This window comes from Psychrobacter sp. CX97 (assembly GCF_057396285.1).
The window spans coordinates 57672-112514 of record NZ_JBXYJE010000011.1 but is presented as its reverse complement, the minus strand read 5'-3'; the positions used below and the strand labels follow the sequence as shown (position 1 = coordinate 112514).

45 protein-coding genes are annotated in these 54843 nt (G+C 40.6%); 25 read left to right on the top strand and 20 right to left on the bottom strand.

Annotated elements, in window-relative coordinates; all coding sequences use genetic code 11:
• Positions 1-44 precede the first annotated feature (44 nt).
• On the top strand, positions 45-563 hold the full coding sequence (locus AC2SLL_RS09905; RefSeq protein WP_486530417.1) for a helix-turn-helix domain-containing protein: 519 nt from the start codon (positions 45-47) through the stop codon (positions 561-563).
• Positions 467-1390: an IS3 family transposase gene (locus AC2SLL_RS09900; protein ID WP_486530431.1), complete on the top strand. Its 924-nt coding sequence runs from the start codon at positions 467-469 to the stop codon at positions 1388-1390. Before AC2SLL_RS09905 ends, AC2SLL_RS09900 begins: the two co-directional genes overlap by 97 nt.
• 122 nt (positions 1391-1512) lie before the next feature.
• On the opposite strand, the gene leuB is transcribed toward AC2SLL_RS09900, so the two are convergent.
• The 3 genes from leuB to leuC form a co-directional block, all read right to left on the bottom strand.
• Positions 1513-2616, bottom strand: coding sequence for a 3-isopropylmalate dehydrogenase (leuB, locus tag AC2SLL_RS09895; RefSeq protein ID WP_486531525.1), 1104 nt, complete (start codon positions 2614-2616; stop codon positions 1513-1515).
• Positions 2617-2743: 127 nt separating this feature from the next.
• Complete coding sequence (gene leuD / locus AC2SLL_RS09890) at positions 2744-3394, bottom strand: 3-isopropylmalate dehydratase small subunit (RefSeq protein ID WP_486531524.1); 651 nt, start codon at positions 3392-3394, stop codon at positions 2744-2746.
• Between the two features lie 68 nt (positions 3395-3462).
• Complete coding sequence (leuC, locus tag AC2SLL_RS09885; protein WP_486531523.1) at positions 3463-4899, bottom strand: 3-isopropylmalate dehydratase large subunit; 1437 nt, start codon at positions 4897-4899, stop codon at positions 3463-3465.
• 579 nt (positions 4900-5478) lie between these two features.
• On the opposite strand from leuC, the gene AC2SLL_RS09880 reads away from it, so the two are divergent.
• Both AC2SLL_RS09880 and putP read left to right on the top strand, forming a co-directional pair.
• Positions 5479-6354, top strand: coding sequence for a LysR family transcriptional regulator (locus AC2SLL_RS09880; protein ID WP_486531522.1), 876 nt, complete (start codon positions 5479-5481; stop codon positions 6352-6354).
• Between the two features lie 481 nt (positions 6355-6835).
• Positions 6836-8335, top strand: a complete 1500-nt coding sequence (gene putP, locus AC2SLL_RS09875) for a sodium/proline symporter PutP (RefSeq protein ID WP_486531521.1) — start codon at positions 6836-6838, stop codon at positions 8333-8335.
• 304 nt (positions 8336-8639) lie between these two features.
• Here putP and AC2SLL_RS09870 read toward each other — a convergent pair whose 3' ends face one another.
• Both AC2SLL_RS09870 and AC2SLL_RS09865 read right to left on the bottom strand, forming a co-directional pair.
• The gene (locus AC2SLL_RS09870) at positions 8640-10166 is read right to left on the bottom strand and encodes an OmpP1/FadL family transporter (protein ID WP_486531520.1); all 1527 of its coding nucleotides are present in this window, start codon (positions 10164-10166) and stop codon (positions 8640-8642) included.
• A gap of 455 nt (positions 10167-10621) precedes the next feature.
• The gene (locus AC2SLL_RS09865; RefSeq protein WP_486531519.1) at positions 10622-10840 is read right to left on the bottom strand and encodes a SlyX family protein; all 219 of its coding nucleotides are present in this window, start codon (positions 10838-10840) and stop codon (positions 10622-10624) included.
• Positions 10841-11017: 177 nt separating this feature from the next.
• Here AC2SLL_RS09865 and AC2SLL_RS09860 point away from each other — a divergent pair, with 177 nt between their 5' ends.
• From AC2SLL_RS09860 to scpB, 5 genes are all read left to right on the top strand, one after another.
• On the top strand, positions 11018-12964 hold the full coding sequence (locus tag AC2SLL_RS09860) for an ATP-binding cassette domain-containing protein (RefSeq protein ID WP_486531518.1): 1947 nt from the start codon (positions 11018-11020) through the stop codon (positions 12962-12964).
• Between the two features lie 542 nt (positions 12965-13506).
• Positions 13507-14493, top strand: a complete 987-nt coding sequence (locus AC2SLL_RS09855; protein WP_486531531.1) for an LpxL/LpxP family acyltransferase — start codon at positions 13507-13509, stop codon at positions 14491-14493.
• 270 nt (positions 14494-14763) lie between these two features.
• Positions 14764-15879, top strand: a complete 1116-nt coding sequence (gene trpS, locus AC2SLL_RS09850) for a tryptophan--tRNA ligase (RefSeq protein WP_486531517.1) — start codon at positions 14764-14766, stop codon at positions 15877-15879.
• A gap of 105 nt (positions 15880-15984) precedes the next feature.
• A complete protein-coding gene (locus tag AC2SLL_RS09845) occupies positions 15985-16896 on the top strand; it encodes a segregation and condensation protein A (protein WP_486531530.1) in 912 nt (303 codons plus the stop codon).
• A 103-nt stretch (positions 16897-16999) separates the two neighbouring features.
• Positions 17000-17689 carry an SMC-Scp complex subunit ScpB gene (gene scpB, locus AC2SLL_RS09840; RefSeq protein WP_486531516.1) on the top strand — a complete coding sequence of 230 codons (690 nt, stop codon included), beginning with the start codon at positions 17000-17002 and terminating at the stop codon, positions 17687-17689.
• Positions 17690-18139: 450 nt separating this feature from the next.
• On the opposite strand, the gene AC2SLL_RS09835 is transcribed toward scpB, so the two are convergent.
• Complete coding sequence (locus AC2SLL_RS09835; protein ID WP_486531515.1) at positions 18140-18655, bottom strand: HPP family protein; 516 nt, start codon at positions 18653-18655, stop codon at positions 18140-18142.
• Between the two features lie 176 nt (positions 18656-18831).
• Here AC2SLL_RS09835 and AC2SLL_RS09830 point away from each other — a divergent pair, with 176 nt between their 5' ends.
• On the top strand, positions 18832-19425 hold the full coding sequence (locus AC2SLL_RS09830; RefSeq protein WP_486531514.1) for a TetR/AcrR family transcriptional regulator: 594 nt from the start codon (positions 18832-18834) through the stop codon (positions 19423-19425).
• A gap of 168 nt (positions 19426-19593) precedes the next feature.
• Here the strand turns inward: AC2SLL_RS09830 and AC2SLL_RS09825 are convergent, their stop codons facing one another.
• Complete coding sequence (locus AC2SLL_RS09825; RefSeq protein WP_486531513.1) at positions 19594-19815, bottom strand: DMT family transporter; 222 nt, start codon at positions 19813-19815, stop codon at positions 19594-19596.
• Between the two features lie 96 nt (positions 19816-19911).
• The gene (locus tag AC2SLL_RS09820; RefSeq protein ID WP_486531512.1) at positions 19912-20625 is read right to left on the bottom strand and encodes a DarT1-associated NADAR antitoxin family protein; all 714 of its coding nucleotides are present in this window, start codon (positions 20623-20625) and stop codon (positions 19912-19914) included.
• Positions 20626-21074: 449 nt separating this feature from the next.
• On the opposite strand from AC2SLL_RS09820, the gene rluB reads away from it, so the two are divergent.
• Positions 21075-22055 (top strand): 23S rRNA pseudouridine(2605) synthase RluB, encoded by a 981-nt coding sequence (gene rluB / locus AC2SLL_RS09815; RefSeq protein ID WP_486531511.1) that lies wholly within the window; start codon positions 21075-21077, stop codon positions 22053-22055.
• Between the two features lie 179 nt (positions 22056-22234).
• On the opposite strand, the gene AC2SLL_RS09810 is transcribed toward rluB, so the two are convergent.
• Together AC2SLL_RS09810 and AC2SLL_RS09805 are read right to left on the bottom strand one after the other, a co-directional pair.
• Entirely contained in the window at positions 22235-22816 is a 582-nt protein-coding gene (locus AC2SLL_RS09810) for a hypothetical protein (protein WP_486531510.1), read from the bottom strand.
• 127 nt (positions 22817-22943) lie between these two features.
• Entirely contained in the window at positions 22944-23501 is a 558-nt protein-coding gene (locus AC2SLL_RS09805; protein ID WP_486531509.1) for a hypothetical protein, read from the bottom strand.
• Positions 23502-23891: 390 nt separating this feature from the next.
• Between AC2SLL_RS09805 and AC2SLL_RS09800 the strand changes: the two genes are divergently transcribed.
• Positions 23892-24488: a LysE/ArgO family amino acid transporter gene (locus AC2SLL_RS09800; protein ID WP_486531508.1), complete on the top strand. Its 597-nt coding sequence runs from the start codon at positions 23892-23894 to the stop codon at positions 24486-24488.
• A gap of 41 nt (positions 24489-24529) precedes the next feature.
• Here AC2SLL_RS09800 and AC2SLL_RS09795 read toward each other — a convergent pair whose 3' ends face one another.
• The 3 genes from AC2SLL_RS09795 to AC2SLL_RS09785 form a co-directional block, all read right to left on the bottom strand.
• Positions 24530-25171: a MarC family protein gene (locus AC2SLL_RS09795; RefSeq protein WP_486531507.1), complete on the bottom strand. Its 642-nt coding sequence runs from the start codon at positions 25169-25171 to the stop codon at positions 24530-24532.
• 244 nt (positions 25172-25415) lie between these two features.
• The gene (gene nadC, locus AC2SLL_RS09790; protein ID WP_486531506.1) at positions 25416-26309 is read right to left on the bottom strand and encodes a carboxylating nicotinate-nucleotide diphosphorylase; all 894 of its coding nucleotides are present in this window, start codon (positions 26307-26309) and stop codon (positions 25416-25418) included.
• A 391-nt stretch (positions 26310-26700) separates the two neighbouring features.
• Positions 26701-27801 carry an NUDIX hydrolase gene (locus AC2SLL_RS09785; protein ID WP_486531505.1) on the bottom strand — a complete coding sequence of 367 codons (1101 nt, stop codon included), beginning with the start codon at positions 27799-27801 and terminating at the stop codon, positions 26701-26703.
• 450 nt (positions 27802-28251) lie between these two features.
• Here AC2SLL_RS09785 and nadA point away from each other — a divergent pair, with 450 nt between their 5' ends.
• The 3 genes from nadA to AC2SLL_RS09770 all read left to right on the top strand — a co-directional run bounded on the left by nadA (position 28252) and on the right by AC2SLL_RS09770 (position 32573).
• Entirely contained in the window at positions 28252-29445 is a 1194-nt protein-coding gene (gene nadA / locus AC2SLL_RS09780) for a quinolinate synthase NadA (RefSeq protein ID WP_486531504.1), read from the top strand.
• A 20-nt stretch (positions 29446-29465) separates the two neighbouring features.
• Positions 29466-31517 carry an L-aspartate oxidase gene (gene nadB, locus AC2SLL_RS09775; protein WP_486531503.1) on the top strand — a complete coding sequence of 684 codons (2052 nt, stop codon included), beginning with the start codon at positions 29466-29468 and terminating at the stop codon, positions 31515-31517.
• A 147-nt stretch (positions 31518-31664) separates the two neighbouring features.
• On the top strand, positions 31665-32573 hold the full coding sequence (locus AC2SLL_RS09770) for a LysO family transporter (RefSeq protein ID WP_486531502.1): 909 nt from the start codon (positions 31665-31667) through the stop codon (positions 32571-32573).
• 183 nt (positions 32574-32756) lie between these two features.
• Here AC2SLL_RS09770 and AC2SLL_RS09765 read toward each other — a convergent pair whose 3' ends face one another.
• The 3 genes from AC2SLL_RS09765 to AC2SLL_RS09755 all read right to left on the bottom strand — a co-directional run bounded on the left by AC2SLL_RS09765 (position 32757) and on the right by AC2SLL_RS09755 (position 36216).
• On the bottom strand, positions 32757-33443 hold the full coding sequence (locus AC2SLL_RS09765; protein ID WP_486531501.1) for an OmpA family protein: 687 nt from the start codon (positions 33441-33443) through the stop codon (positions 32757-32759).
• Between the two features lie 9 nt (positions 33444-33452).
• Positions 33453-34742: an FAD-dependent monooxygenase gene (locus tag AC2SLL_RS09760; protein ID WP_486531500.1), complete on the bottom strand. Its 1290-nt coding sequence runs from the start codon at positions 34740-34742 to the stop codon at positions 33453-33455.
• A 145-nt stretch (positions 34743-34887) separates the two neighbouring features.
• Positions 34888-36216 (bottom strand): FAD-dependent monooxygenase, encoded by a 1329-nt coding sequence (locus AC2SLL_RS09755; protein WP_486531499.1) that lies wholly within the window; start codon positions 36214-36216, stop codon positions 34888-34890.
• 180 nt (positions 36217-36396) lie between these two features.
• Between AC2SLL_RS09755 and AC2SLL_RS09750 the strand changes: the two genes are divergently transcribed.
• From AC2SLL_RS09750 to AC2SLL_RS09720, 7 genes are all read left to right on the top strand, one after another.
• Positions 36397-36696 (top strand): hypothetical protein, encoded by a 300-nt coding sequence (locus AC2SLL_RS09750; RefSeq protein WP_486531498.1) that lies wholly within the window; start codon positions 36397-36399, stop codon positions 36694-36696.
• A 315-nt stretch (positions 36697-37011) separates the two neighbouring features.
• Positions 37012-38151, top strand: coding sequence for a PhoH family protein (locus tag AC2SLL_RS09745; RefSeq protein WP_486531497.1), 1140 nt, complete (start codon positions 37012-37014; stop codon positions 38149-38151).
• Positions 38152-38503: 352 nt separating this feature from the next.
• Positions 38504-39076 (top strand): rRNA maturation RNase YbeY, encoded by a 573-nt coding sequence (ybeY, locus tag AC2SLL_RS09740; protein ID WP_486531496.1) that lies wholly within the window; start codon positions 38504-38506, stop codon positions 39074-39076.
• A gap of 291 nt (positions 39077-39367) precedes the next feature.
• Entirely contained in the window at positions 39368-40366 is a 999-nt protein-coding gene (locus AC2SLL_RS09735) for a DNA cytosine methyltransferase (protein WP_486531495.1), read from the top strand.
• Positions 40359-41387, top strand: coding sequence for a DNA adenine methylase (locus AC2SLL_RS09730; RefSeq protein ID WP_486531494.1), 1029 nt, complete (start codon positions 40359-40361; stop codon positions 41385-41387). Before AC2SLL_RS09735 ends, AC2SLL_RS09730 begins: the two co-directional genes overlap by 8 nt.
• Positions 41365-41859 (top strand): hypothetical protein, encoded by a 495-nt coding sequence (locus AC2SLL_RS09725; protein ID WP_486531493.1) that lies wholly within the window; start codon positions 41365-41367, stop codon positions 41857-41859. The genes AC2SLL_RS09730 and AC2SLL_RS09725 overlap by 23 nt, the downstream gene beginning before the upstream one ends.
• 454 nt (positions 41860-42313) lie before the next feature.
• Positions 42314-42742, top strand: a complete 429-nt coding sequence (locus AC2SLL_RS09720; protein ID WP_486531492.1) for an Hsp20/alpha crystallin family protein — start codon at positions 42314-42316, stop codon at positions 42740-42742.
• Between the two features lie 575 nt (positions 42743-43317).
• Here AC2SLL_RS09720 and AC2SLL_RS09715 read toward each other — a convergent pair.
• The 3 genes from AC2SLL_RS09715 to fumC form a co-directional block, all read right to left on the bottom strand.
• The gene (locus AC2SLL_RS09715; RefSeq protein ID WP_486531491.1) at positions 43318-44991 is read right to left on the bottom strand and encodes a hypothetical protein; all 1674 of its coding nucleotides are present in this window, start codon (positions 44989-44991) and stop codon (positions 43318-43320) included.
• Positions 44992-46165: 1174 nt separating this feature from the next.
• Positions 46166-46597 (bottom strand): ACP-like domain-containing protein, encoded by a 432-nt coding sequence (locus tag AC2SLL_RS09710; protein ID WP_486531490.1) that lies wholly within the window; start codon positions 46595-46597, stop codon positions 46166-46168.
• 832 nt (positions 46598-47429) lie between these two features.
• On the bottom strand, positions 47430-48818 hold the full coding sequence (fumC, locus tag AC2SLL_RS09705; RefSeq protein WP_486531489.1) for a class II fumarate hydratase: 1389 nt from the start codon (positions 48816-48818) through the stop codon (positions 47430-47432).
• 348 nt (positions 48819-49166) lie between these two features.
• On the opposite strand from fumC, the gene AC2SLL_RS09700 reads away from it, so the two are divergent.
• Positions 49167-49787 (top strand): 5-formyltetrahydrofolate cyclo-ligase, encoded by a 621-nt coding sequence (locus tag AC2SLL_RS09700; protein ID WP_486531488.1) that lies wholly within the window; start codon positions 49167-49169, stop codon positions 49785-49787.
• Positions 49784-50083, top strand: a complete 300-nt coding sequence (locus AC2SLL_RS09695; RefSeq protein ID WP_486531487.1) for a hypothetical protein — start codon at positions 49784-49786, stop codon at positions 50081-50083. The genes AC2SLL_RS09700 and AC2SLL_RS09695 overlap by 4 nt, the downstream gene beginning before the upstream one ends.
• A 178-nt stretch (positions 50084-50261) precedes the next feature.
• Here AC2SLL_RS09695 and AC2SLL_RS09690 read toward each other — a convergent pair whose 3' ends face one another.
• Positions 50262-51752 carry a Na+/H+ antiporter family protein gene (locus AC2SLL_RS09690; RefSeq protein ID WP_486531486.1) on the bottom strand — a complete coding sequence of 497 codons (1491 nt, stop codon included), beginning with the start codon at positions 51750-51752 and terminating at the stop codon, positions 50262-50264.
• 312 nt (positions 51753-52064) lie between these two features.
• Here AC2SLL_RS09690 and lon point away from each other — a divergent pair, with 312 nt between their 5' ends.
• Complete coding sequence (gene lon, locus AC2SLL_RS09685) at positions 52065-54701, top strand: endopeptidase La (protein ID WP_486531485.1); 2637 nt, start codon at positions 52065-52067, stop codon at positions 54699-54701.
• Positions 54702-54843 lie beyond the last annotated feature (142 nt).

Genomic DNA, 54843 nt, shown 5'->3' with positions numbered 1-54843 from the left:
TGAACTGACCCCCAAAAGTTGGACACAACTTATGGGGTATTTTTATGCGTTACAATCTAGATTTTAAGATCAAAGTCATAGGATACTATAAGCAAGGACATACCGGTCATGCCACAGCAAAGAAGTTTAAAGTGAATCCAAGATTTGTAAGTAAATGGGTCAAGCAATATCAAAGCGGTGGTATAAAGGCTATTAAGCCAAAGACAAGCAAAGCCAAATACAGTAGTGAGTTTAAACTTAACGTACTAACAACGATGCTTACCCAAGGCCTAAGTCAATTGGAAGTTGCTCTAAGGTATAACATCAGCTCACCAGCTTTAATCAGCCAGTGGCACAAAGCTTATCGACTACAGGGTATGTCTGGACTCATATCTAAACGTAAAGGTAGAGCGGCCATGAGCAAACCATTTATCACAGACAAACCAGATGATGAAAAGATATTAGCAGAGCTGAAACGTGAGAATGAATATCTTCGTGCGGAGAATGCCTACCTAAAAAAGCTCGATGCCTTGCTCAGGGAGAGGGAACAAGCCGAGACAAAGCAAGGCTCATCGAAGGACTAAGGGATAAATATTGCATATCAGCTTTACTTAAGATAGCTGATATGCCTAAAAGTGTCTTTTATTACCATAGGTGTCAGTTTGATGCTGAAGACAAATACGCTGATTTAAAGCAGCGTATCATCGAGCTATATTACCAACATAAAGGTCGGTATGGCTATCGTAGAATCACAGCCGCATTAAAGCAGTTAGGCATGCATCATAACCATAAGCTTATTGCCAAGCTTATGAAGCAGTTAAATCTTAATGCGAAGATCAGAAGAAAGAAGTATCGATCCTATAAAGGTCAACAGGGAAAAATAGCAAAGAACTATTTAAAGCGTCGCTTCCATGCTGGTAAACCCAATAAACGCTGGTTAACAGACATTACTGAGTTTAAGGTGGGTGACAATAAATTATATCTATCTCCGATTCTTGATTGCTATAATAATGAAATAGTCAGTTATACCTTATCTAAAAGACCAACCTATGATGTGGTAAGTAAAATGCTAGATTTTGCGCTAGATAAGACGAAAACAAGTCGTCATAAAAAGTTAATGCTTCACTCTGATCAAGGCTGGCATTATCAAATGAAGCCTTTTAGAAAGACGCTTAAAAAGCATAAGATAAGACAAAGCATGAGTAGAAAAGGCAACTGCATAGATAATGCGTTAATGGAGAGCTTCTTTGGCACACTGAAGTGTGAGACCATCTATATTGAAAAGCCTAAAACTATTGATGAACTAGAAAAGCAAATTCATGAGTACATTCATTATTACAATCATGAGCGTATTCAGCTTAAACTTAAAGGACTGAGTCCTGTGAAGTACAGAATTCAGTCCTTGAGATAGACTTAAACCGTCCAACTTTTGGGGGTCAGTTCAAAGAGTCGAGCTTTTCATTCCAGCTTCTAATTCCGCTTATATTAACGTTATCATTACGAGATTATACTCAAAAAACCAAATATGAATATTTAACTCAATTTGGCAAGTACTGCTTCACCCATCGCTTTACAGCCAACTACTTTAAGACCTGTGGCATCTTTATCCATAATATCACCCGTGCGTAAACCATCATCTAGAACATCACTAACGGCTTGTTCAATTGCGGCGGCAGACGCTTCATGTTTAAAGGTATAACGCAGCATCATAGCCACTGATAAGATAGTCGCTAAGGGATTGGCTTTGTCTTGACCTGCAATATCAGGTGCACTACCATGACACGGCTCATACATTCCTTTACCATTTTCATCTAAGCTGGCAGACGGTAGCATACCTATAGAGCCGGTTAGCATAGCGGCTTCGTCAGATAAAATATCACCAAACATATTACCAGTTACCATCACATCAAACTGTTTGGGATTTTTAATAAGTTGCATACAAGCATTATCCGCATACATATGGCTTAAGGCGACATCTGAATACTGAGACTCTTGCAATTTAGTCATGGTCTGCTTCCACAGCTCAGTTACCTCTAATACATTAGCTTTATCCACTGAGCACACTTTGGCAGGTTTGCCATGTGCTTTGGCACGAACTTGTGCCAAATCAAACGCTACTTTTCCGATGCGCTCAATTTCAGAGGTTTTATAGACCATGGTGTTATAACCTTGCTGCTCGCCATTATCCAACGTGCGAATGCCTCTAGGCTCACCAAAATAAATGCCCCCCGTAAGCTCACGCACAATCAGTAAATCAAGCCCCTTGATAATCTCAGGTTTTAGACTTGAGGCATTGGCAAGCTGAGGATACAGCTTTGCAACGCGTAAATTAGCAAACAAACCTAATTCACTGCGGATCTTCAATAGACCACGTTCAGGGCGAATGCTACGCTCTATACCGTCCCACTTAGGGCCACCCACCGCACCTAGCAAGACGGCATCGGCAGCATGTGCTTTTTCTAAAGTATCATCGGGTAACGGCACTCCTGCTCTATCGATAGCGGCACCGCCTAAATCGCCCTCTTCTAAAGTTAGCCCTAAATCAAATTTCTCATTAACCGCTTTAAGCACATTGACGGCTTGCGTCATAATTTCTGGTCCGATGCCATCGCCTGCGAGCGTTAATACAGTTGCCATACTTTCAATTTCCTAAGTTGTTTTAAAGGTAGTTATTTTTTTAATAAGTCACTTATAATTAGTCACTCTTAGTTGCTTACTTTTTGATTAACTATTATCTAAGGAGCTACTATTCAAGGTTCAAGAGCTAAGCGTTAACCTCATTAAATATCCAAGGGGTTTGTTGACGCCTTTTTTCCTCATAGGTCTTGATCGCCTCTTCTTGCTGAAGCGTAAGACCAATATCATCTAACCCATTAAGCAAGCAATGCTTACGAAATTCATCAATCTCAAAGGGATATTCAGTACCATCAGGGGTAACGACCACTTGACGCTCAAGATCAGCGGTAAGCTCATAGCCTTCATTGGCAAAACAGGCGTTGAATAAACTATCAACTTGCGCTTCTGGCAATACAATGGGCAACATACCATTCTTAAAACAGTTGTTATAAAAGATATCTGCAAAGCTTGGGGCAATCACAGTACGGAACCCATACTCTGATAATGCCCAAGGGGCATGTTCTCGACTCGAACCACAACCGAAGTTATCACGTGCTAACAATATAGTTGCGCCTTTATATTGTGGCTGATTGAGTACAAAGTCTGGGTTTAATGGACGTTTACTGTTGTCCTGACCCGGATAACCTTCATCCAGATAACGCCATTCATCGAATAAATTAACGCCAAAACCTGTCCGTTTAATTGATTTTAAAAACTGCTTTGGAATAATTTGATCCGTATCCACATTGGAGCGATCAAGTGGGCAAACGATGCCTTTTTGAGTGTTATAAGCTTGCATAATTTTTCCTTAAATTGGACGAGAAAGGGGGTTAACGGCTATAGTTATCAATGCGTTAAAACCTCTAATCAAAAGCTACGTACATCAACAAAATGACCCGCTAAAGCAGCGGCAGCAGCCATTGCAGGACTAACCAAATGCGTGCGTCCGCCATTACCTTGACGACCTTCGAAATTACGGTTTGACGTTGAGGCGCAGTGCTCTTGTGGCTCAAGCTTATCGGCATTCATTGCCAAACACATTGAGCACCCCGGCTCACGCCACTCAAATCCTGCCTCAATAAACACCTTATCCAAGCCCTCTTCTTCAGCCTGTTGTTTGACTTGTCCAGATCCAGCTACCACTATGGCTTCTTTAACATTATCGGCAACTTTACGTCCTTTAATAACGGACGCTGCTGAACGCAAATCTTCAATACGAGAGTTAGTACACGACCCAATAAAAATACGGTCAAGCTTGATATCGGTAATCGGCTGACCTCCATTAATACCCATATACTGATAAGCACGTTCCCACGCCTCAGCCTGAACCTCATCTTTTGCTTGGGCCAAAGTTGGTACATGTTGCGTCACATCAACTACCATCTCAGGAGAGGTGCCCCAAGATACTTGCGGTGCAATGTCACTGCCATCTAACTCAACAATCGCATCAAACTCAGCGTCTTCATCTGAACGCAACGTTTGCCAATAGGCAACTGCTTGCTCCCACTGCTCACCTGTTGGCGCAAATGGGCGACCTTTAACATAATCAATAGTCGTCTGATCAACCGCCACCATACCGACTCGAGCACCAGCTTCAATGGCCATATTACAAACGGTCATACGACCTTCCATGCTCATATTCTCAAATACATCTCCAGCAAACTCTATCGCATAACCTGTACCACCTGCCGTACCTATTTTAGCGATAATGGCCAATACGACGTCTTTTGCAGTAACCCCTTCACCAAGCTCGCCATTGACACGAATCAACATATTTTTGGATTTTTTCTGTACCAAGCATTGGGTGGCCAATACATGCTCTACTTCAGAGGTACCGATACCATGTGCTAAACAGCCTAATGCACCATGTGTTGCAGTATGTGAGTCGCCACACACCACGGTCATACCGGGCAATACAAGGCCTTGCTCAGGTCCTACTACATGCACAATACCTTGACGAGCATCATTAATCGTAAACTCAGCAATATTAAATTTGGCACAGTTATCATCTAAGGTCTTTACTTGTAGACGTGAGACTTGATCTTTAATACCACTCACACCTTCTAGTCGCTCTTTTCGAACTGTCGGCACATTATGATCAGGCGTTGCAATATTAGCTGACAAACGCCATGGATCACGATTCGCCAACGCTAGACCTTCAAAAGCCTGCGGGCTAGTCACTTCGTGCAGTAGGTGACGGTCAATATAAATTAAGCTTGAGCCATCGTCACGTTTACTGACTAAATGGGCATCCCAAAGTTTGTCATAAAGAGTTTTTGCGGTGGTTGAATTTGTTGCTGACATGGAAGATATCCTTGCTGGCTTTTATGATTTAAAAAACTACAGACTATAAAAGTAACTGAGTATCTGATTAAATGGAACGTTAAGTTAAAAAGTCAAATTAAAAAAGACTGGATTAAAACCAACCTAATTAACTCACATAACACGACAAAGAAATGCGCAACGCTATATAGTATTTTTATTAATAGACTGTTTATCAAAAGATATTTTAACTTTACTTAACTGTCGTTTGTATTTAGTTCAAGCAGGTTTATAACTTTATTAAATAAGTTACCTTAAAGGGTAACAGGAAACTCATTAGTTAGAATATTAAAAAACTAAGTCTTAAATTGAATTTTGATTAGCCGAGATTTAGCGCTCAATTAAGCATATATTGAGGTTATGGAGTAATTCTTTTTAAAGACCACAAAAGGCATTATTGAGTTTAATAATAGTCGTAAATGTGTCATAAAAACTCTTTATAACCCTGATAGTACATCCTATTGAGATTATAACAGCTAAGTTATATAATAATAATTGATGATTTTTATCTATAGCTAAACTTTATTTTATCAAACTGCAACTCACAAATCTGGGTTAATCATGAATACTACAAATTTAACAACGTTCATAACCGTCATGCAAACAGGTAGCATTTCCGGTGCGGCCGAGAAACTATTTATTACCCAGCCTGCTGTTAGCAAGCGTATCAAGAACTTAGAAGACGAGTTTAAAGTGACACTGTTTGATACGCTTGGTCGTGGTATTGTACCAACGGCAGCCGCTAACGAGCTATTACCTCATGCCAAACGCTGGCTCGATGACTATGATAATTTCAAGATAAATATTCAAAACTCACAACAAACCATCTCAGGGAAACTGGTCATTGGCACTAGCCATCATATTGGCTTACATCATCTACCCCCAGTGTTAAAGCAATTTATCCAGGCTTATCCTTCTGTTCAATTGGAAGTTCACTTTGTTGACTCTGAAACGGCACACAAAGCGGTTTTAGATGGCGAATTATCACTTGCCTTTTTAACGCTTCCTCCAGTATATGACAAGCGTTTAACCTATCATACTTTGTGGTCTGACCCCTTATATTTTGTAACAGGTACGTTATCACCTTTAGCACACAAAACCGACATAACCCTTGAACAGCTAGCCCACTACCCCGCTATACTCCCTGCTGCCAATACGTTTACTAGTCAGATTACATTGGCTGAGTTTGCCAAACAAAATTTAAAACCTTACGCCACCATGACAACCAATCCATTAGAATCCATTAGAATGTTAGTATCGGTTGGTTTGGGTTGGTCCGTATTGCCACAAACCTTAATTAATCAAGAAATATCATGCATCGATATGGCGGACGACAGTCTAGAATTGCAGCGCTATTTAGGAGTAGTTATTAATCCAAGCCTAACTCGCTCTGCTAGTGTAGATGCCTTGATGCAACTGTTATCTCCTATTGATTAACTCTATACTTTAAATGGTCATCGGTAAGGGAGTTAGATTTTAATCTTTAATGTAACTAACTTAAATATATATGGACTAAATGCATCTAGTTTAACGGCGTATAAATAATCGAGTATTATCCCAATGCTATAGAGTAGAATGTCAGCCACATCCTTTTTTAGTAAAATCATTAAATAGTTTGAGTACTGACTTTTTTAAATTGACTGATAAGTTATCTTCATATTTGTTAGTCATTCGTATTTTGTATTTTTTTGCTTTATAATACGGGGATATTTCCGAAAGTTACAGTATGTAGTTACCAAATGTGGTTGCTAATATTGAGCAGGTAAAAGGCAGTAAAATTTACTATTTTTTTATAGGGTTGGTGTTATATCGTTTTAAACTTTCGTTTAAACTCATTTATTTTCTACAAAAACCATTATGCCTATATAAACATAATGGTTTTTTTGTTCGCAAAATTCGCAATTTAAGGATATTCACTATGAATGGGATTTCAACAGGCGTGCTCATATCGCTCAGCTTATATTTTCTATTAATGATTGTTATTGGTATTTGGGCTTTTTTTAAACAAGATAAAGATACATCAGGCTACATGCTGGGTGGACGTAACCTAAGCCCAGGTGTTGCCGCCTTATCAGCCGGTGCATCAGATATGTCTGGCTGGCTGTTACTTGGTCTACCTGGCTATATGTATAGCTCGGGTGTGGTTAGTATCTGGATTGCACTCGGCTTAACCATCGGTGCATTTATGAACTACTTGATTGTTGCGCCAAGACTTCGTGTCTACACAGAGGTGGCAGACAACGCCATTACCTTACCTGATTACTTTGCCAATCGCTTTGAGGATAAATCACATCTTCTTAGAGTTATTTCTGCAATTGTTATTATCTTATTCTTTACGGTATACACCGCTGCAAGCTTAGTCGGTGGCGGTAAACTGTTTGATAGTGCGCTTGGTATGAGTTATAGCACAGGTCTTTGGGTAACCGCAGGGGTTGTTGTCGCCTACACTTTATTCGGTGGCTTTTTAGCAGTATCAACCACTGACTTTGTGCAAGGTATTATCATGTTATTTGCTATGATAATCGTTCCTATTGTCGCCTTTACAGACCTTGGCGGTGTTGGTGCGACTACAAATGCCATTCGCAATATTGACCCCGAAATGCTAAATATATTTAGCGGTATGACATTTTTAGGTATTATTTCATTGATGGCATGGGGATTAGGCTACTTTGGTCAACCCCACATTATTGTTCGTTTTATGGCCATTCGATCGGTAAAAGATGTGCCTACTGCCCGTAATATTGGTATGGCTTGGATGATTGTGAGCCTTATTGGTGCCTTAATGACAGGGTTTGCTGGTCGGGCTTATGTACAAAAAACAGCCATGACACTTGATGATCCTGAGACCATTTTCTTAGTATTTACTGACTTCTTGTTCCATCCATTAGTGTCTGGATTTTTATTAGCCGCTATTCTTGCCGCTATTATGAGCACAATTTCTTCGCAGCTATTAGTGGTATCAAGCTCATTGACTCGTGATGTTTATAAGCTATTCTTCGACCGCGAAGCTTCAGAAACCCGTCAAGTATTTGTTGGGCGTATTTCAGTCGTTCTTGTCGCAGTGGTTGCTATTCTGTTAGCATCTGACCCAGATAGTTCCGTTCTAGGACTTGTATCTAACGCTTGGGCAGGCTTTGGTGCAGCATTTGGTCCACTGGTTATCATAAGTCTAATCTGGAGCCGTATGAACCGCAATGGTGCATTAGCTGGTATGATTGTCGGGGCTTTAACGGTCATTGTTTGGGTATATGGTGGCTTTGAAACTGCCGATGGTACAGCATTAAACAGTTGGTTATATGCCATTATTCCTGGCTTTGTCTTAAGCTCAATTGCTATCGTAGTAGTCAGTTTGGCAACCGCTGAGCCAAGCAAAGAAATTAAAGCGAAGTTTAAAGAGATGGAACTCAACCTGAAATAATAGTTAAGTTTTTACTTTATTTGATAAATATTAGACCTTGCAATGCAAGGTCTTTTTTTAGATATTAGGGATATATTAGAGCCTCGAGAAGGGTAAAGACGTTGTTAAGAAGTTAATGGCAACGACTATAAATGTATGTTTTAGCTAAATATTCAATACCAACAAGCGTATTTCCATTAAGACTCAACTTTACTTATATATATATTGATCATCAGCAATAAAAAAGCAACCAACACTTTGATGTTGGTTGCTTAAAAGCCAGTTTATAGGATAACTATATCTATATAAGAATATAGCCAATAAGTTATTTGTCTTGGTAAGACAACTGAACGCCTAGCGCAAAGCCATCATTATCTTCGAAATTACTCACTATATTTCCTGTAGGGACTTTGCCTTTTGCATCGCCAAACATTAGATACTTACCACCGGCAGAAATAGCCCAGTTTTTATCCAAGTTATACTTAGCACCAGCACCAACACTGTAATACCCTTCGATAGGACCAAGTGATGTAGTTGGGTCGCCTGCACCACTATCCCAACCCACTGCACCCGATACTGCTAGATTTGGAGAGAGTCGTTTTCCTAACCCCAGCTCAACCATCCATTGGTCATCATTATAATCGACTAAATTCAAACCTTTAGGATAGGAAACTTTTGATGCTGTGTTATATAACGGAGGTGTAATAGCAAAATCACTCCACGGTACCCAGCGAACTTTAGCGGTAGCAAGTGTGGTTGGATTAATGCCCGTTTGGAAATTAAAATTAACTGATTCAGGCGTTGTAATTTCCATATTATTTGTCTGAATGTCATCTCTACCTGTTAATGCGGCTAACGGTAAGCTTTCAGCTGCTTTTAGGCTATGATCAATCTCAGAACGATAAGTTAATGCGGCTTTTAAAGCAATTTCAGGCTTACTATATTGAATACCAGCGATCCAACCATAATCGGTATCCGGATTAACAGTCAGATCGTATCCCGTTGCTGTTGAATAAGCACTGCCTCTTAACTTAACATCGGCTTTTAAGCGCTGAGCCACAGGACCACCATAGACTTGAAACTCATTATTTTGACCAAACTTCATGCCTAACAGTCCTGTCACACTTTCTGATCTGACCTCTACTTTAGTGCCTTCTGTGTTAGAAAGTGCTCTGTCTAATACACCTTCTAAGCCTTTTAGGCGCTGATAATTTGCTTGCCCATCAGCCAAAGCCTGCTCTGTACCATTAATAGTCCCTTGCAAGGCCGCATAACTATTAATATCCTGTGACCCTAATTGGGCAGCGACCATTTGATCGATTTGTGCTACTGGCGTACCAGCATTGATAGCTTGGTTCAACTGTGCTTCGAAGCCTTTTAAACCCTCTAATTGTTGTTGACCAGCGGCTAGTTTGGTCTGAGTTTTAGTAATAAGACCTTTAAAACCCTCTACATCAGTCACACCTTGGTCGCCTAAACGAGAGGCAATCAAATTATCAGCGACTGCGGTTGGCGCACCAACAAAGTCGTTATTACCTAGGTAGTCTGCTGCTGCACCCCACGGCTCATCATATAGAACACCAACACTAAAGGTATCGTTCACATCAGTTTTAATACCGTAGCGGAAGAAATCATATTCTTCAGCGATATCATCAATTTTATTGTTATCGATGTCTTGACCAGTAACATCAGCATCAATATAAGTGTAAGTCGCTTCAGCATAAGTACCCTCTTGTAAAAACGCCGTGACATCTTGGCCTGAACGATCAAGGCCAGCAGCATGAGTAATACTAGCAATGGATAATGCAGTCATTGCGGTAACTAGAGGTTTTATATAGAAAGTTGAACGCATTAGATTCTCCGAAATTCCATTTATGGGAATATAAATAAAGGGTGATATAATAAGTGAATCAAAATCTATCGATAAAGTTGCATAGTATTTATTACGCTTAACCTTAAATGATTTAGATTCGCCAATATTAATCGAGTGTCAACATAAACGCAACACCTTGAAATAACTTATTTTTTCCAGAAACGTAATATAGCAATTAGCTCACATAAATGCTAAATACTTGTTAGACAGTGTTTTATTAAACATTAGGTTTTGAAGCGTTAATTTATATACCACTGTTTGATAATAAACATTAACCCATAAAAAACTTATCATTTAAGATGACTGGTCATTTCAATATTCTTTAAAAGTTCTAGGTTCAATACTTTCTAAAACAATGTTAGTAGTCACAAACAGGTTAGTAGTCACTTTTGGTAATGAGGTGGTAACCCCTGCGAGTAGTAGCGTAGCTCCTGCTAAAAGTGAGGAGGTATCTCTGATGAGACATCAAAGGGCATTATTTCAGAATCGCTTTGCGCATTGATGTGCCTATACACCAATTGCAATTGACGCTGCATTTCTTGCAAACGCTTATCTTGCTTGGCAATTACTAAATCTAAACTGTCTACCGTCATCTCAAGATAAGCAATTTTAGATTGCAGATCAGCAATGTCATTGTCAAAATTATTTTTCATATGATGGTCTCTTTTTTCTTAAGATGTATTCTTTATTAATTAATGGCAAAATTAAGTTTAAGCAACAGGTACTAACAATCTCATCTGATGGTTTGCCACCTCCATGATATACTGTGGCAAATTTTAGCATGTCGCTTTCTATATAATGATCTATATAACAATGGTAATAAGAAATTTATGGCACTCATTCATTTAAAAGACATCCACTTAGCTTTTGGCGTTGCGCCAGTACTCGATGGTATTGACCTTAGTATTGAGTCAGGTGAGCGGGTTTGTTTAATAGGACGTAATGGCGAGGGTAAGTCTACCCTATTTAAGCTGATTGACGGTCGTATTTCGCCTGATAGTGGTGAAGTTATTATCAATAGCAGCGTTAAAATAGCGATGCTAGAGCAAGACGTTCCAGAAAGTAATGGGCGTATTTTAGATATTGTCATGGGTGGAGACAAAAAGACCGCGGAATTGCTCATCGCTTATGATAAAAAAGCAGATGAATGTGCAAACGGCGATATGACTGCCTGCGAAGCAATGGCAGATTTGCAACATGATATTGATGCGGTGCATGGTTGGGATTTACAGCGTGAAGCCCGTCAGCTTATTACCACAATGGGGCTAGATCCAGAGGACGATTTATCCTCGCTCTCTGGTGGACGTAAACGTCGTGTTCTACTGGCTCGAGCCTTAGTCACTAAACCAGACATTTTACTCCTTGATGAGCCAACCAACCATTTAGATGTTGATAGTATTGAATGGCTTGAGCAGTTTTTAAAAGACTGGCAAGGGTTAACCCTCTTATTCGTAACCCATGACCGAGCATTTGTAGACAAACTTGCCACCCGTATTATTGAACTTGATAGAGGCAAGCTAACCAGCTATGACGTGACTCAAGGCGCGACAGGATACGCCCGCTATCAAGAGTTAAAAGAGCAACAGCTCCTAGCAGAAGAGAAGAACAATTCTAACTTCGATAAAAAACTCGCTCAAGAGGAAGTTTGGATACGCCAAGGTATTAAAGCCCGCCGTACCCGCAATGAGGGACGCGTGCGTGAGTTAAAACAACTGCGTGAAGAACGTAAGGCGCGCCGTGAAAAAGTAGGTAACGTTAATATCACTATGGAAAGTGGCGACAAAAGTGGCAAATTGGTGTGCAAAGTCAAAAACTTGCATCTTGAGTATGATGGTGATGTTCTGGTACATGGCTTTAACACCACTGTTATCCGAGGTGATAAGATTGGTATCATTGGTGCAAATGGTGTCGGTAAAACCACGTTAATTAAAGCAATTTTAGGCCAGTCTGATGATGACATCATTAAAACAGGTAGTGTGACGCTTGGCACGAATTTACAAATCGCATTTTTTGATCAGTTACGTGATCAACTTGATCTAGAGGCCAGTGTGGCGCAAAACGTCTCTGAAGGCTCTGACTTTGTAGAAGTTGGGGGTCGTAAAACCCATATTATGAGTTATCTGCAAGATTTTCTATTTGCACCTGAGCGTGCTCGCACGCCTGTAAAAGCTCTCTCTGGTGGTGAACGTAACCGCGTATTATTAGCTAAGCAGCTATTAAAACCAGCTAATATATTAATTCTGGATGAACCAACTAACGATCTGGATATGGCAACTTTAGAATTACTTGAGGAGTCAGTAGCCAGCTTTAATGGTACCATTTTGCTTATTAGTCATGACCGTGCCTTTATGGACAATGTGGTTACTTCGACTTGGGTATTTGATAAAGATGACCAAGGCCGCGGCATTGTTAAAGAATATGTGGGCGGTTACCAAGATTATTTAACGCAAAAAAAACGTGAAGAAAGTCTGAGTGCTAAATCGAGTAAATCATCAAATAGCAATATCAATAGTGATAAAACAACAGCGGCAAATAAGAAAACATCTGCCCCAGTAGCCAAACGGAAGCTGAGTTATAACGAACAGCGTGAACTTGATGCCCTACCGCAACAGATTGCTGACTTAGAAGCCGAGCAAGCTAAGTTGCAAGAAAAATTGGCTGATGGATCATGGTTTACTGAAGATTTAGCAGCCGCAACACTGGCCAGTGAACGACTGACTGAAATTGATAAAGAGATGATGGAGAAGCTTGAACGCTGGGATGCACTAGACAATTAATACCCGATAGCTAGCAGCGTACAATTTAGCTTATTTTCTATAGTAAAAAAACAGCTATTTTACGTATTTAAATTGTCTCCAATATTCATATCCTCAGAAACTCATAGCATTGACCTTCAAATTCAATGCTATGATAGGGTTTTAAGTAGTTTAGTTTCTAAACGTTACTCTTTATTCTGTTTTAATCGTAAGTTTTAGCAGCTATTAAGGTTAGCCGTTCAGTATTTGTTTTAATATGCGTCAACACCTATCCGGCAGCAGTACCTATATCAATTGCAGTCTTATGGCACACCATCTCAATTGTAATTAACAAGCAGATTATTATGTCAGACACTAATAACACATCACAGTCGCAACCCAACCCAAAAAATAACCCAAATAACGACTCTGCTGTTAAACAATATAAACCGCAGCCAAGGTCTGATAATTTGGCTATTAACCCTGCTATAGCCCCCTCTATTGACTCAGAAACTGAAACCGTTACCCCACCTGTAGCTTCTACCTACCAAACCACCGCTAACTCTAAACCTGTCCCTAAAGGCATGCCGACGATTACGGAGAATCACAAGCAAACCTCAAAGTCACAAAAAAAACCTTTTCAACCTGCTTTTTTATTACCTAAATTTTGGGCAATTTGGCTGGTTGCTGCTATTTTATTACCAATGATATTTCTACCCCTGCGATGGCAGTTTTGGCTAGGTCGTAAACTGGGCATTTTAGTGTACCATTTATCAAAAAGTCGCCAACACATTACTTTGGTAAATTTAAATCTTGCTTTCCCAGAAAAGTCAGAAGAAGACAGAGTACGCTTGGCAAAGCAAGTTTTTGTCAATCAAGGTATCGGTTTATTTGAAACCTTATGTGCGTGGTATCGACCCAATGTGTTTACCCGTACCCTGTCTATTTCAGGTATACAACACCTTATCACAGCACAAAAAGAAGGCCGAGCGGTGCTATTATTAGGTGCCCATTACACGATGCTCGATTTGGGCGGACGGTTAATGACCCAGTTTACCCCTGTGGATTGTGTATATCGGCCGCAAAACAACCCACTTCTTGATTGGTTTATATTCAATGGGCGCCGCCATATTTTTGATGAGCAAATTGAACATCGAGATATGCGTAAGCTGGTTAGTCGCATTCAATCTGGCAAAGTAATTTGGTACTCGCCTGATCAAGATTATGGGCTCAAACATGGCGTAATGGCACCTTTTTTTGGTATTCCCGCTGCTACTATTACCGCACCGAGACGGCTCGCTAAGCTCGGTAAGAAATCAAATCCACCCGCAGTTATGGCGCTGCATACCTACCGCCAAACCCCTGATAACCTACCACGGGGCAAACGCCCGCATTACCATTTGACCGTTACCCCTGTGGTGGAAAACTATCCAAGTTCAGATGAAGTTGCCGATGCCACGCGAATTAATGAGTTATTTGAGGGACTTATTCGCATCGACCCTAGTCAATGGATGTGGTTTCATAAGCGTTACAAAAATAATGACACTGGCACAACAGACTATTATAAATAAGGTCTATTAAAAAGAACCTAATTTAATAAACCTAGATTGGATAAATCGATAAGCAGGGATTTTTGTTATAATTATCTTTTTTTGGCTGGCTGATTTGCCTAGCCAAATTCGCCTAATCTTTAGATGTCCTATGATGGCCGGTAAAACATTGGCCGAATAATGATACAACAATTATATTAAACCATTAACGGCATCTTGAAACCCCATATATCTTTATACTTTAATAAATTTTTATACTTTAATAAATTCTTTTAAGACATCGAGAGACGTATGACAAGTGACATAGCTCAAAACAATCGCCAAAACAATACCCAACGAGATAATACCCAAGAAAAAGCACTGCCGAAGCGCATCTTAACGGGCGTAACAACCACGGGTACGCCCCATTTAGGCAACTATGTTGGGGCAATACGACCTGCCATTAAGTCGGCACTAGATAGCGTTAATAATGACGATCAAACGTTTTTCTTTTTGGCGGATTATCACGGGATCATTAAATGCTTTGATCCCAAACAAATTCATGAATCGACTAAAGCCATTGCCGCTACATGGCTGGCTTGTGGCTTAGATCCTGAGAAAGTCGTATTTTATCGTCAATCTGATGTACCAGAAATTCAAGAATTAGCGTGGATTTTAAACTGTTCATGTTCAAAAGGCTTAATGAACCGAGCTCACGCCTACAAAGCGGCAGTTGATGCCAATCTTGAAAAGCAAGATGTGGATGCGGATCACAATATTACCATGGGGCTATTTGGCTATCCCATATTAATGGCAGCCGATATTTTGATGTTTAATGCCACGCACGTCCCTGTTGGGCGTGACCAGATTCAGCACATCGAAATGGCCCGTGATATCGCTGGCTCATTTAACCATAAATATAAACCCTTATTTACCTTACCATCAGCCGTAGTTGACGATGATATGCCGTTATTAACGGGGCTTGATGGCCGTAAGATGAGCAAAAGCTACGGCAATACCATTCCCCTATTCGGTGAATACAACCCACAGGTTGACCCCGAAAAACAGTTACGTAAAGCAGTGATGCAAATCGTCACTAATTCGCAAGCGCCAGAAGAACCCAAAAATCCAGATGACTCGGTTATTTTTGAAATTTACAAAGCCTTTGCTAATATAGAAGAAGTGGCTAACTTTAGAGCTCAGTTTGAAGCGGGCATTGCATGGGGAGACGCGAAACAAATTTTGTTCGAGAAAATTAACAGCGAAATTGCCCCATTCCGTGAGCGTTATTTTGAGCTTATGGCTAACCCAAAAGAGTTAGAAGAAATACTACAAATGGGGGCGGAAAAAGCCCGTCGACATAGCCGTAACCAATTGGATAAAACCCGCCGAGCTATAGGTATTCGGCCTCTAGCAAAGCTGAAATAGCGGAACTAGCAATTGAACCTTTACCTACCAAATATCAAAGCTCCCAGTACAACTTCGCCCGCAACTACATCTGATGAAGTTAATGCAAAGGTCAATTCGGATGTCATAAACAACGCTAGCATTCGGATTTACACCACGCCTGTTCAAACTTTGCCTGATGACTTGTACATTCCGCCTCAAGCTTTTGCCATTTGGTTAGAGCAGTTTGAAGGGCCGCTTGACTTTTTATTGTACTTGGTCAAAAAGAACAATTTTGATATTACCGAAACCGCTATTCTGCCCATTACTGAGCAGTATCTTACCTATATCAATGAATTAGATGCCGATCATTTCGAATTAGCGGGCGATTACTTACTCATGGCTTCCACTCTAATTGCCATTAAAACTGAGCTATTACTCCCAGCGCCAGAAAAGGTGGAAGATGCGCGTGACCCCAAAGCTGAGTTGATTTCACGTTTAGAGGACTATTCTCAAATCAAAGAAGCTAGTAAGCGTTTGGATACTTTGTTACGCTTAGAACGTGATGTCTTTTTAGCAATGGCAAGTATGCCAGACTCTGACGTTATGGCTGCTGAATTACCAAGCTACCCTGTTGAAATATTGGTAGAAAGCCTACTTAAAATGCAGCTGAAGCCAGACTACCAGACCCACAATATTAAAATAGATCCTGTACCTTTATCTGACCGTATTGCCAGCATTAGCCGGCAGCTAAATGAAACCGGAGAGAAGTCATTTATTGAACTTTTGGACAGTCAACAAGGTCGGCTTGGGGTAGTTGTTAGTTTTGTTGCCGTATTAGAATTGATGAAACGGCATTTAATCGATATTGTACCCGAGACAACCAGCCAAGAAACAGACCAAAACGCCATCTTAGGAAACGAAACCATAGAAAAAACCGATACAAACCACAATGCAAACAAGAGTAATAGCACAAATCTCGCAGAAGATATCGACTTTTCGTTCACAACTGAAACGACATATACCTTTTCTACGTTAAAACTACAGTGGGTGGCTTAAGTTAGCTTACCTACCATTATGAAATTTTTAGAAAACTATAAAAAGTTATAAAAAGCCATGAGAAATCAGGGAAACTGATTTTACAAATAGATTTGGGATGAATATGTCCAATCACAATACGTCCAACGACCATACTGAACAAATGCTCTCAGCCCTCAATGTGGATGTTGAGCCACAGAATCAACAGAACTCTGAACCCATTGCTGAACACGCTGATGATTCAAGTATTGACACATTTGACCTTAAAATCACAGAGTTTAACCGGTATGACCAACTAAGCAGACGAATCGAGGTGTTATTACATGCCTCGGAAACTCCGCTGAGCGCCAACCAACTCAAAAAGTATTTAACGCTATCAAAACAAGAGCTTGAAACCGCACTTATTGTGCTACAGCAACGACTTACCACTGGTGTATTGACCCTTAATCACTCGGCCAGCGGTTATCGATTGCAAATTCGCAGTGAGTTTAGCGGATTAATTCAGCAAGCATTCCCGCAACGTCTTGAGCACCTCAGCCAAGCGTTACTTGAGACCCTCAGCGTCATCGCCTACAAACAGCCCGTGACCCGCAGTGATATTGAGCAAGTGCGCGGCGTAACGGTCTCGAGCAATATATTAAGACAGCTGTTTGATAAAGGCTGGATTATAGAAAAAGGTTATCGAGAAACACTTGGTCGCCCTGCCTTATTACATACCACGCCTGAATTTTTGGATGCGTTCGGTCTTGAGAAATTAGAGGATTTACCGCCTTTACCAGATTTGAATTTAATCAAAGAGAGCTTAGACAGCTAACCCCACAACCCCACTAGCTTAATAAAAATAGCTTGAAGACTGATCAAAATTAAGCAGCTATTCCTGCTTTACGCTTGTATCTGAAGCGGTGGGAAGGGCTGTGTCTAAAGGCCTGAGGGCTTCCTGCTATCGCGATAAGCCCGCAAGCCGAGCCAACAGCACCCACCCAACACCACAGGATACCGCTGCAATCAGGGCTAGCGGTAAGATCGAATGCTTATTGGAGATTTTTTGTGTTAAGTATTTATGATGGACAATCCTAAGTTAACGATTTATATTTTCTAACCCTCTATACCTGTAAATTCCTCTTATCTAATCGCGTATGTCGGGTTAGCGAACCTGACAATATATAAAGCATCTTCATTGTTAGTTATGTATTTCAAAATCTATGAATCGTCGAGTTATGAATTATAGAGTTAAGTCCGTTTCTTGCTAACACGACCTACCTGACTACCACCAATAAGTAGGGTATTGCCTACCCTTACCTAAATTATTATAAATAAGGGCGACCAAGACCAGAATAACCGAGCCAATCAGTGTCGGGGTAACTAAAAACTGCCAGTGAACAGCGCCAAGCATAACGATGAGAGGGTTTGAACCCGCTGGAGGATGCGGTACTCTTAATAGAAGCATGAACGCAATGGCTGTACCAACAGCGAAGGCCATATTCCACCTATGAATACCGAACAGTCCCATAAATACTAACCCTGTTAACGTTGCTATGAAATGCCCCCCTATGACATTTCTTGGCTGAGTAAAAGGGCTCTTAGGATAGGCAAATATGAGCAAACAACTTGCCCCAAATGACCCTAAAATCATGATAGCATTCGTCCAATTACCAACGAAAGCAAGCGTTGCGGTTGCTATCGTTCCTCCTAACCAAGCAGTCGCTATCATCCATAAAGGCAAACGTTTTGGACAAGTCTCAGATTGACCTTTCAATTTATTCCAATTTATAAACCGCATTAAAGTGTCCTCATACTGCTTTAAAATCCTTATTGAAAAACACCTAATTGAACAACTCAAAGTCATTCAATAAGAAAGTAACCTAAAATTTTTATAATAATGTTTGGTATACTGAACAGTATATATGAGTAGTATACCGATTGGTATACATAACTGTTTAATTTTTTGAGGGTGTTATGAATATCGCAACTACCATCGTAGAAAAAAGCTATGCCATTTTTTATAAACATGGATTTCATGACAGCGGTGTCGAGTTATTAGCCAAGCAAGCGGGTACTACCAAACGTACGCTGTATGCTCATTTTGGGAATAAGGAGGGGTTAATTAAGGCTGTTCTTTCTTATCGACATGAGAAGTTCATGAGCCAATTGGCTAACTGGTTCGAACCATTAACGGATATGAACGTAGAGTCTATTAGTCAATGTTATTTGAGCTTTTTGCAAGATTGGGTAACCTCAAATAACTTTTATGGATGTCTGTTTATTAATGCCTGTGCTGAATTCTCAAGTAATGACACACTCCCCCACACTATCGCAAAAAATCACAAATATGAGGTCAGACAGTTTTTATTAAATAAGTTTGAGCATGCTGGCGTCAATAATCCTCAGCAAGTAGCTGATACCTTATTTGTCTTAGGTGAAGGGATTATTGTTAGTGCTCAGACGGGACAAGAAGATTTAAATTGGAAGGCCATAATCGACCAAATGAGTACAAGCCATGCTACTACCCACGCTGATTGCTTAGCCAATTTCAAAGCCTCCTGCAAGTAACAGCATTACCTAAGCGTGACTGTCGCTTGTATTTTTAGCGACGATTGATAGCATAACTAACTCCTTTTAAGACTATTATTTTCTTTACACTTACTGAGCTAAAACGGCAAAACCACAGTGATAGAATTTAAGACTATTAATTCAAATTTTAATAGCTTTCGCTAGCATCTATGCTGAACCGTTCAGCTGTAGGCCAATGACTCCACCTATAACAAGCACAATTCCTAGTATTTTTTGCAGGTTTAGACGTTGCTTAAGAAACACGGCTCCAAATATAACGATGCTGACACCAGAGATAGATGTCCATAATGCATAACCAATACCTACATCAAAAGTAAGCAGAGCAAGGCGCAGAAAGTAGGTACCGATTGCACCATTTATAAGTGCCAAAATCGTCTACCAAATATGAGTAAACCCTAAAGCCATCTAAACATTCTAGACATCACACTAAATAAATAATTGAAAGTAAGTTGCGAGGATGTTTTATCAAAACCAACCCTCTTCCAAAAACTGCTCTGTGTTGCTTACCTTAAACTCAGTTATTAAGTCATAAAACGCCGCCGGGTCTTCAACATTATTGAGCAATTCTCGTTTATATAACGCCACAAACATGGCCAGTGAATAAGCCGCGCAATGGATGGATTTTTTAGGATTAAATGAGATATCAGTAAAGGCTTGGTATTGCAGCACCTCTTCATGCAACTGAGGGTTTTGTTTTAAGGCATTAATATACAGCCAATCATAAAATGCAGTTAAGGGCTCTATGCCCCACTCCATACCAAAATAATTGTATCCAATTAATTCACCAGAGGAGGTTAATCGCTTATCTTTTCTAGCCTGCCTTGGGGCGGCAGTCAGCAGGTCGAGATAAGGTCCTCCGTTCTTGAAAACCTGACTACTTTGAAAGGCATTGTCGACACTATACTGCTTACCGTCCTGCTCATTGGTTAGCGTTAAGCTCTCGGGACTTAGCGGAAAACTCAACTTATTGCCTGACTTGCTAGATAGCTCTAACACTTGCTTAAAGCCATACTTTTTGCGAATGACTTGATGTAAATCATTGATGGTTTTTCTCTTTTGTCTACTTGCAAATCCCACATGCCGCTCGACACTAACCATGTCTGTTTTTACCAGATTATCACTGCCTACACGTGGCATGAATACCGGTTTCTGTTCTATAGCGCTCTGTGTTTGTAGCATGACAATATGTTTTCCTGTATTCAATGATCTTGTTAAGAACTTGTATTCACAACCTATAACTGGCTATTTCCAACTAAAATAGGCCACTTCTTATTAGTTGATATGAGGATTAAATAGAATGAGCTTTGAGCTTAATATTGCCGGTATCATCTCATTTTATTCTAAAAATTTACTAACTTTAGGTTATGAATACAGGTTCTAAGTCTAAGCAAGGCATTTTATCTTATTACCAAATATTTATCTTGCTCAATTATGCAGTTATCCAGCAAGCTTAGGGCATGCTCCAAAAAAGTCTTTGAATAAATGCAAACTTTAAAACGAATTATGTAAGCATAGCGATATTATCTATAAAATAACGTATAATACCTCCCCAAATCAGTTTTAAAACTGATTTAGAAAATTCCCTACATTGTGAAATGTAGCCACTCACCGATTCAAGGAAGCATACTATGCCTCGTATTAATCAATCTAATGAAGCCCCCGAAGAGTTTGATCAAGAATTAGCGCCTAAAAACGCCCCTATCCCAAATAACGTCGAGTTTCAGTTTGAGGAACCGACAACCAAAGCCAGCACCGCAGGCACTGAGAAGCTGCAAAAAGCTTTGGCTCGTATGGGTCTAGGCTCACGTCGTCAGATGGAAGAGGTAATCAAATCTGGTCGTGTCTCAATCAATCAAACCCCTGCGACTATTGGCGACCGCGTTACCCAAGGTGATGAGATTCGCGTTGATGGTCGTCTGATTAAATATAAGTCTGAGCGTGAAAAGCGTCGTCGTGTGTTAGCGTATTATAAGCCTGAAGGCGAGATTTGTTCTGCCAATGATCCTGAAGGTCGTACCACTGTGTTTGAGCGTTTACCGAAGTTGACCCATGACCGCTGGGTAATGGTGGGTCGCCTGGATATTAACTCAACGGGTCTATTATTATTTACCAATGATGGGGAACTGGCGCATCGCTTGATGCATCCGTCAAATGAGATTGTGCGTGAATATGCCGTACGTATCTTGGGAGAGCTGACCCCAGAGATGATGCGCAACTTGACGGAAGGTGTGTTACTTGAAGATGGCTTGGCTAAGTTTGAGGAAATCAGACAAGGCGGCGGTGAAGGCGTCAATAAGTGGTATCACGTTAAGCTGAAAGAGGGCCGTAACCGTGAAGTGCGCCGTTTAATTGAGTCACAAGGTCTTAAAGTAAGCCGATTATTACGGACGACTTACGGTTCGGTTGCTTTACCAAAAGAGCTTCGTACGGGACGTTTTATAGAGCTAGATAGAAAAGACATCCACCGTTTAATCGAGTTGGTTGATTTGCGTCCTCGCGAAGAAATGGGGATTAGCGGTAAGGCTAAAATGAAAAAAGAGCGTTTCCAGAAGAAACCAATGAAAGCGCGTACGGTTCGTGATCCTCGTAAAACTCGCACACAGCGCTAGTCTTGCTGGATAAATGATAGTGAGAGGAGGTTCACTGAGCTAGTACAGGTTAACCGCCATCAAATCCGCTTAGCTAGCTTTGTAATCCTTTTTAAAAAAATTGACGCTAAAGAAAAAAGCCCCTAGGGGCTTTTTTTACATCTGATCTTTCTGTCTTGTATTTGATATCCTTTATCTACTCATAATCCTCTATTTCTATTTTTTAGATATCGATTCATAACTTGCATCTCTTGTAGGGCGTCTTTTTGGCATTGGCTCAGTAACACATCGAGTTTTTCTTCTATCTTAACTAATAACTCTAACAGTAAGTTTAAAGCGTCAGTTTGATTCTTACTCATTACAGAATTAACGTTCTTTAAATGATTGCTTTGCTGTAGGCGATTGTCATGACGCACTATATCCTGATAGCTTTGAATGACTTCGGGCAATCGGGTATTGAGTAGCTTTTGGATAACAAACTCATCTTCCGTAGTACTCACGGTACGACCAGATTGTTGCCTATCATCCCGCCATGCTTGATAAACGTCTGCCTTATTATCGATACGCATTAATTGTTCGATGACAACGGGAGGTAGGTCTTGAATAAGGTTATTATCTAAATCGAGCCGTATCATTTCTGGGGGTGGCAACTGCGAGGGTTCTACGTATTTTAGGGTGCCAGGCGTGATACCCACAGCTCGGTGAAATGCCAGCCAGCCTTTGCGACCGACATAGCCAAGAATAAGGGTACCTATAACTCCTGCACCAATAATAACACTCATCTAGTTAGCACACCCCCACTCTAAGTAGCTAATAAAGCTAACGACGCTATGTTTGTTTGTGAACTTAAGATTTTAAACCTATGCTAAATTCAAACTATGATTGCTAAAACTATCAATTAAAAGCTACTTAGGATTCGAACCGTTCTTTTATATAGCGATTCGTCGCCAATAGCTTCTGTCCATCTTGATGATAAGACGCATCAAGCAACTCATCAAACTGAGCATTGACCGTATTAAGTACCTCTAATAATGCCTGTTTGCCAGTGACATTGGAGTGCTTTATTTTCGTTGTGTCTGCACGACTTGCATTATCTCCTTTGGAGTCGTCTAAATCATGCAAACGACGATAGTCCCCTACGGCTTCGGGAATATGCTTATCCATTAAGGTCTTGATCATGATGTAGGATTCATTCACCGCATCTTTATCATCAATAACGCCATCGTTATTGGTATCACCATAAATCATTTTAAGCTTTTCGCCTTTTTGATTTATTTTATCCAATGTTTGTTTGACATCAGTTGGCAAGCTTTTTTCCGGTATATAGCCTAGTTGAGGCATCGCTTTATATTCGAGCATTTTAGGCTGGGTTAACTTTTTTACACCACGATAGCCGAGAAATAGCCCTGCTGCTGGCAGAACGCCATACATTATAAACATGATTACCATTGCGGCAGCTTGAGACATATAAATACCCTTAACATCATTTTTTAAAAATATAATAAATTATCTGATACCCTTTATAATAGCATTCTTGTACGATAGCATTTATCCTATAGCACCTTTTTTGCTAGAACATTTTTCTTGCTAGCAAAGAGTGACTCGGCAAAGCCGATTAACATGAAGGTAATTGATTGGGTTCAATCACTTAATTCAAAGACTTTTCATTCGCTCATTATTGCTCAGTAGCTCTCTTAACCTATATCTTAGTTGATTCCTTAGTCTATTCCTTGGTCTATTCATTGGTCTAATACCAAGCCCTGATCTGAACTTAATACTAGACTGAGCTCTTAGTACCTAAACCCTAAAATAAATAAGCTAAAAGAATATTCTAATAGTTTATTTCGAGATAAATATATGGATTATGTATCAGGCTTTGCACTTGGCTTATCGCTGATATTAGCGATTGGCTCCCAAAATGCTTTTGTGCTTAGGCAAGGCCTAAAAAAAGAACATGTGTTTGCCATCAGTTTATTTTGTGCGGTATCTGACGCTATCTTAATATCTGCAGGTATCGCAGGCTTTGGCGCAGTGACGGCACGTTATCCACACCTAGTATACTTCGCCAAACTAGCAGGGGCCTTGTTTTTGCTTATCTATGGATTGCAAAGCCTATATGCGAGCATTACTAAATCGCATGAACTTGAAAATGATGGCACTGCGGTAACCAGTTTAAAAAAAGCATTGCTCTTGTGTTTTGGGTTTACGTGGCTTAACCCCCACGTTTATTTGGATACGCTGTTATTGGTAGGTATGGTGTCGACAGGCGCTGACAGTAAATTAATATTTGCTTTAGGGGCGATTTGTGCATCCTTCGTATTCTTTTTTAGTTTATGCTATGGAGCAAGGCTACTCTCGCCGCTATTTAGCAACCCTAAAGCTTGGAATATTCTTGACGCTTTAGTTGGCATACTGATGATATATTTGGCTTGGAATCTAATAACAGATATCTAATAGCAGGCGTCTAATAGAGAACATCTAACAATTGACTAACGCTAAATTAAGTTAGGAAATATGGTACGTATGCCACTCACTAAAATTTCAATCGCTACAGCCGCCAACAGCATACCCATGATTCGGCTCATTATATTTAAGCCTGTATCACCCAAAAATCGACTCAAACGTCCTGCTGCCATAAGGGATAGATAACAAAAAAGGCTAATTAGAAATCCAGCAATAATGATGGCCAATTTCTGATGCCAATCGTTGACTTGTGCAGAATAGATAATAACCGTGGAAATACCACCCGGCCCAATAATCATAGGAATAGCTAACGGCACAACAGCAGCTGCAGTGCTACCTAGTGTTTCAACACGGTCATCTACATCAACATTTTCTTGGTCAGGTTTGACTGGGTTACCATCGCCATTCATCATATTAATGGCGATTAAGAAGACCAATATTCCGCCAGCCACTTGGAATGAGCCAATGGATATACCCAATATTTTTAACAATAGCTCGCCAGCAATTGTAAAAAAAGTGATGGTTATAAGCACAGTCAGGCTTGTAATACGTGCAAATTTACGTCTATCAGTTGAGTTATACCCACGTGTAGAGTCTAAAAACAGGGTAAGAGCGCTAAAAGGGTTAATTAGCACCACGAATGCCAAAATTATTTTGACAATTTCAGTATCCATGATAGGCGCCTTAAATTGGAAGGACTGTTGAATTTAAAAAAGGCGATTTTAGCATATCCGATTGGCGGTATAAAACCTCAATTGCGATGACTCAATAAGTAATATGGGTAATAAACGACCCATGATTGAGGACTTTTATTAACAATGATATAACCCCCTTTTATAACATGAATGAGTGATCAAATACATGTGTTACCTTTATATTGTGAATAACCGTTAGCAAATAGGCAGGGGAAAATCGTTTTTATGCTGAAAAGTCCATACCTATATCAAGTGCGGTTGTACTGTGAGTCAGATATCCCATGGCAATAAAATCTACACCAGTTTCGGCAACCGCTACTACACTATTTGGCGTAATACCACCTGAGGCCTCAGTTTTAACACGCCCACTTGAGTGTTGTCTACATAATTCAACGGCTTGACATAACATGTCAGGGCTCATGTTATCTAGTAATACCAGCTCCGCACCCGCATCGATAGCTATCTGAAATTGCTCAAGTGTATCGACTTCAATTTCGATGGGAATAAGATGACCAGCCAGCTTTTGGGCTTGGGCAATTGCCGTGGGAATATTACCTGCAATAGCAATATGGTTGTCTTTAATCAAAATAGCGTCATCCAAACCTAAGCGATGGTTGCGACCACCGCCACAGCGTACCGCATATTTTTGCAGCGTACGTAGACCTGGTATAGTTTTTCGAGTACAGGTAATTTGAGCCGGATATTCAGCCACTAAATCAACAGCGCGTCTTGTGGTCGTGGCAATACCGCTTAAATGGGTCATAAAGTTGAGTGCCGTACGTTCTGCCGTCAGCAAATTACGTGCATTACCACTGATCGTTGCTAATGACTGTCCTTTTTCAACGCTTGCTCCATCATGAGTATGGGCAGTGAAAACGATATCTGCATCTATCTGTGCAAAAGCTAGCCTAGCCAAATCTAAACCACAAACCACGCCATCTTCACGCACGTTAAGCGTCAATGTTGCCTGCTTATCCGCTGGAATAGTTGCCTGTGAGGTAATGTCTCCGCGCCGACCTAAATCTTCAGATAATGCGGCATCAATCAACGGTAAAAGTAAAACATCATTTAAGCGAGGTTCATGAATGTTTGTTACGGCTTTAGGGTCAGATGACATGGACTATCCTTATATTATTATCCTAACGTTATACCTTAGAACCTGTATCAAAAGCCTACAATTGGCTATTTTCGACTCAAATAAGCCACTACTTTATTAAAATTAGGATTAATAGAATAACTATTCAACCCGAGCTTTTAAGTTAATGGTGCCTCGTATTGACTCATTTTATTCTATGAATTCCCTAACTTTAGCTTATGAATACAAATTCTTATAACTTTCAGCAAGTAATGAAAGATCATAGTCAGTAATAAAAAAGCTGACTAAACCATCCTTAATACTCAATATGAGCATAAATATAGCCAAAAATTGTACTATTAGCAAATATATATGTGTTGTGATTTATATAAGACAGATACTTTATATAAGAAGGACACTTTATTTAGGTAGTTTATTTATGACGAGTGTGACGCTTGGGCAGCTTACTGTCCATCAGTAAACTTTGTAACTCAATATCAAATCGAAAGCGGAACAACTTTGCGGGGCGCCCTCGACCTGTATGGCTACTATTGCCCGTTGGCTCTAAAAGATTTTGACTCTCTAATAGTCGGCGAAAGTTTTGTTTATGTAATGTCACACCAGAAAGTGCTTCCACACTTTGTTGTAATTGCAGTAGGGTAAACTCCGTTGGCATTAAGCCAAAAATTAAAGGTCGGTACTCAATTTTAGCTCGCAATCTCGATATTGCCGTCGCAATAACACGGCGATGATCATAATACATTGGCTCGCCTGTTATAGTTTGCCAGTTATTAGGTAGCTTTGAAGGTTGATAGTCGGGCGATTCTGGTAATAAACCTGCCTCATACAACATCTCATATCTTAGCAGGGCGTGTTCAGCGACCCACTCTAAGAATATATCTTGGTTGGGGGATCTGCCAACTGCCAGATCATCTAATAATGTGTCATTATCATTTAGACTGTTATTAATTGCAGTGTTATCAATTGGACTGTCACTCAATTCGAAATCGTCTTTTTGCCACGCCCCACCCCAGCATAAATTTATACGTTGCATTCGCCTCTGCCGCTCATCAGAGTTTACTGCTGTATTCGCCCATGCCATAAGGTTTTTGACAATATAATGGATATTAAGGCGAGCGTGTTTATCTAGATGATTTTCCCAAGGAAAATAATCATACCAATCTCGCCAGCGTGCACTATTATCTCCAGTGCCCGACTGTAACATCACTTCTTGAACCAGTCCCATGTAACTCACGTATACCAAGGCGTGACCTTCTTTATTACGCCTATTGGTATCCACGAACGTATACAGCTGTTCAATATAGCCTAGCGGTTGTCCTGTTTGTTCTTCTACCCATTGACGCACCCCTGCTTGCAATGAACGATGCAGGGGCATTAATGGACCATTTGGGAGTAGCTTACCTGAGTCGACCGTTAGTACACGCGCCGAATTATTCGTAATCGCAATCAACACCGCCACTACTTCTGTAGTACCGCTACCTTGACTGTGCGCGTGAGAGAAAGACAGACTCATAAATTTAAATATCGCTAAAATTACACATAGTATAACGTTAAAGGTAAAGAATTACACGCCTTTACCAATATGCCATCCCTATCGTTAGATAACGCTAAAACAGATACTTCTCTGACTATATATACACTTTATCATGCTGTTTATATTCAACCCCTCACACCCTTTTGGGTTCGTTAGAAGTCATTGTTATTTTTAAATCCCTTATTTGACTCTTTACTTAAAATACATTAAGTCATAAAAAACACTTGTATTTATACTCAATATGAGCATAATTGTAATTATAGATTTAACTAAATATTAATCAGATTGTCATTATTTTTTAACACTATCTAATAATGCCTGTTGAACTAAATCGGTAATAGCAATGAACTTTAACCTTAACCGTTAAGCTATTGGATGCCAAAGCAGCTTTTGCCCTGAGTAAAAGAATTAAAGTAAAGGAAACTACTTATGACTACTGCAACTGTAGCCCCTACTCCAAGCGAAAAAACTAAGATATTTCCCTATGATGCGCCAACGTTACGTCAAAGCCAAATAGCGCAAACACGTAGCTGTGCACCAAATATCGATATTGAGTATGCCAAGGCCAAAATCCCTGCTGAACTGCCACGTAATGAGCGTGAGGTAGTGGTCGCAAATATCAGACGCTTATTAAAAGAGAAAAATGCCGTATTGGTTGCCCACTATTACGTCGATCCTTACATTCAAGATTTGGCTTTAGAAACAGGCGGATGTGTGGGCGACTCTTTAGAGATGGCTCGTTTTGGTAGCGAACATGAAGCAGACACTCTGGTTGTGGCTGGCGTTCGATTTATGGGCGAATCTGCCAAGATTTTAGGTATGGATAAGACAGTTCTGATGGCAGATTTAGACGCTGAATGTTCACTAGATCTGGGCTGCCCTATCGAAGATTTCAGTGCGTTTTGTGATGCGCATCCTGACCGCACCGTGGTGGTGTATGCCAATACCAGTGCTGAAGTTAAAGCCCGCGCTGATTGGGTAGTAACCTCATCAGTTGGTTTAGAGATTGTGTCACACCTGCATGAGCGCGGTGAAAAAATAATCTGGGGTCCAGACCGTCATTTAGGCACATACATTCAAAAAGAGACAGGTGCTGACATGTTGCTATGGCAAGGTTCGTGCATTGTGCACAATGAATTTAAAGCCCGTGAGCTTGAGCAATTAAAGGCCGAGTATCCTGATGCCGTTGTATTGGTACATCCTGAATCGCCTGATAGCGTGGTTGAACTGGCCGATGTGGTGGGCTCAACCAGTAAGCTATTAAACGCCACCAAAGAGATGGATGCGAAGACTTTTATTGTTGGTACAGATTTGGGCATTTTACACGAGATGCAAAAGCATTCTCCAAATAAACGCTTCTTAGCAGCACCGACCGCTGGCGAAAGCGCCACCTGTAAAAGCTGTGCATTCTGCCCGTGGATGGCAATGAATGGCTTAAAGGGTATTGAACAGTGCTTAGAAAATGGCACAGGAGAAATTGTGATCGAACCTGAATTGGCTAAAGCCGCTATGAAACCATTACAGCGTATGCTCGACTTTGCTGCTGAACAAAAACGCCGCGTTGCCACCAGTGGCGATATTGTTAAAGACCGTGAGCTTTTTGCAAAAGTCGGTGCCGCGTAAGTTTATAGACGTAGAGTGGCATGAAAGCTGAACACTACCCTACTCTTTTAACAAATCATCAAGAGACCCAGCCTATGTCAGAGTCAATGAATCAATCCGATACTGTTCATTCAGATACTGTTCATTCAGATACTGTTCATTCAGATAGTGTTCATTCAAACGCTATTCATGCTGATGTGCTTATTATCGGCGCAGGGCTGGCTGGGTTAAGCACAGCAATGTCATTACCCAATAACCTACAAATCGTTGTGCTTGCTAAACAAGATATTTATGATTGCTCTAGCAACTATGCTCAAGGCGGCATCGCGGCGGTCATTGATAAAGAAGATAACGTAGCAGATCATGTCAATGATACGCTCATAGCAGGTGATGGGCTTTGCGATACGCAAGCGACCACCCAGATTTTAAGCCAAGGTCGTCACGCTATTGACTGGCTGGTTAAACATGACGTCCCTTTTACCACTAAAACCACGGTAAAAGAACCCTTTGAGCGTACCGATAAACCTGCTAACCCACTAGATAATTTGCACCTGACTCAAGAAGGGGGGCATGGACGCCGCCGTGTTATTCATGCTGATGATGCAACCGGTAAGCACATCATGCACACTTTGCATGAGCAGGTGGCTACTGCTACTAACATTACCGTATTGCCGTATCATGAGGCCTTAAACTTACTGGTTAGCGAACGGCCTACTAAGGACGCTTTTGCGGATAAACGATGCACGGGCGCTACGGTTCTTGACGTTAAATCAGACAAACGGCTAACAGTTAATAGTCACGCTGTGGTGCTTGCCAGTGGCGGACTGGGACAACTGTTTAGTAGAGCCACTGCTCCAGATGTGTGTGTTGGCGATGGCATCATGATGGCGTGGGAAGCAGGTTGTCGCTTAGCAAACTTAGAGTTCGTCCAGTTTCATCCAACAGGATTGGCGCTAGGCGACAGTAATTTTTTAATATCAGAAGCGGTACGCGGCGAAGGGGGGCATTTAATTTGCCCACTCACAAATACTCGGTTTATGCCAAATTATGACGAGCGAGAAGAACTAGCGCCTCGAGATATCGTTGCCCGTTCTATTGCCAATGAGATTGCAAACAACGGTTTAGATTATGTCTATTTAGACATCTCACATCAACCTGCTGAGTTTATTAAAGCGCATTTCCCTGATATTTATGCGCACTGTTTAGCACTGGGAGTGAATATTACTACCGACCCTATTCCTGTTGCGCCAACTGCGCACTACACTTGTGGCGGCGTGATGACTACGGCTTCAGGGCATACAGATTTGGTTGGCTTATATGCTGCTGGCGAAGTAGCGCATACGGGACTACACGGCGCAAACCGACTGGCCAGTAACTCTCTACTTGAATGTGTGGTGGTTGGTCGTGAGATTGCGGCCCATATTCCTGTGTATCTAAATAATCCGTTATCATGGCAAAAACCAATTTTAACAGGCACACAGACAAACTTAAATGTCTGCGTCGGTAGCACTCTAAGCTTCAATAAAACACTTAAAAACATCGCTGGTTATAAAGAAAATCAACTTAATAATGGTGTGTCATTGTCTTCTCACACTCTAAATGAGGCATCTGACGCATCTAAGGCAGATAAACCCCACCTATATTCTATCGCTCATTTAAAAAAGTTAATGACAGACAATATGGGCATTAGACGCAATGAAACCGACTTAACTTCTGCGCTAAAACGGGTTCAATCTTGGAAGCAAACACTGTTACAGACTAACTCGATTACCCCTAATGCTCAATTAGACGCTTTGGACTTATTTGACGTGCAGGCTTTACGCTGGCTGCGTTTGTTAACACTAGCTGAGCTATTGTTAACATCAGCTCTAAACCGCCTCGAGAGTCGTGGTGGGCATTATCGCAATGACTATCCTCAGCATGATAAAGCAGCTACCATTAGTGTTATTTATCCCAATCATTATGCCAATCAAGACTCAAATAGCGGTTTCATCAACGACTGTTTAATAGATGATTTGCTATTTAATAGCCGACAAGATAAGCACCCAATGCTCGCTTCCTCTTTAAGCTGTGATAGAATCGCCATTCAATAAATTATTATAGAATATAGTCTATTCACATATAGTCGTAATCAGATAATTGAGGGGCGAGGCGAGCTACCGCAAATTGTACATATCGGTAGCTCAACATTGTCATTCTTTTCCCAACTATGGCTATAAACTGCCTGCGTGCCTTCTATCATGTCTAGCCTAACCACTTTAATTCTAGTCCTTACCCCTCTATTTATTGGATTTGCATTGCCGTTAAACCGCAGTCTTTTTCATATCTCTGAACGCCTTCTTGGTTATTTGGTATACATCATTCTTACCTTAATTGGTATTGAATTGGCACAAGTGGAAGGGCTGAGCAGTCAAATAGCCAACATAGCGCTCTATGTCACGGTGTTGTCGATATTGACCATTGGCAGTGGGCTGGCTGGTTTGATGTTATTCGACCGATTTGTACCTTGGACACCGCCTGGGGAAAAATCTGCCATCCACCATAAAGTCAGTATCCGTGGCAGTCTGATACAAGTCTTATGTGTTGCTTTGGGTTTCGTTATTGGCAAGTTTTTACCCGCCGCATATATGCCACCTGAAAACACCATGACGGGATTGCTCATGCTGTTAATACTGCTGGTGGGTATTGGTTTAAAAGGGTCGGGAATTACCTTAAAAGAGGTGGTGCTCAGCAAACGCGGTATGCAAACCAGTGTGATATTTACCCTTTGTGTGCTGGTCGGCGGTGTAATATTTGCGATGCTGTTTGCAGACGTATCTTTGACCCAAGGCTTGGCGTTGGCTTCTGGGTTTGGTTGGTATTCCCTCTCTGCCATCGTTATGACCGACGCGTATGGTGCGGTTTGGGGCAGTGTCGCATTGTTTAATGACTTAGTGCGAGAGTTTTTCGCGCTGTTATTTATTCCGCTATTTATGCGTCGTCATCCCTCAGCTGCGGTCGGGCTTGGCGGCGCAACCAGTCTTGATTTTACCTTGCCTGTTATTCAGCAATCGGGCGGACTCGCTGTCGTACCACTTGCTATAAGCTTTGGTTTTATTATTAATATTGTTGCGCCAGTATTGATGGTGTTGTTTGCGTCGTTTGGGTAGACATGACTGAATGAAAAGAAGGTTGTAATTTTACAGATTGAACGCGTGAAGTGTGATGGGTAATTTCGAGATAGATTTGATTGACTTGTAAGTTGCTGGTCTATAATCCAAGCTTTTTTAGGTCTAAAAAGAACAAAACTTACAATTTCAAAGCCAACAAAAAACTAGCCCGCACTGGCTGACCTATTTAACCAATTCATTTACTAACTCACAGCTCTGCGAGTAGATTTTATAGTCACTACTTAAAGAAGATTTAATTTCAATTAAATCCTTAACTTCTTTGCTTACTTTAAGGGTAACCCTACTATCCTGTGGCAGAGTATCTACATAGTCAGAATTTGAAGTCATTGTTTGATCAATCGGTAACCTATTTAAACAGTCATAAGTCGTTATTCGCTCAAGTGGAATATTGTAATCCATCACCAGTCTATACTTGAGCATTAGAGCACGGTCTTGAGATAAAGTATTATTGCTAGGTGTTTTGCTTATCTCATCAGAGGACGCATGACCAAATAATAAAATTTGAGCCGTCGGATATTCAATAAGCTTTTCTTTTATTTTCAGGAATTCAAGATGGTAATCATAAGATAATCGGCGACTTAGCGCTGGGAAATAAACCTGCATCTCTAATTCAAGTGCATCCGTAAAGTCGTTTAAAATGACAGTGCATCCTTTATCATCTACTACTATATGTTGTGGTGTATTTAGACACTGATCAACCATATCAGGCACGCCATCTCCATCACTGTCTAATTTACTTGGATCAACAGGAGTAATTACTGTGACCTCAGGAATAGGGACTTTTACAGTTTGACAACCTAACAAGCCTAAAAGGCTGATGTTTAAAATAGCGACTAAAACTATCGACAAAACCTTCACCTAAACCCCACTCGCCTGCTTCGTAAACAGTCGCATCAACGGCTTAATCCTACCCACTCGGTACATGCCCTCACTACGCACTTGCTGCACAGGTCGCAGCGCAGCAAAATCGCCGGCAAATAGCCAGTTCATCAGCGAAAAGCTATGCATCATCATACTATTGTGAGGACGACGCACACGCTCATAACGGCGTAATGTTGCAAGCTCGCCCCACAGTTTGTTACCACTACGTTTATAGTCAGTCATTAACGTATCAACCAAGGCTTCTACATCCAACATTCCTAGGTTTAAACCCTGACCTGCCAGCGGATGCACACCATGCGCCGCATCGCCAACCAACACCAAATTCTCTTTGACATAGCTCTTTGCTTGTTGGGCATTGAGTGGAAAACTCGCCAATGACTCTAATTGTTCAATATCGCCTAGCGCATACTGCGTCGCTGCTGCCAACTCTTGTTTAATCAGGTCATTCTTTTGCAAACCAGCATGTTGCGTATTAAGTTGCAACAACTCTTCTGCTTTATTAGTTGGCAGAGTCCATACCACAGATTGCCAATGCTGTGGATTAGCTTGATCTTCAGCAGTTATATCAGCCAAGGGTAATAGGGCCAACGTTCCTGTCGGAAGCATTAACTGACGTGCAGTGGCTAAATGCGGCTTTTGCGTTTTAATCGCACAGCAAATGGCCGTTTGCTTGTAATCTAGTGAGTCTATATCAATACCTGCTTCACATCGCACCATTGAACCACGGCCATCTGCCCCAATGAGCAACTTGGCTTGTAAGGTATCGCCATTGTCCAAACGCACCTGATAACCTTTTTGCTCGCCAAGCCAATCCAGTTCAGTCACTTTATGACCAGATACTACCGTCATATAATCTGTACACTCATCTGCTTTAAGGCGCTGAGCCAACGCATGTTCAATTACAAAAGGCTCAACCATACTACCCAGTAGTTGCGGTACTGCATCATCACCAAAATTAAGCTCGCCTTTGCCATCTTGTTGCCATACCTGCATTTGGGTGTAGTCCGCCTTACGCCCACTTTGTGAGATTAATTGCCACGCACCAACCCCTCGCAGTTGAGCAATGCTCGCTAGGCTTAACGCATAAACACGGGCATCACGCTGTCTCAGCTTTTCTTGCCATTGCTCATCGCTCAAAGCAGGTCTGGCATCAACCAAAGTCACTGGTTGTTTTTGTATTGCCAGTTTTAGAGCCAACGTAGCGCCAACAATACCACCACCAATAATAAGGGTGTTCGTAGGTCGATTTTGAGGTAATACGGACATAGTGGTTTTCCGTTATTAAAAGAGTTGTTTATTAAAAAGAGAGGTGTTTACTAAAAAAAATGTTAAAAAGTCGATTATCTTTTTTTGTAAAAGTTTTAAAAGTAGTTTGACGGTATTAACTATATAAAATACTAACCCTATGCCGTCAGGTCTTTAAACCCATGGCATACGATGCCACCAAAGGCTTGATACCCGGTGTTTTATCAAATGCTTTTAACGCCACATTGCGCATGAGCTTAACCGCAGGGTTGGGATGGGTAAAACCATGCACCACCGCATCACAAAAGCGAATGACCCGTTTTTGGTCTTTCAAACGGGCTTGTTCATAGCTTTTAAGCATGTCCGCATCGCCAATATCTTTGCCGCGTAGCACTTGATTGGACAGCATTTTTGCTAATACATGCGCATCTCGCATACACAGGTTAAACCCTTGACCCGCAACAGGATGCAACGTGTGCGCCGCATTTCCCATAATGACCACACGCCCTTCTACCTGACGCTCTGCCAGCACACGGGTTAACGGATAAGCACCCCGTCTGCCTGTTTTAACAAACTTGCCCGCACGTAGCCCAAATGCCCGTTGCATCGTAGACAAATACAATCCATCATCATCAAGATACTGTTGCTCTTCGCCCGTTTTGCATACCCACACTACCGAACGGCGGTAACCATCTTGAACAGGGTTATTACCATCGCCACGTTCATGGTTATTGGGGTCGGTCAGTGGCAACACAGCCAATGGGCCAGCTGGGCTAAAGCGTTCAATTGCCACATGCTGATGAGGGGTATCGGTTTGCACCACGCCGACAATTGCGGTCTGCCCATAATCGTAGGTGCTGACACTGATGCCAAGCAGATTACGCACAGTGGAATGTTGGCCATCGCAAGCCACCAGCATAGCGCCCGTCATTGTTTGTTGTCTGGCTGTCTTTGTGTCATATACTAAGGTTACCTCTTTTGCCGTTTGCTGGACCGTCGTAACCACAGCACCATCAACAAGGGTAATAAGCGGATTGTCTTGCACGGCAAGCAACAGCTTACGCCCAAGCCACGAACTTTCTATCACTTGACCAAACGACTCAACATTCTCTTCCTCTTTATTCAGCTCAGCATAACCAAAACTGCCCTGCTCGCTTACTTGCACCGAATCAATACGGCAAGCATGGCTTTGCAATTCATGCCACAAGTCAATCTCTTCATAAATTTGCACGGTGCGACGTGACAACGCCATATTGCGACTGTCTAAATAATGGGTACGATTGACATCATCATCTGGGCTAATCTCAGGGTAGGTATTCTTTTCAATAAGAGTACTGGCAATACCTTTACTGGCCAAAAGTAGCGCAAAAGACAAACCCACTTGACCACCACCTGCAATCAATACCGTTTGCTCTGTAATGGCATATGGATTGCTGATATGGTTGTTTTGGCTTTGTTGGTTTGTTTGTGAGCTTGATGATACAGTGTCTTTCATAAGTTTAGCCTGATTTTTATATCATTAGAAGAATACTGTCATATTACTAGGTATGGATATTATCATAAGCTTCTAATGCTGTTTAATCTAGGAATATAATCACCCCTTTTTACTAAAAATTTATTATTTACTAAAGCAGCTGCTCAGCTTTAAAATACGCTCTTTTTTGGAGTACTCTACATGAAACAATTTACCGTTATTACCAGCACTCTATTAACGACCTTAACCTTATTAACCTCTTGTACTACCCCTGTCTCTACTGATAACGTTGGAGATATTGGTGTCATAACCCAACCTGTACCTGTTGCCGTTCCTATTATTATAGACGTAAACACGAGATCAACTGATAACAAAAAAGACACAACTGAGAAAAAAGATAAATCCGTTTATATGTGTAAATTAAATGCCTTTACAAGCACTTATCAGGCTGAAGATACTAACAGAGGTAAAGCCCGCCTTAACGTAAAAACAGTGCCTTAATCAGTTTAATAAGATGTTTTGTCGTGATAAAGACATCACTTGTGTTGAATACAACTAAAAATAAACCTCAATCAAGCGTCATTTATTAGGCTTATCTCAATCCTTTTTTTAGTCATGTAATGAAATTGTATCAATTCATTATTAAGCTGTTTAATTTTAGGATTTACTTAGTTACAACTGTTACTATTATTATTAGTGCAACCATTTTAGTTAACTAATAAGCCCCCATTTTAAAAATAGTAAAAAATAGAAACCTGTCTTATTCAGATTAAAGTCATACAGCATATTAAAATTAAACGATAAAAGGATTCTCACTTGACTGACGCCGTTACTCGTAAAGTTAACTTAGACTTTCTAACTTCCCCTCAGCTAAAAACCCTAGTAGGCGAATACAATAACCACATAAAATACATTCAAGACCGCCTAGATATTAATATCAATCAACGTCAACATAAATTTACCCTAGCAGGCGATTTAATAGCCGTTGAGCGTGGCGATTATATTTTAAATAAGCTTGCTGATGAAGCTCGATCATCCGAAGACATAACACCAGAAGAGTTACACCTCATCATTCAAGCCAGTATGTCTCGCAAATTTGATTACCCTAATCCTAGCGATAATAAAGATAACGACAGTGAAGATAACGACAGTAAGGAAACTGGCGATACTCCTTCTTACCATGATGATGAAACGGCAGACTATAATTCAATTGCGCTCAAGACCCGTAAAGGCAAAATAATACCTCGAGGTGGTAACCAGCAGCGTTATGTACAGCGCATCTTGACCTCCGATGTCTCCTTTGGTGTTGGCCCAGCTGGTACAGGTAAAACTTATCTCGCAGTGGCCTGTGCAGTAGATATGTTAGAGCGTAACGAGATTGAGCGCATACTACTGGTTCGCCCAGCCGTTGAAGCTGGCGAAAAACTAGGGTTCTTACCGGGCGACTTAACTCAAAAAATAGATCCTTACTTGCGTCCTCTTTACGATGCACTGTATGAGATGCTTGGCTTTGAGAAAGTGGGCAAGCTCATCGAAAAGCAAGTCATTGAGGTTGCGCCGCTTGCTTATATGCGAGGGCGTACATTGAACAACTCGTTTGTTATTTTGGATGAGGCACAAAACACCACGCCTGAGCAGATGAAGATGTTTTTAACTCGCTTAGGCTTTGGCTCTCGTGCCGTTATAACAGGCGATATTACTCAGGTTGATTTGCCACGTGGTCACAAATCTGGGCTTGCCCAAGCGATGAAAATCCTAAGTAATATTGAAGAAATTCATATCACTAAATTTGACTCAAAAGATGTAGTACGTCATCAATTGGTTCAAAAAATTGTCGAGGCATATGGCGAATTTGACGAAGAACAAGAAGCTCTTAAAGAAGCGAGAAAACAGGCTCGTATTGCTGAGCAAGAGCGCAAACAAGCCGAAGCTTTAGTCGCTTCTCAAACTAAGTAGCCATCCGTAGGCTTTATCTACTAACATTAACATACATTATAACGTCCTCTCAAATGTGATTGGGAGGATTTTTTATGGCTTTAAAAAACCAAAAGATAAACAGCATGGCCTTAATATCGCAGTTCCATCAATATGGAGAAATAAGCATATCATAAGTAGGCGCTCGTACAACACTATGTCCGGTGTTCGTCCCTCACACAACGGCAACTATCTTCGTGGTAGCGCTTATTGCACTGCAAATAACTGTTTGTGCTCAAAAGAACTGTATTCGTTTGACGATGAGTAATTATCTACTTTATGGTTTAATAGGCAACGTATCTAGCACAACGCATCTCTTACACAGGTTCTAATCATGCCCATCTCACAATCAGCAACGCAGCCCACTATCAATATCAGCTATTCCGCATTGGTAGCCGATGAGTTTATCTCGCAATGCTATGCGACTGATACCTTACAAAAGGTATTGGTAAATACCTTGGATTTTATGAATATACAGCAAAAGTCTGGTTTAACTTTTCCGTATTACCAAGAATTAGACAGTGAGTTATGGTTAGCCACCCCTAAAGAGCTAGACGTGTATATCACGGACTTGACCCAAGCCAAGGCTCTAAATAACGAGGCACGTGGCAAAGACTATGCGACCAATATTTTGTCTTATCCAAGTGATTTACCACCGTTTATATTGCAAGAAATGCCCACGATCCCACTGGGCGAATTAATTATTTGCCATGATGTGGTGGTTACAGAGGCGAAGGAACAGAACAAAACCGTTTCCGAACACGCCACACACTTACTGGTGCATGGTATCTTACATTTGCTGGGCTTTGACCATGAATTAGGGCAAGCTGAGCAGAATGAAATGGAAGGGTTCGAAATTGCTATCTTAGCAAAGCTTGGCATTAATAATCCTTACATTAGTAAGTAGCTTTTATTAAGGAGATGCCCTTAGGTTTTAGGATTATTCACTTAGCTTTTTTAAAGCAGGCATTTGCTATTTCTGATAGAATATTTGCCCGATGACTAATGCAAATTTCAGCCGAAAATTTCAGCCGGAAATTATGATCGAAAGTGATGCTAGATAATTTCGAGCAATTTTTTTTGATATATAAACCCATACTTAGCCCCGATAAGCCTAATGTTTATCGGGGCTATATAGTCAGAATGCAGACCTAAAAACGAATAACATTGTGGCATGCTAAATAGGTAAAACAAAATTATGAGTAAAACTTTAAGGTACATTGACTTGTTCTCAGGAGCTGGTGGGTTTTCTCTTGGTTTTGATAATAAAGGCTTTGAAAATGTTTTTTCAGTTGATATTGAGCCTAGCTTTTGTGAGACATACCGTCACAACTTTCCCAATCATCAGTTAATACAAAAAGATTTATGCGATGTCACAGACGCTGAACTGGCATCTTTAAAGTCTCACACCAATATTGATGTCATTATTGGTGGCCCCCCATGTCAGGGCTTTAGCATGGCTGGTAATATCGGCAGAAAGTTTATTGACGACCCAAGAAACAAACTGTTTAAAGAGTTTGTTAGGGTGGTCAAAGTTATTAAGCCAACATTTTTTGTGATGGAAAACGTGGCACGTTTATACACGCATAATAAAGGTCAAACCAGACAAGAAATCATCTCAGACTTTGAACAACTCGGCTATACAGTCGATTGTCAGATTTTAAATTCAGCAGATTATGGTGTACCACAAGTTAGGAAGCGCGTTATTTTTATTGGCTCAAAAAATAACCAGACCATACTTTTTCCTGAAAGAAGTGTCGATGAATATACCACTGTAGGTCAAGCACTGTCGTCTTATCCGAAACTAGAGTCTGGTCAGCAGTCGGATATCCCTAACCACGTTGCCATGTCACATTCCGAACAAATGCTGCATAAAATGAGCTTTGTCTCAGACGGTGGCGATAGGCATGAAATCCCTGAGCCCTTTCGGCCTAAAACGGGCGATATTCGAAAATACATCAAATATGCGAGTGATAAGCCCTCTGTTACCGTTACTGGCGATATGCGTAAAATCTTTCATTATGAGCAAAATAGAGCGCTAACGGTGCGAGAATTGGCCAAGCTACAAACCTTTCCGGACGACTTTGTGTTTAAAGGCACTCGAATATCGCAACAACAACAAGTAGGAAATGCCGTTCCGCCAAAAATGGCAGAAGCCATAGCCAGTACCATTATTATGATGAATGAAAATGAGTAAGTACCCAACTGTCAATTACATTGGCAATAAAGAAAAAATTGCATCGTGGATATGTGACCAATTCCCAGCAGATGTTAACACCTTATTCGATGCCTTCTCTGGCGGATGTTCTTTGAGTTATGAGGCTAAGAGAAGAGGTATGGAGGTTTATACTAACGATATCCTTAAAATAAACTATCACATTGCCAATGCCCTAATCGAAAACAATGAAACAACGCTTGACGAATCAGACATTGAGGTCATTTTTAGCGGCGAACCTTTTGAAGGTTTTATGTATAAAAACTATTCAGAGGTGTACTTTTTCCCTCAAGAATGTAGAGAGCTCGATTTATATAAACATAATATTGAACAATTAGCGTGCGATAAAAAGCAATCATTGGCTTATGCTTTGATGCGTCGATCTATGATCAGAAAAATGCCCTATTCACGATTTACTATAAACTGGGAAAAAATAGTACAACTGCGCGATGAAGAATACAGCTACCGCAAATATAAAAGAAGACGCGCCTATCATAATCAATCTTTTAAACATCACTTTTTGCACAACCTGAATGACTACAACCAAGCCGTGTTTGATAATGGTCAAGACAACAAAGCTTATAATGATGACATCTTTAATTTACTCGACACAGTAAAAGCAGATATTATTTATCTGGACCCTCCTTACACGGGTACGATGAACAATTATTTTGGGTTTTATGGTTTGGTTGATGACTTTATTTGCTCAACCGTTACCCAGCCATTTGCGAATGATTTTAGGAACAAAAGCACTGCCATAGAGCTTTTTGACACTCTATTTTCTAATTTAAATAATTATAAATATTGGTATTTAAGCTATAACGACTCATCCTATCCCAGTAAAGAAGACCTGCTAGCACTATTAAATAAGTACTCAAGCAGGGTACACGTTATTGAGCGCAAGCATAACTATCAAATTACAGGTAAGGTTAAAAAAGACACCAATAAAGAGTTTTTATTCATTGTGGAAAATACAAATCATGATAACCCTTCAAGTCACTGAGCAGGACAAACAATTTGCCAAAGATCAAATTGATGCATTTAAAAAAATTGATGCGGGCCGCTGGCGCTACACCAATGTTGAGGCATGGCGAGGCGTTGTCTGCGAGATGCTAACCAGTAAATGGCTTGAGCAACACTTTAAAATTGACAAGTCCGCTAAAGGGCTTGATGACTCAGGTATTGTTGATGACTGTGACATGATCATCAATGGTAAAAAAGTCGAAATAAAATCAGCGACTAAAAACTATTTTAAATATTTAATGCCCAAAATACACGATGTAAAAGACAAACCAAAAGATATCTATATCGGTACTAAATACAACGAAACGGTTGAGCCCAACCAAGTACAGATCATTGGGTTCATTAAGCGCTCTGATATCCTAAACTATCCTGTAAAACAAAATAAAGGTGCACCCTATTACGAAATTCCTTTATCTGATTTACTTCCAATCACTATTGATACCTTTGAATAATAAAGAATAATACGCATTTGTTGACTTATTGTGAGGGTTCATTGTATTGCCATCTCCTAGGGTTAAGCTAGTTATCAGAGTATTCAAGTTATGATATGAGCTAGGGATATGATAGTTAGAACATACCTGTTTAATAGCTATTATAGTTATTAACCCTCTATTATTAACCCTGCTCAGTCTCATGAAATACCAACACATACAACAGCTAAGTCTCATAAAATAGTAAGCACCAACTCGTTCAAATGAGTGTTGCGTAAGTTGGGATGCTTTTTGGTTTTAGAGACTTTGTAGAGTCATAACTTGATGTTAAATCTGAGCGATACAACTAAAAACTTACCTAATATCATCCTCTTGAAATTCTAAGACTAATCCTTACTTATATAGGTAAGACAGTAGCGATACTGTAGAAAGCAACATAATAAACAATGAGTTAATGAACTATAAGGTAAATATTATGAATAAATTAGCGACTAGAAACTCAATACTTGACAGCTTATTTGACAACATGGTACCTGGCTTTTATATGCGCCCTCTACACGGAGATGCCCTACCTTCGGCAGAGAAAATTAAAATTGATGTCAGTGAAAAAGACGATAAATTCTACGTGACTGCTGAAATACCGGGTGTCGCAAAAGAGGATATCGACTTATCACTTTCTGGCGATATTGTTTCAATAAGCGCTGAGATTGAACAAAAAGACGAACAGAAAGAGGGCAATAAAGTGCTACGTAGCGAGCGTTATTTTGGTTCTGTATCACGCAGCTTCCAGTTGCCAGAAAAAGTAAATGTAGATGCGGCTGAAGCTTCTTATGAAAATGGCGTATTGCAGCTAATCCTACCAAAAGAAACCGGCGCAGTAAGCAAAAAGCTTGCTATTAAATAAGCTCGCTATTAAGTAGCTTGCTTTATTAGTAGTCATTTTGGCTTATATAATAAACCAAGGCTATTAATAACAAGACTGCAAATAAAAGGGCACATGAGTTATTCATGTGCCCTTTTACGGTTTATAAATTTATCTCTATAAACAGTAAAGGTTAAATTAAAATGGCCAAGACCGATACCAATCAAATCTAACATTCACGACCCTTCTATACAATTTAACGGCAAATATGACACCTAACATTACCTGAAAGCATAATCGCATAAGAGTCATTTTGATTGTGTAGCATTTTATGAGCTTTGATTTGGCCTATGGTTAACAGAATCGGCGCTATATGCATGATTTTGACGACAATTTTGGTCAGGTTTTAAACAGGAGTTTAGGATGGTGTTCGCATTAACAAGTACTGTGATAAGTGCTTTAAAGAGCACATTGAAGCGTACATTAAAGCGCATATTAAAGCACATATTAAGGCGAGTGCAGTATGCCAAAAAACAGACGCACACCGCATAGAGTCTAAGGCTTCAATAAGTCGCATTACAGATGATGATTCAGCACTGTCAAATCAGCATTGATAGTTATGCTGACAGTCTTATCGTGTCAATGGAAACAACAATAACGACAAGCAATGACCATATTGCATAAATCGGTAAATAGTTGACAATAGATTTTTTAAGTGCAATATCACCTTTTTCTGGATGACGCCACAACTTAAAGTATTGATAGCCAATTTGGCAAAGATGGGTAAAAATTAAGATATTGACACCCGTTACAATAAAACGATTAAGCGTAAAACCATGTGCGTTAAACCGACTAAACATAGAATATAAAATAACCACATTGAAGAGGCTAACCACAAAGAGCATAAAAGTCGTTAACACATCCATCAAACCAAAGTGGCTAGTCGCCGTTACCTGAGTCGATAAAGCATTGCTTGATATGACCTCTTTTGACCTACTATCCGTCGAAGACTTTCTGGCAAAAATATGATAAACACTCATTACCCAAATCACGATAAGCAACCCATTGGTGGCTATCAGTGCTTCTCTGTTTTCTACTGGCGACGTACCCGTATACAGCATATGAATAAGATAAACCAAAAAGGTAATTGCGCATAGTGGAGAGAAAACTTGCAATAAAATAGACGCCAAACGACTACGCTCTTTAAATCTCGTAAAATATAAATGACTGGCGACTAAAGGTGTAGCCACGATACCTAGAGGTACCATATTTTCAATATACCATTCTCCAATACCTCGGGTATTCGACATCTCAAACAGCATTAAAGTAAACGCTTGTAAGATGATGCCACCAAACAATATTAAGATAGAAAACACCCCTATCTCACTTAAATACTGTAGATAAGCTACCCGAGCTTGCCAAGATTTAGAGGTATGGCTGTACATAATTGCACCTAGCATACTGATTAGCACAATAGGACTATGCAACCACATCATGACCACTGTGTCATCATTGCTATAGAAGGAACCCAACTCTACAAATAGAGTATATAAGAGTAAGTATAGGCCATAACTCATTAAACCAACTAACCAATAAACCCGTTGTTTTTCAGGTTTTTTTTGTGAAAATAGCAAATAACTGGCAATACCTAAGATAACCAAAGCGGGTGCTACTAATACATAATATTGCGCACTATCAAAGTACTGAATAAAAGATTTAAAACCCCACTGAGGTAGCTTTATCAAAATCCACACAACCACAGATATAGCTGTGACATGCAACCATGATGCTGGTATATAGCTGGATTGTGAGGTTACTAATTCTGGTATAGCTGCTTCTTCTGAACTACCTTCTTCTGAACTACCTGCTTCTGAGCTGCCTGCTTCTGAACTAACTATGAGTTGGGGCTGACTAGCTGAAGCTGAGCTTTGAGACCGGAGCGGAACTTCATTGGCATTAACTTGAGCACGCTCTTCTAAGTTTAATGGGCTATCACAACTATACCGAGACCGAGCTTGCCAACTTGTGACCAGTCCTGCCAGCAAAGCATCCTCAGGTAACTGACTGCTCAGCTCGGCAAGCTCAGTATAAATAGTGCTAATAATGTTTGCTTTCGAATTTTTAGTACCTGCTTGTTCATGCGCTGACTTTAATGCAATGGACTGCGTGAAGACTTCTTCCAACCTCAGTGCTAAAGCACTCAAATCATCTGCGTTCCTGCCACTGCTTTGATATTCAATCATGCCCTGTTTGATAGTCTTACCATAATCATCTACAGAATTTGAAGCCATTTCTAACACCCTGAATTAGTTTGAATTATTATGAATGGAGTGTAAAGGTCGCCTTATAAAATAGATAGCCATTGCTAATCACTTCATGAGTTTTTCACTAAATCTTGGTCTGAACGTGACGAGCCTGATGAATAAAAATATTGGCATAAAAAAGCAGTACTAGTCCGTCATTTACTGCCCGCATAACCCAACGTTACAGTCTAAGAACCAAAAGACTGGCCTTAATATCGGAGCTCTTAAGAAGGGGAGAAATATGCTAGTCAACCGTAGGCGTTCTTTAATGACTATGTCCGTGCCTCGTCCCTCGGCAAAGAGCAAATATCCTACTAGCAGGTAAAATGATGTTTAATTTTGCACTTTTATCGAGTAGGACATGGGAACTATAGCTTATTCCAAATAGTTTATATCCAGTAGCTTATTCTCAATAGCTTATTACCAATAATTCAGACTTAAGACAACCAGACGAACCGAATTTAAATTTTGGTATTGATCTAGAATATAAAGGCCAACATTATACGTTTGTACGCGTTCTACAATCCATTGCGCCATACCAAATAGTAAGCAAGTTACCCTTTTTATTATATCTAACTGACGGATTGCTTGCGGTTAAAGACGCAAATGGGCTAATGCAACCCATCGAAGGCGATGGGGCTCCATGATACGTCGATAGAGATGAGACTAACTATGATGAGAGTGTTCAACTCAACTCAATTCATCATACATTCGCTATCCAGAAGAAGTCTCAGCAGAGAATTTCGCACTTTGGGTAATTGAAGGAAAAATTGAAGGAGAAATTGACCACCAAGAACCTGTTAACACGATCATTAACGTGATGAAAAGTAGTCATCAGCTACGTTTAAATCGTTTTAGCAAAAACAACAATAACGTGACGAAATCAGTGCCGAAAAAACAGCCTCTACCATTGTCATAGTTGAATTCTCTACAGACGCTTAAGAAAGTTGCACGCTTACCACGAACAAAGCAACACCGGTAATACAACGTGGTCACCGCTAGTCCTAAAAGCCGTTAAAATTAGCATTATCGTTTCTAGATATTTTCAGAGATTTGCGCTGAAACTATTAAAAAATATAAACTGTACCCTAAACAAAAGACCTTGCCATATTAATGACAAGGTCCTTTATTTTAGATAAGAAATAAAACATTAAAAGAAAAATTAGCCTTTAATTTTCTTAATTGATTTGACATTGCAGCCTTTATAAAGGAACTCACTGTTCGCATTTTGAATGTTGACGCTTGATTTGTGATAGTTATCTAGACGTAGAGCATCACTCATGATACTAAAGTTTTCTTCATCACCAAATACGGTGTCAACATCGTCTGACCGTCCAAGGTTAATCGGTAAAAATCTCGTTTTACCGTTTAGATAAGATTCCGAATACGTCGGTAGGTTTTGTTTATTAAATCCATATTTGACGCTTATTTTGCCATTATTTTGGCAAGTATAGTTTACTTGTCTCACTTTTACCGCTGTATCATGGCTTTGTGCAGGATCCATAACTTGGTCTGTATAAGCAAGTGCAGAGACTGAGCTTAAAGTTGCTGCTAAAATTGTTGCAGATGATAGTAGGGTTGTAAACTTCTTCATAAATACACCTCTTTTGAGTGAATAAAACATGATAAATGACTTCAAATAAAACCAAGCCTTTACCACCAAAAGAGAAACTTAAACAGCCTCTAATTAGTGTCTATATTAGGGTATAGCTTTTCGTTGAGTTTTACTTAAGTGCCAATTGAGACGATATATTAAATTACTTTTAATTTTACGCTGTTGTCTGTGCGTAAATAAATTAGAATGTTTTGTTATAACATAACATCAACTGTAACGTACTATGATTTAATTCTTTATAGAATGTTGCTGATCCAACTTAACTTGCGATAAACATATTGTGAGTATAAATCTAGAAGGCTAACCGACTCACTTATTCTCCAACTTAACTCATGATGTGGCCTTGGGATGCGGTTTAGCCACGATTGCAGCGGCTATCCTTGGTGAAGAACGACGTTGTGGTCGCTTAGCCAGTCCCGTTATCGCAGCGCAGGAACGAGACTGGCTTTAGCGCCCGCCGTCGTTCAAACCAAGATAGTAGCAAAAAGCGTGAATAGCTCCAGAATTAAAACTTAAAATCATAAACCCTGACCCAAACAAAAAACCTTGCCATATGAAATGACAAGGTCTTTTCTATTTTAAGAGAGTATTATAGTTTGTCAGATATGACTCGGCTACTAGCCAAAAGTGTATCTACCGAGCGCTCACTGTACAAGTCGTACAGTAAGCGAGTCTGACAACGTTGCAAAATATTAATCAGAACATAGAATACCTATGCAAAAAATTTGAGTAGCAAGGCAATCAAGTGAAAGCACTACAAGTCGTAGGCTGAGCTTGATTAACGAAGCTAATCGAATTTTTAGTAAGGTATTTATTTAGGGTGAACCATATCGGCTGGCGTAACCCACTCATCAAACTGAGCTTCAGTTAATAAATCAAGCTCTACCGCTACTTGCTTAAGGGTTTTGTTTTCTTTATACGCTGTTTTAGCGATTTTCGCTGCGTTTTCATAACCAACATGACGGTTTAGCGCGGTTACTAACATCAATGAGTTATGTAAGAAGTCATCAATCTTATCTTTAACTGGCTGGATACCTACTGCACAGTTCTCATTGAAGCTGTTGCACGCATCGCCAAGTAATTTGATAGATTGCAGTAAGTTATAAGCGATAACTGGCTTGAATACGTTCAGCTCAAAGTTACCAGACGCGCCAGCCATGCTGATAGTCATATCGTTACCCATAACTTGCGCCACAACCATGGTCATCGCTTCAGACTGAGTGGGGTTAACTTTACCGGGCATGATGGATGAGCCTGGCTCATTGGCAGGGATTTCAAGCTCACCTAGACCGCAACGAGGACCAGAGGCTAACCAACGTACATCGTTGGCGATTTTGTTTAGGCTAGCGGCTAATGTCTTTAGCGCACCTGAAGCAAATACTTCAGCGTCACGGGCAGCTAAAGCTTCAAACTTGTTGGGAGAGGTCACAAAAGGCAGGCCAGTCAATGTTGCTAATTGTTCAGCTGCTTTGACGGCATAATCAGGATGCGAGTTTAGACCAGTACCAACTGCTGTACCACCTAAAGGAAGCTCATATAAGCCTTGTAAGGCATTATCGATGCGGGTTAATGCGTGATCAAGCTGGCTGACATAACCACTGAATTCTTGACCTAAAGTCAAAGGCGTGGCGTCTTGTAAATGCGTACGACCAATTTTTACGATGCTATCGAATTCTTTGGCTTTTTTGTCTAGCGTGTCACGTAGTGCTTTAACCGCAGGGATTAACAGGCTATTGATTTGACGCGCTGCTGCCACACGAATAGCCGTTGGGAAGCTGTCGTTGGTTGACTGTGCATGGTTAACATGGTCATTTGGATGGATTGGCTTATAAGTACCACGCTCAGAGCCGGCAATTTCGTTCGCACGGTTAGCCAGTACTTCGTTCATGTTCATGTTTGACTGTGTACCAGAACCGGTCTGCCATACAACTAATGGGAACTGATCAGTAAGACCACCATTAATCACTTCGTCAGCGGCTTGGATAATTAAGTCACGCTGGCTCTCTTCAATACGACCAAGGCTGGCATTAGTGATAGCCGCTGCTTTTTTAACCAATGCCATCGCTTCAATCATGGGACGAGGTAGGGTTTCGCCACCAATTTTGAAGTTCTCACGACTACGCTGAGTTTGTGCGCCCCAATAGGCATCCTGTGGTACTTCTACATTGCCCATGGTATCTTTTTCAGTACGAGTTGACATGATGTCTCCTATTTTTTATCGAGTTTTTATCAAGTTTATTATTCGGCTTTATCGAATGTTTAAAATTTTGTTATGGTAGTCTTTATACCAAATCTAGAAATTAACCTATCGAGGAAGGCAAATCCTAATGCAACAAATCAAACGCTACAAAGTGTAGGTTCAGTGAGCCTGACCGAGTCTAACTAGGATAGGTTAGTTTATAGAAAAGATATTATTATACTGGCTTATGTCGCCATCTTGGTAAGCTTTAAACGTAATTATGATAGCATGACTTTATAACAAACGCATTCTGACAACCCATCAAAACCCATCAAAATGTCGACCCATTAACAAATTACGCTATTTATTATGATAACCAACACCTTTGATACTCCTCGAAACCCTTCTAGACGACACATGAATCGTCAGCGTCGTCGCCTATCTGAGCAACAACGTCGTATTGCGAGTCGGTTTGCCAGTCGTCATTTACCTAAGCTTGCCCCTCGCCTGCCTAAAAGTGCTAAGGTGGGTATATATATTGACGGCTTTGGTGAACTGCCAACACAACCCCTGTTGGATTGGTGCATACGCATGGGATTTAGCGCCTATATCCCCGTGGTCAATACATTAGGCAAAGGCAATAAAACCATGCGTTTTGTACCCGTTCATCAAAGCAGGCTGGCTAATATACCGACTGTTCGTCATCGCTTTGGTATGAAGGAATCCAAACAACGTCAACTTGTTTGGGTGCAAGACATGGATTTAATACTATGCCCGTTAGTTGCTGCTGATGAGCATGGCAATCGTATGGGGATGGGAGGTGGCTTTTATGACACTACTTTAGCCCGCTCTTATAGATACAATCGCAAAAAACCAATACGCGTGGGTTGGTGTTATGAGTTCCAAGTATTTCCACAACTACACACTCAGCCTTGGGATGTGCCGCTTCATGCGTTAATTACCCCTAAAAAAATAAGGTGGTTCAAATGAGTGCTGATGATAATCCACCTGCTAAAGCAAGTTTAAACTCCTCGAACCATAGCATAGACAATAACGAGGATAACGCTTGCAAACTCTCTAGTGCTGATACCGTGGACAGACATTTGCAACAGTTAGAACAAAAGAATACCACCCTAAATCAGCGTCCATCATCGCCTGAAGAGCAACTGTTTACCGAAGAGGAATTGGCACGTTTAATTAATCCCGACAAATTAAAAGTTTTGATGGAAAGTGGCGATGATCTAGTGGGTTATTTAACCGGTGAAATTGATAGATTCAAAGAATAAAGATTAGATACGCTATAAACCAGTCATAAAACCCATTTTTAACAATCGAATATTAAAAAGGCAAATGTGACTCAGCCACACTTGCCTTTTTTATTGCATTCACTTTATTAGTTTCACTTTATTAGTTTCATTTGAAATTAGAGTCTGGCTTATTTAAGCACCATTTAAACCCCCATTCTTAAAACACCATCGCCGCTATCCATCCGAAGATTAATAGCGGAATATTAAAATGTAAAAAGGTTGGGATAACACTGTCTTTAATGTGATCGTGCTGTCCATCGACTCCTAATCCAGATGTCGGCCCCAGTGTTGAGTCTGAAGCTGGAGAACCTGCATCGCCCAGTGCCCCTGCCGTACCAATAATAGCGACAGTTGCCATAGGAGAGAAACCCATCGTCATACACAGCGGCACATAAATCGCAGCAATAATCGGAATGGTCGAGAAAGAAGAGCCAATACCCATAGTCACAATTAAGCCAATTACCAACATCACTAAGGCAGCCACGCCTTTATTACCTGCAAATAAAGTGGTTGCGCCATCAATTAGCGGGGCAATCTGATCGGTTGCTTTCATCACTTCAGCGAAACCTTGGGCGGTTATCATAATAAAGCCAATCATTGCCATCAGCTTAATGCCTTCATTAAAGACACTGTCAGCTTCATTCCATTTCACCACACCTGTGGCCATAAATATGCCAAAGCCAAACAATGACCCTAATAGCAGTGAATCGGTATATAGTTGCACCACAAATGCGGTTACTATTGCCAATAGGGCAATAATCGTTTTGCCTTTACTGGGCAGCGTTGCACTGCTGGCGACGTTGGTTAATACATCGCCATTCGCATTTATATTTAGAGCTCCTGACTCCATATTACGACTAACTTCGTTGAAATTATCAGAGGCTTCAGATGAGTTAGATTTAGGTCGGGTTAAAGGGCTAGAGGTAAAATCATGAGAGGAGTGCATGTAGTTCCGAGGCTTACGATAACTAAAAAACACCGCTATCAATAAACCCGTTAGCATACCGAATGCAGGAATTGCCATGGCTTTCATAACTGAGATATTTTCAACATTTAAGCCTGCCTCGCCTACATTTTTTAGCATGATTTGGTCAAGATAAATCTCTCCAAATCCATACGGTAAGAACATATAGGTAGTAACCAAACCGAAGGTCATTAAGCAAGCCAGCAAACGCCTATCTACAGTTAAACGATTAAAAACCATTAATAATGGTGGAATAATCAAAGGAATAAAGGCAATATGTATAGGAATAAGGTTTTGGCTAAACACACTCATCAGTACCAAGCCAATAAATAATATCCACTTTATTGAGCCCTTACTCCCGCCTTTTTTCTGGTTACTTTGTTGATCAGGTTGTTGATTTTTTTGTTGATTATTGAGACGATGAATAACACTGTTTGATAATGATTGTGGCAAGCCAGAATGGGCAATCGCAACGGCAAAAGCTCCTAACAAGGCATAAGACAGTGCAATTTGCGCCCCATTTTTGATACCTTCTTGAAAGGCAGTTAATGTAGCATCAACTCCCAAACCACCTACCAGTCCTCCAACCATTGCCCCAATCAGCAAGCTTAGTACGACATGCACTCGAGCAAGCGATAAGCCCAGCATGATAATTACTGCTAATAGCACCGCATTTATCATCATATATCTACCTTTAATAAATAAACAACCTCTAGCTTTTAACCCCCGTTAACAGCAGAGCTTAAAAAAGACACACATTCTACCTGATTTTTTAGCACAAATAAGGGTCTATAGTATGTTTGATGAAACTTAGTTTGATGACACTTATTGGTTTCATGCTACTTATTGGTAACCCTTAAACTTGTAATTTCTGTTACCACCACCATTTAGAGAGATAAGATAGAAAGATAAGACCCTAAGTTATATTAAGATCATTAAAAGCAAGCTGGGCACCCTATTATTACATATGCCTGCATTCTGCTATAGGAAACACTTATGAGCAATAAAAAAACAAACATTGATAACCCAATCTTAGATGCCGAAATTGAAAGCATTATCGATACAACAGAACAAAGTATTGAAGAAGAACAGCGCAGTGAACAAGATATAGCTGAAGAGAGTTTGCAACAAGGCCCTTCTGAGGCAGCTGACAATAATGCTGACGACAGTGATGCTAACAATGAAACTATACAGCGAGATGACCCTACTCACTTGCCATTATTAGCACTTCGCGATGTGGTGGTATATCCGCATATGCAAATCGCTTTGTTTGTTGGCCGTGTGCCCTCAGTAAAAGCCATTGAATTGGCGCAAAGTGAATATGATGACTTAGTCTTGGTGGTTGCTCAAAAAGACTCGCTCACGGAAGATATCGATCAAGAAAACTTGTATCAATATGGTACCCTTTGCCGCATTATCAGTACTATGCCACACGATAGTGATGAGAACTGTATCAAGGTTCTTATTGAGGGTCAGTACCGAGTGAGGTTGGACGCTATTAAAAAAGCCACTGATGATAAAGAAGCTGTGTTAATGGCTGACTTTGTTCGCAGCGATATTACCTTGCCACTAGATGATAACCAGCAAGATAACACAATGAAGGCTTTACGTAGCTTGTTTGCAAGCTACGCTGATGCTCGCCTGCGCAATAGCCGTGAACTCATTCGGGTCACTGAGCGTATCGATGATTTACTTGAGCTGGTGTACTTTATAGCCACACGTGTATCAATGGACTTAGAGATAAAGCAGCAATTGCTTGAAAAAGATGATATTGCTAAGCACATTAATATACTTACTGAATATTTGGCCAAGCAAAGCGCTGAGCAGTCCATTGAACAAGATATCCAAGATGCTGTGCGCCGCCAGATGGAAAACAATCAACGTGAATACTTCTTAAATGAGAAGATGAAAGCCATCAAAAATGAGCTGTCAGATATCAGTGACAGTGGCTTTGATGGTGAAGATGATATTGAAGAGCTTCAGACTCGTCTTGAAGAAGCCAATTTGCCTGATGACGTACGCAAAAAAGCAGAGCAAGAATTTAAAAAGCTTAAAATGATGCCCCCTGCATCAAGCGAATCCTCGGTAGTACGTAACTATATCGAGTGGATATTAGATACGCCATGGAAAACTTCTACTAAGGTCTCGGTTAAACTTGATAAAGCCGAAACCGTGCTTGAAGAGGATCATTACGGCTTAAAGGATGTTAAAGACCGTATTTTAGAATACTTAGCCGTGCAATCTCGTGTTAAAAAACTGCGTGGTCCTATTCTATGTTTGGTAGGCCCTCCTGGCGTGGGTAAGACGTCATTGGGCGAATCTATTGCTCGTGCGACAGGTCGTAAATTTGTGCGCATGGCGCTTGGCGGAGTGCGTGATGAGGCTGAAATCCGTGGTCACAGACGCACCTACATCGGCGCTATGCCGGGTAAAATTGTTCAGTCGTTGGCGAAAGTAGAGGTTAATAACCCGCTATTCTTGCTGGATGAAATTGATAAGATGGCACAAGACTTCCGTGGTGATCCAGCCTCTGCCCTACTTGAAGTATTAGACCCATCACAAAACAACAAATTTAATGACCATTATTTAGATTTAGATTTAGATTTATCGCAAGTGATGTTTATCTGTACCGCTAACAGTATGGATATACCACCAGCGCTACTTGATCGTATGGAAGTCATACGTCTACCCGGATACACCGAAGATGAAAAAATTAACATCGCTGAAAAATACTTGGTACCAAAAGCCATTAAGCAAAATGGCCTAAAGAACGAAGAAATTGAGATTGTACCAGAAGCACTACACAGCATCGTTCAGCGTTATACTCGTGAAGCTGGTGTGCGTAACCTCGAACGCGAAGTTAATAAGATTTGCCGTAAAGTGGTGCGTGAGTCGATTGAAAAGTATGGCGTTAAACCGTCGAAGAAAGCCAAGATCGAGACAGTCGTGGTAGATGCTGACAACATCAATGATTATCTTGGTGTACATAAATATGACTATGGTTTAGCGGAAGAGGAACCCGAAGTTGGCCGTGTCACAGGTCTGGCTTGGACCAGTGTCGGCGGTGAGCTACTCACGATCGAAGCCATAACTATGCCAGGTAAAGGGGATTTTGTTTATACAGGATCGCTCGGTGATGTCATGAAGGAGTCTATTCGAGCGGCCATGAGTGTGGTTCGAGCACGTGGCGAGATGCTTGGGATTGACTATGAAACCTTTAAATCAAAAGACGTGCATGTTCACATGCCTGAAGGGGCGACGCCTAAAGATGGCCCGTCTGCTGGTATTGCATTAACCACGGCGTTAGTATCTGCCATGACTGGGATTGCGATTCGTCCAGACATTGCTATGACAGGTGAAGTAACTTTGCGTGGTAAGGTACTGCGTATTGGCGGGCTTAAAGAGAAGCTTTTAGCAGCGCACCGTGGCGGCATCAAACATGTCCTGATACCAGAGTCTAATGAGCGTGATTTGGTAGAAATACCAGATAACGTGAAAGAAGGCCTAACGATTCAGCCTGTGGCTACGATTGACGAGGTGCTTAAAGTGGCTTTGGTTAAAATGCCGAAAGCTATAAAGCCCACTAAAGTAACCGTAGACACTACTAAGTCAAAAAAAGCCCTACGCAGTTAATATGACTGCTAATATCAGCATGAGGTCTTTTATATGAATATTTTTATATAACGGTGCTGCAACTCTCATTGTTTACTCCTTTATAAAAAGCCGCTTGATTTTGTATCAAGCGGCTTTTTATTGCGTGTGTCCTTTCAATCCG

Excerpts from the sequence above, each read along its gene's own strand:
- AC2SLL_RS09905 (WP_486530417.1), top strand. The coding sequence starts at position 45 with ATGCGTTACAATCTAGATTTTAAGATCAAAGTCATAGGATACTATAAG.
- leuB (WP_486531525.1), bottom strand. The coding sequence starts at position 2,616 with ATGGCAACTGTATTAACGCTCGCAGGCGATGGCATCGGACCAGAAATT.
- leuD (WP_486531524.1), bottom strand. The coding sequence starts at position 3,394 with ATGCAAGCTTATAACACTCAAAAAGGCATCGTTTGCCCACTTGATCGC.
- leuC (WP_486531523.1), bottom strand. The coding sequence starts at position 4,899 with ATGTCAGCAACAAATTCAACCACCGCAAAAACTCTTTATGACAAACTT.
- AC2SLL_RS09880 (WP_486531522.1), top strand. The coding sequence starts at position 5,479 with ATGAATACTACAAATTTAACAACGTTCATAACCGTCATGCAAACAGGT.
- putP (WP_486531521.1), top strand. The coding sequence starts at position 6,836 with ATGAATGGGATTTCAACAGGCGTGCTCATATCGCTCAGCTTATATTTT.
- AC2SLL_RS09870 (WP_486531520.1), bottom strand. The coding sequence starts at position 10,166 with ATGCGTTCAACTTTCTATATAAAACCTCTAGTTACCGCAATGACTGCA.
- AC2SLL_RS09865 (WP_486531519.1), bottom strand. The coding sequence starts at position 10,840 with ATGAAAAATAATTTTGACAATGACATTGCTGATCTGCAATCTAAAATT.
- AC2SLL_RS09860 (WP_486531518.1), top strand. The coding sequence starts at position 11,018 with ATGGCACTCATTCATTTAAAAGACATCCACTTAGCTTTTGGCGTTGCG.
- AC2SLL_RS09855 (WP_486531531.1), top strand. The coding sequence starts at position 13,507 with ATGCCGACGATTACGGAGAATCACAAGCAAACCTCAAAGTCACAAAAA.
- trpS (WP_486531517.1), top strand. The coding sequence starts at position 14,764 with ATGACAAGTGACATAGCTCAAAACAATCGCCAAAACAATACCCAACGA.
- scpB (WP_486531516.1), top strand. The coding sequence starts at position 17,000 with ATGTCCAATCACAATACGTCCAACGACCATACTGAACAAATGCTCTCA.
- AC2SLL_RS09835 (WP_486531515.1), bottom strand. The coding sequence starts at position 18,655 with ATGCGGTTTATAAATTGGAATAAATTGAAAGGTCAATCTGAGACTTGT.
- AC2SLL_RS09830 (WP_486531514.1), top strand. The coding sequence starts at position 18,832 with ATGAATATCGCAACTACCATCGTAGAAAAAAGCTATGCCATTTTTTAT.
- AC2SLL_RS09820 (WP_486531512.1), bottom strand. The coding sequence starts at position 20,625 with ATGCTACAAACACAGAGCGCTATAGAACAGAAACCGGTATTCATGCCA.
- rluB (WP_486531511.1), top strand. The coding sequence starts at position 21,075 with ATGCCTCGTATTAATCAATCTAATGAAGCCCCCGAAGAGTTTGATCAA.
- AC2SLL_RS09810 (WP_486531510.1), bottom strand. The coding sequence starts at position 22,816 with ATGAGTGTTATTATTGGTGCAGGAGTTATAGGTACCCTTATTCTTGGC.
- AC2SLL_RS09805 (WP_486531509.1), bottom strand. The coding sequence starts at position 23,501 with ATGTCTCAAGCTGCCGCAATGGTAATCATGTTTATAATGTATGGCGTT.
- AC2SLL_RS09800 (WP_486531508.1), top strand. The coding sequence starts at position 23,892 with ATGGATTATGTATCAGGCTTTGCACTTGGCTTATCGCTGATATTAGCG.
- AC2SLL_RS09795 (WP_486531507.1), bottom strand. The coding sequence starts at position 25,171 with ATGGATACTGAAATTGTCAAAATAATTTTGGCATTCGTGGTGCTAATT.
- nadC (WP_486531506.1), bottom strand. The coding sequence starts at position 26,309 with ATGTCATCTGACCCTAAAGCCGTAACAAACATTCATGAACCTCGCTTA.
- AC2SLL_RS09785 (WP_486531505.1), bottom strand. The coding sequence starts at position 27,801 with ATGAGTCTGTCTTTCTCTCACGCGCACAGTCAAGGTAGCGGTACTACA.
- nadA (WP_486531504.1), top strand. The coding sequence starts at position 28,252 with ATGACTACTGCAACTGTAGCCCCTACTCCAAGCGAAAAAACTAAGATA.
- nadB (WP_486531503.1), top strand. The coding sequence starts at position 29,466 with ATGAAAGCTGAACACTACCCTACTCTTTTAACAAATCATCAAGAGACC.
- AC2SLL_RS09770 (WP_486531502.1), top strand. The coding sequence starts at position 31,665 with ATGTCTAGCCTAACCACTTTAATTCTAGTCCTTACCCCTCTATTTATT.
- AC2SLL_RS09760 (WP_486531500.1), bottom strand. The coding sequence starts at position 34,742 with ATGTCCGTATTACCTCAAAATCGACCTACGAACACCCTTATTATTGGT.
- AC2SLL_RS09755 (WP_486531499.1), bottom strand. The coding sequence starts at position 36,216 with ATGAAAGACACTGTATCATCAAGCTCACAAACAAACCAACAAAGCCAA.
- AC2SLL_RS09750 (WP_486531498.1), top strand. The coding sequence starts at position 36,397 with ATGAAACAATTTACCGTTATTACCAGCACTCTATTAACGACCTTAACC.
- ybeY (WP_486531496.1), top strand. The coding sequence starts at position 38,504 with ATGCCCATCTCACAATCAGCAACGCAGCCCACTATCAATATCAGCTAT.
- AC2SLL_RS09735 (WP_486531495.1), top strand. The coding sequence starts at position 39,368 with ATGAGTAAAACTTTAAGGTACATTGACTTGTTCTCAGGAGCTGGTGGG.
- AC2SLL_RS09730 (WP_486531494.1), top strand. The coding sequence starts at position 40,359 with ATGAGTAAGTACCCAACTGTCAATTACATTGGCAATAAAGAAAAAATT.
- AC2SLL_RS09725 (WP_486531493.1), top strand. The coding sequence starts at position 41,365 with ATGATAACCCTTCAAGTCACTGAGCAGGACAAACAATTTGCCAAAGAT.
- AC2SLL_RS09720 (WP_486531492.1), top strand. The coding sequence starts at position 42,314 with ATGAATAAATTAGCGACTAGAAACTCAATACTTGACAGCTTATTTGAC.
- AC2SLL_RS09715 (WP_486531491.1), bottom strand. The coding sequence starts at position 44,991 with ATGGCTTCAAATTCTGTAGATGATTATGGTAAGACTATCAAACAGGGC.
- AC2SLL_RS09710 (WP_486531490.1), bottom strand. The coding sequence starts at position 46,597 with ATGAAGAAGTTTACAACCCTACTATCATCTGCAACAATTTTAGCAGCA.
- fumC (WP_486531489.1), bottom strand. The coding sequence starts at position 48,818 with ATGTCAACTCGTACTGAAAAAGATACCATGGGCAATGTAGAAGTACCA.
- AC2SLL_RS09700 (WP_486531488.1), top strand. The coding sequence starts at position 49,167 with ATGATAACCAACACCTTTGATACTCCTCGAAACCCTTCTAGACGACAC.
- AC2SLL_RS09695 (WP_486531487.1), top strand. The coding sequence starts at position 49,784 with ATGAGTGCTGATGATAATCCACCTGCTAAAGCAAGTTTAAACTCCTCG.
- AC2SLL_RS09690 (WP_486531486.1), bottom strand. The coding sequence starts at position 51,752 with ATGATGATAAATGCGGTGCTATTAGCAGTAATTATCATGCTGGGCTTA.
- lon (WP_486531485.1), top strand. The coding sequence starts at position 52,065 with ATGAGCAATAAAAAAACAAACATTGATAACCCAATCTTAGATGCCGAA.